54 protein-coding genes and 1 tRNA gene (2 of these 55 running past the window's edge) are annotated in these 56,476 nt (G+C 73.1%); 38 read left to right on the top strand and 17 right to left on the bottom strand.

All coding sequences use genetic code 11. The annotated features are described in order from the left end of the window. The 3 genes from nadD to rsfS all read left to right on the top strand — a co-directional run. Positions 1-221: the end of a nicotinate-nucleotide adenylyltransferase gene (nadD, locus tag ABEA53_RS08020; RefSeq protein WP_345480595.1), read on the top strand. The gene continues 391 nt to the left of window position 1, outside the view; the window shows 221 of its 612 coding nt (coding positions 392-612); its start codon lies beyond the left edge, outside the window; the stop codon is at positions 219-221. Between the two features lie 68 nt (positions 222-289). Continuing rightward, complete coding sequence (locus ABEA53_RS08015; RefSeq protein WP_345480539.1) at positions 290-1,825, top strand: hypothetical protein; 1,536 nt, start codon at positions 290-292, stop codon at positions 1,823-1,825. A gap of 8 nt (positions 1,826-1,833) precedes the next feature. Continuing rightward, on the top strand, positions 1,834-2,199 hold the full coding sequence (gene rsfS, locus ABEA53_RS08010; RefSeq protein ID WP_345480538.1) for a ribosome silencing factor: 366 nt from the start codon (positions 1,834-1,836) through the stop codon (positions 2,197-2,199). A gap of 7 nt (positions 2,200-2,206) precedes the next feature. On the opposite strand, the gene ABEA53_RS08005 is transcribed toward rsfS, so the two are convergent. Continuing rightward, a complete protein-coding gene (locus tag ABEA53_RS08005) occupies positions 2,207-3,175 on the bottom strand; it encodes a helix-turn-helix domain-containing protein (RefSeq protein WP_345480537.1) in 969 nt (322 codons plus the stop codon). A gap of 386 nt (positions 3,176-3,561) precedes the next feature. Between ABEA53_RS08005 and ABEA53_RS08000 the strand changes: the two genes are divergently transcribed. After that, complete coding sequence (locus ABEA53_RS08000) at positions 3,562-4,668, top strand: CDP-glycerol glycerophosphotransferase family protein (RefSeq protein ID WP_345480536.1); 1,107 nt, start codon at positions 3,562-3,564, stop codon at positions 4,666-4,668. Then, positions 4,665-5,366, top strand: coding sequence for a phosphocholine cytidylyltransferase family protein (locus ABEA53_RS07995; protein WP_345480535.1), 702 nt, complete (start codon positions 4,665-4,667; stop codon positions 5,364-5,366). The genes ABEA53_RS08000 and ABEA53_RS07995 overlap by 4 nt, the downstream gene beginning before the upstream one ends. Before the next feature lie 60 nt (positions 5,367-5,426). Here the strand turns inward: ABEA53_RS07995 and ABEA53_RS07990 are convergent, their stop codons facing one another. The 4 genes from ABEA53_RS07990 to ABEA53_RS07975 form a co-directional block, all read right to left on the bottom strand. After that, positions 5,427-6,251 (bottom strand): alpha/beta fold hydrolase, encoded by an 825-nt coding sequence (locus ABEA53_RS07990; protein WP_345480534.1) that lies wholly within the window; start codon positions 6,249-6,251, stop codon positions 5,427-5,429. A gap of 239 nt (positions 6,252-6,490) precedes the next feature. Next, positions 6,491-6,563: transfer RNA gene (locus tag ABEA53_RS07985), tRNA-Ala, on the bottom strand. Between the two features lie 69 nt (positions 6,564-6,632). After that, entirely contained in the window at positions 6,633-8,072 is a 1,440-nt protein-coding gene (locus tag ABEA53_RS07980) for an MFS transporter (protein ID WP_345480533.1), read from the bottom strand. A 93-nt stretch (positions 8,073-8,165) separates the two neighbouring features. Next, on the bottom strand, positions 8,166-9,326 hold the full coding sequence (locus ABEA53_RS07975; protein ID WP_345480532.1) for an acyl-CoA dehydrogenase family protein: 1,161 nt from the start codon (positions 9,324-9,326) through the stop codon (positions 8,166-8,168). 132 nt (positions 9,327-9,458) lie between these two features. Between ABEA53_RS07975 and ABEA53_RS07970 the strand changes: the two genes are divergently transcribed. After that, the gene (locus ABEA53_RS07970; RefSeq protein ID WP_345480531.1) at positions 9,459-10,850 is read left to right on the top strand and encodes a glucose-6-phosphate dehydrogenase; all 1,392 of its coding nucleotides are present in this window, start codon (positions 9,459-9,461) and stop codon (positions 10,848-10,850) included. A gap of 42 nt (positions 10,851-10,892) precedes the next feature. Here ABEA53_RS07970 and ABEA53_RS07965 read toward each other — a convergent pair whose 3' ends face one another. Further along, positions 10,893-11,969: an App1 family protein phosphatidate phosphatase gene (locus ABEA53_RS07965; RefSeq protein ID WP_425550606.1), complete on the bottom strand. Its 1,077-nt coding sequence runs from the start codon at positions 11,967-11,969 to the stop codon at positions 10,893-10,895. Positions 11,970-12,118: 149 nt separating this feature from the next. Here ABEA53_RS07965 and ABEA53_RS07960 point away from each other — a divergent pair, with 149 nt between their 5' ends. Genes ABEA53_RS07960 through ABEA53_RS07945 form a run of 4 tightly spaced genes read left to right on the top strand, consistent with a single transcriptional unit; the run spans position 12,119 to position 15,448 of the window. Then, on the top strand, positions 12,119-13,027 hold the full coding sequence (locus ABEA53_RS07960) for an ABC transporter ATP-binding protein (protein WP_345480529.1): 909 nt from the start codon (positions 12,119-12,121) through the stop codon (positions 13,025-13,027). Beyond that, a complete protein-coding gene (locus ABEA53_RS07955; protein ID WP_345480528.1) occupies positions 13,027-13,728 on the top strand; it encodes an ABC transporter permease in 702 nt (233 codons plus the stop codon). Before ABEA53_RS07960 ends, ABEA53_RS07955 begins: the two co-directional genes overlap by 1 nt. Next, positions 13,728-14,486: an ABC transporter permease gene (locus ABEA53_RS07950; protein ID WP_345480527.1), complete on the top strand. Its 759-nt coding sequence runs from the start codon at positions 13,728-13,730 to the stop codon at positions 14,484-14,486. Before ABEA53_RS07955 ends, ABEA53_RS07950 begins: the two co-directional genes overlap by 1 nt. Positions 14,487-14,527: 41 nt before the next feature. Then, on the top strand, positions 14,528-15,448 hold the full coding sequence (locus ABEA53_RS07945) for an ABC transporter substrate-binding protein (protein WP_345480526.1): 921 nt from the start codon (positions 14,528-14,530) through the stop codon (positions 15,446-15,448). Between the two features lie 292 nt (positions 15,449-15,740). Here the strand turns inward: ABEA53_RS07945 and ABEA53_RS07940 are convergent, their stop codons facing one another. Further along, entirely contained in the window at positions 15,741-16,442 is a 702-nt protein-coding gene (locus ABEA53_RS07940; RefSeq protein ID WP_345480525.1) for a DedA family protein, read from the bottom strand. 66 nt (positions 16,443-16,508) lie between these two features. Here ABEA53_RS07940 and leuS point away from each other — a divergent pair, with 66 nt between their 5' ends. The 5 genes from leuS (at position 16,509) to ABEA53_RS07915 (ending at position 24,996) form a co-directional block, all read left to right on the top strand. Beyond that, entirely contained in the window at positions 16,509-19,049 is a 2,541-nt protein-coding gene (gene leuS, locus ABEA53_RS07935) for a leucine--tRNA ligase (RefSeq protein WP_345480524.1), read from the top strand. An 84-nt stretch (positions 19,050-19,133) separates the two neighbouring features. Beyond that, positions 19,134-19,739 carry a helix-hairpin-helix domain-containing protein gene (locus ABEA53_RS07930; RefSeq protein WP_345480523.1) on the top strand — a complete coding sequence of 202 codons (606 nt, stop codon included), beginning with the start codon at positions 19,134-19,136 and terminating at the stop codon, positions 19,737-19,739. Further along, positions 19,736-22,051, top strand: a complete 2,316-nt coding sequence (locus ABEA53_RS07925) for a ComEC/Rec2 family competence protein (RefSeq protein WP_345480522.1) — start codon at positions 19,736-19,738, stop codon at positions 22,049-22,051. Before ABEA53_RS07930 ends, ABEA53_RS07925 begins: the two co-directional genes overlap by 4 nt. Positions 22,052-22,061: 10 nt before the next feature. After that, complete coding sequence (holA, locus tag ABEA53_RS07920) at positions 22,062-23,087, top strand: DNA polymerase III subunit delta (protein ID WP_345480521.1); 1,026 nt, start codon at positions 22,062-22,064, stop codon at positions 23,085-23,087. A 46-nt stretch (positions 23,088-23,133) separates the two neighbouring features. Next, a complete protein-coding gene (locus ABEA53_RS07915) occupies positions 23,134-24,996 on the top strand; it encodes a helicase HerA-like domain-containing protein (RefSeq protein WP_345480519.1) in 1,863 nt (620 codons plus the stop codon). Between the two features lie 124 nt (positions 24,997-25,120). Here ABEA53_RS07915 and rpsT read toward each other — a convergent pair whose 3' ends face one another. Further along, positions 25,121-25,381, bottom strand: coding sequence for a 30S ribosomal protein S20 (gene rpsT / locus ABEA53_RS07910; RefSeq protein ID WP_345480518.1), 261 nt, complete (start codon positions 25,379-25,381; stop codon positions 25,121-25,123). Positions 25,382-25,530: 149 nt separating this feature from the next. Between rpsT and ABEA53_RS07905 the strand changes: the two genes are divergently transcribed. Further along, positions 25,531-26,670 (top strand): pyridoxal phosphate-dependent aminotransferase, encoded by a 1,140-nt coding sequence (locus tag ABEA53_RS07905; RefSeq protein WP_345480517.1) that lies wholly within the window; start codon positions 25,531-25,533, stop codon positions 26,668-26,670. Positions 26,671-26,713: 43 nt separating this feature from the next. Here ABEA53_RS07905 and ABEA53_RS07900 read toward each other — a convergent pair whose 3' ends face one another. Both ABEA53_RS07900 and ABEA53_RS07895 read right to left on the bottom strand, forming a co-directional pair. Continuing rightward, the gene (locus ABEA53_RS07900; RefSeq protein WP_345480516.1) at positions 26,714-28,837 is read right to left on the bottom strand and encodes a RecQ family ATP-dependent DNA helicase; all 2,124 of its coding nucleotides are present in this window, start codon (positions 28,835-28,837) and stop codon (positions 26,714-26,716) included. A gap of 164 nt (positions 28,838-29,001) precedes the next feature. Next, positions 29,002-29,481, bottom strand: a complete 480-nt coding sequence (locus ABEA53_RS07895) for an NUDIX hydrolase (RefSeq protein ID WP_345480514.1) — start codon at positions 29,479-29,481, stop codon at positions 29,002-29,004. Between the two features lie 45 nt (positions 29,482-29,526). On the opposite strand from ABEA53_RS07895, the gene lepA reads away from it, so the two are divergent. Together lepA and ABEA53_RS07885 are read left to right on the top strand one after the other, a co-directional pair. Then, on the top strand, positions 29,527-31,371 hold the full coding sequence (gene lepA, locus ABEA53_RS07890; RefSeq protein WP_345480513.1) for a translation elongation factor 4: 1,845 nt from the start codon (positions 29,527-29,529) through the stop codon (positions 31,369-31,371). After that, positions 31,368-32,006 (top strand): DUF1990 family protein, encoded by a 639-nt coding sequence (locus ABEA53_RS07885; protein ID WP_345480512.1) that lies wholly within the window; start codon positions 31,368-31,370, stop codon positions 32,004-32,006. Before lepA ends, ABEA53_RS07885 begins: the two co-directional genes overlap by 4 nt. Before the next feature lie 70 nt (positions 32,007-32,076). On the opposite strand, the gene ABEA53_RS07880 is transcribed toward ABEA53_RS07885, so the two are convergent. Then, positions 32,077-32,760, bottom strand: a complete 684-nt coding sequence (locus ABEA53_RS07880) for an HAD family hydrolase (RefSeq protein ID WP_345480511.1) — start codon at positions 32,758-32,760, stop codon at positions 32,077-32,079. Between the two features lie 35 nt (positions 32,761-32,795). On the opposite strand from ABEA53_RS07880, the gene hemW reads away from it, so the two are divergent. Further along, positions 32,796-34,040: a radical SAM family heme chaperone HemW gene (hemW, locus tag ABEA53_RS07875; protein WP_345480510.1), complete on the top strand. Its 1,245-nt coding sequence runs from the start codon at positions 32,796-32,798 to the stop codon at positions 34,038-34,040. Here hemW and ABEA53_RS07870 read toward each other — a convergent pair. Together ABEA53_RS07870 and ABEA53_RS07865 are read right to left on the bottom strand one after the other, a co-directional pair. Beyond that, positions 34,033-34,419 (bottom strand): DUF4870 domain-containing protein, encoded by a 387-nt coding sequence (locus tag ABEA53_RS07870; RefSeq protein WP_345480509.1) that lies wholly within the window; start codon positions 34,417-34,419, stop codon positions 34,033-34,035. The genes hemW and ABEA53_RS07870 overlap by 8 nt on opposite strands. A 97-nt stretch (positions 34,420-34,516) precedes the next feature. Next, a complete protein-coding gene (locus tag ABEA53_RS07865) occupies positions 34,517-35,035 on the bottom strand; it encodes a magnetosome magnetite crystal formation protein family (RefSeq protein WP_345480508.1) in 519 nt (172 codons plus the stop codon). Positions 35,036-35,184: 149 nt separating this feature from the next. On the opposite strand from ABEA53_RS07865, the gene hrcA reads away from it, so the two are divergent. From hrcA to ABEA53_RS07850, 3 genes are all read left to right on the top strand, one after another. Then, a complete protein-coding gene (gene hrcA, locus ABEA53_RS07860; protein WP_345480507.1) occupies positions 35,185-36,219 on the top strand; it encodes a heat-inducible transcriptional repressor HrcA in 1,035 nt (344 codons plus the stop codon). Between the two features lie 69 nt (positions 36,220-36,288). After that, complete coding sequence (dnaJ, locus tag ABEA53_RS07855) at positions 36,289-37,377, top strand: molecular chaperone DnaJ (RefSeq protein WP_345480506.1); 1,089 nt, start codon at positions 36,289-36,291, stop codon at positions 37,375-37,377. Between the two features lie 10 nt (positions 37,378-37,387). After that, entirely contained in the window at positions 37,388-38,110 is a 723-nt protein-coding gene (locus ABEA53_RS07850) for a 16S rRNA (uracil(1498)-N(3))-methyltransferase (protein WP_345480505.1), read from the top strand. 70 nt (positions 38,111-38,180) lie between these two features. On the opposite strand, the gene argG is transcribed toward ABEA53_RS07850, so the two are convergent. Further along, a complete protein-coding gene (argG, locus tag ABEA53_RS07845; protein WP_345480504.1) occupies positions 38,181-39,596 on the bottom strand; it encodes an argininosuccinate synthase in 1,416 nt (471 codons plus the stop codon). A gap of 140 nt (positions 39,597-39,736) precedes the next feature. Between argG and ABEA53_RS07840 the strand changes: the two genes are divergently transcribed. The 7 genes from ABEA53_RS07840 to ABEA53_RS07810 all read left to right on the top strand — a co-directional run bounded on the left by ABEA53_RS07840 (position 39,737) and on the right by ABEA53_RS07810 (position 46,567). After that, the gene (locus ABEA53_RS07840) at positions 39,737-40,156 is read left to right on the top strand and encodes an HIT domain-containing protein (protein WP_345480503.1); all 420 of its coding nucleotides are present in this window, start codon (positions 39,737-39,739) and stop codon (positions 40,154-40,156) included. A gap of 89 nt (positions 40,157-40,245) precedes the next feature. Continuing rightward, on the top strand, positions 40,246-41,229 hold the full coding sequence (locus ABEA53_RS07835; protein ID WP_345480593.1) for a PhoH family protein: 984 nt from the start codon (positions 40,246-40,248) through the stop codon (positions 41,227-41,229). Then, the gene (gene ybeY, locus ABEA53_RS07830) at positions 41,226-41,696 is read left to right on the top strand and encodes an rRNA maturation RNase YbeY (protein WP_345480501.1); all 471 of its coding nucleotides are present in this window, start codon (positions 41,226-41,228) and stop codon (positions 41,694-41,696) included. Before ABEA53_RS07835 ends, ybeY begins: the two co-directional genes overlap by 4 nt. Continuing rightward, positions 41,693-43,012, top strand: a complete 1,320-nt coding sequence (locus ABEA53_RS07825; RefSeq protein ID WP_345480500.1) for a hemolysin family protein — start codon at positions 41,693-41,695, stop codon at positions 43,010-43,012. Before ybeY ends, ABEA53_RS07825 begins: the two co-directional genes overlap by 4 nt. Next, positions 43,009-43,935, top strand: a complete 927-nt coding sequence (era, locus tag ABEA53_RS07820) for a GTPase Era (RefSeq protein WP_345480499.1) — start codon at positions 43,009-43,011, stop codon at positions 43,933-43,935. The genes ABEA53_RS07825 and era overlap by 4 nt, the downstream gene beginning before the upstream one ends. Before the next feature lie 293 nt (positions 43,936-44,228). After that, positions 44,229-45,983 (top strand): 2-isopropylmalate synthase, encoded by a 1,755-nt coding sequence (leuA, locus tag ABEA53_RS07815; protein ID WP_345480498.1) that lies wholly within the window; start codon positions 44,229-44,231, stop codon positions 45,981-45,983. Between the two features lie 215 nt (positions 45,984-46,198). After that, a complete protein-coding gene (locus ABEA53_RS07810; protein ID WP_345480497.1) occupies positions 46,199-46,567 on the top strand; it encodes a hypothetical protein in 369 nt (122 codons plus the stop codon). Positions 46,568-46,626: 59 nt separating this feature from the next. Here ABEA53_RS07810 and ABEA53_RS07805 read toward each other — a convergent pair whose 3' ends face one another. Continuing rightward, positions 46,627-46,839, bottom strand: coding sequence for an antitoxin (locus ABEA53_RS07805; RefSeq protein WP_345480496.1), 213 nt, complete (start codon positions 46,837-46,839; stop codon positions 46,627-46,629). A gap of 101 nt (positions 46,840-46,940) precedes the next feature. On the opposite strand from ABEA53_RS07805, the gene recO reads away from it, so the two are divergent. From recO to ABEA53_RS07790, 3 genes are all read left to right on the top strand, one after another. Continuing rightward, complete coding sequence (gene recO, locus ABEA53_RS07800) at positions 46,941-47,672, top strand: DNA repair protein RecO (protein ID WP_345480495.1); 732 nt, start codon at positions 46,941-46,943, stop codon at positions 47,670-47,672. 124 nt (positions 47,673-47,796) lie between these two features. Next, entirely contained in the window at positions 47,797-48,585 is a 789-nt protein-coding gene (locus ABEA53_RS07795) for an isoprenyl transferase (protein ID WP_345480493.1), read from the top strand. A gap of 355 nt (positions 48,586-48,940) precedes the next feature. Beyond that, positions 48,941-49,360 carry a four-helix bundle copper-binding protein gene (locus tag ABEA53_RS07790; protein ID WP_345480492.1) on the top strand — a complete coding sequence of 140 codons (420 nt, stop codon included), beginning with the start codon at positions 48,941-48,943 and terminating at the stop codon, positions 49,358-49,360. A 4-nt stretch (positions 49,361-49,364) separates the two neighbouring features. Here ABEA53_RS07790 and ABEA53_RS07785 read toward each other — a convergent pair whose 3' ends face one another. Then, positions 49,365-49,691, bottom strand: a complete 327-nt coding sequence (locus ABEA53_RS07785) for a hypothetical protein (RefSeq protein ID WP_345480491.1) — start codon at positions 49,689-49,691, stop codon at positions 49,365-49,367. 185 nt (positions 49,692-49,876) lie between these two features. On the opposite strand from ABEA53_RS07785, the gene ABEA53_RS07780 reads away from it, so the two are divergent. The 3 genes from ABEA53_RS07780 to ABEA53_RS07770 are packed head-to-tail and all read left to right on the top strand — an operon-like array spanning position 49,877 to position 53,122. Further along, positions 49,877-51,259 carry a glycine--tRNA ligase gene (locus tag ABEA53_RS07780; protein ID WP_345480489.1) on the top strand — a complete coding sequence of 461 codons (1,383 nt, stop codon included), beginning with the start codon at positions 49,877-49,879 and terminating at the stop codon, positions 51,257-51,259. Between the two features lie 13 nt (positions 51,260-51,272). Continuing rightward, on the top strand, positions 51,273-52,025 hold the full coding sequence (locus ABEA53_RS07775) for a YqjF family protein (RefSeq protein WP_345480488.1): 753 nt from the start codon (positions 51,273-51,275) through the stop codon (positions 52,023-52,025). After that, positions 52,022-53,122: a geranylgeranyl reductase family protein gene (locus ABEA53_RS07770; protein ID WP_345480487.1), complete on the top strand. Its 1,101-nt coding sequence runs from the start codon at positions 52,022-52,024 to the stop codon at positions 53,120-53,122. Before ABEA53_RS07775 ends, ABEA53_RS07770 begins: the two co-directional genes overlap by 4 nt. An 88-nt stretch (positions 53,123-53,210) precedes the next feature. On the opposite strand, the gene ABEA53_RS07765 is transcribed toward ABEA53_RS07770, so the two are convergent. After that, the gene (locus ABEA53_RS07765; protein ID WP_345480486.1) at positions 53,211-53,666 is read right to left on the bottom strand and encodes an aminoacyl-tRNA deacylase; all 456 of its coding nucleotides are present in this window, start codon (positions 53,664-53,666) and stop codon (positions 53,211-53,213) included. 40 nt (positions 53,667-53,706) lie between these two features. Between ABEA53_RS07765 and ABEA53_RS07760 the strand changes: the two genes are divergently transcribed. From ABEA53_RS07760 to dusB, 3 genes are all read left to right on the top strand, one after another. Further along, positions 53,707-54,981 (top strand): MFS transporter, encoded by a 1,275-nt coding sequence (locus tag ABEA53_RS07760; protein WP_345480484.1) that lies wholly within the window; start codon positions 53,707-53,709, stop codon positions 54,979-54,981. 127 nt (positions 54,982-55,108) lie between these two features. Then, the gene (locus ABEA53_RS07755) at positions 55,109-55,762 is read left to right on the top strand and encodes a DsbA family oxidoreductase (protein WP_345480482.1); all 654 of its coding nucleotides are present in this window, start codon (positions 55,109-55,111) and stop codon (positions 55,760-55,762) included. 196 nt (positions 55,763-55,958) lie between these two features. Further along, on the top strand, positions 55,959-56,476 hold the start of the coding sequence (gene dusB, locus ABEA53_RS07750) for a tRNA dihydrouridine synthase DusB (protein WP_345480481.1). Its footprint extends 652 nt past the window's final position; 518 of the gene's 1,170 nt are visible here — the first part of the coding sequence; its start codon is at positions 55,959-55,961; its stop codon lies beyond the right edge, outside the window.

Here is a 56,476-nt window from a genome sequence, read left to right as displayed (position 1 = left end):
GGGGGCTCGCCCACTTCGTCGCGGTGACCCGGCCGGGCCACACGCTGTCCGTCAGCGACCTGCCGCAGGGCGACGTCAGCGTCCTCGAGGTGCCCGCGCTGGCGATCTCGTCGACGGATTGCCGATCGCGAGTGCGACACGGCGCCCCGGTTTGGTACCTCGTGCCGGACGGTGTGGTTCAGTACATCAGCAAGCACCGGCTGTACAGGAGCGAAGCATGACGTCGTGGCAGGACCAGCAGACGCGCAATGGCGCGAGTGGGGCTCTGGACGCTTCCTCCGGAGCGCCGATGAGCCGTCGAGAGGCACGGGAGGCCGAGCGGCGCGCCGCTGAGGCGCTCGCGCAGAAGCAACCGCACCCGTCGGGCGTCGTCGACTTCGACGCGCACGACTTCGCGGCCGAGTTCGCTCCTGATCAGGAGTTCAACGTCGGCGACACGCAGGACATCTGGGCGGCGCTGACGCGCGGCCAGCGTGCCGCGGCGGAGCAGACGGGTGAGCTGGACGCGTTCCGCGCCGGCGTGCCCGAGGCGCCGGCCGCACCGCGAGCCGACGACTCGAGCGTCTCCGGCGAGCTGCTCGACCGCGTCCGCGACGCCGTGCTGCGGCGCGGCGCCGAGGCGCAGGCGCCGGGTCGCGCCGCCGCTCCGCAGGAGCCGGTGCAGACCGGCCAGCAGCCCCAGGCCTTCTCGTCCCCGGCGGCCTTCGAGGCCGGCCAGGGCCTCACGCGGCGCCAGCGCCGCGAGCTCGAGATCGCGGACCAGCGCGAGGACGGCCTCCCCGGCGAGCTGTTCGCGGATCCGCACCCGGCCCCCGCCGCTCCGCGGCCCGTCGCGCCGCCGCAGCAGCCGGCCGGCTTCGAGGGCGCCGACTACGACGAGGACGGCTACTACGACGAGCCGTACCTCCCCGAGCCGACCGTCGTCATCCCGCGGCAGGCCGTCGACCTGGACGCGCCGTCGCACACGACGAACCCGATCAGCCTCCCGCAGGCCTTCAGCGAGCCCGCGGGCGACGACTCGCTGACCTTCTCGAGCCCGGTGCCGATCGCTCCCGCGGAGCACCGCGACGAGTGGGGCGCCGCGCAGGTCGATCCGGCCTTCATCCAGCCGCAGGCCTGGAGCGCCGAGGACTACGACGACGACGAGGACGACTACGACCCCCAGGCGTACGAGCCGCGCGCGTTCACGCCCGGGCCGACGCCGGCGCAGCCCGCCCTGCCGTTCGTCGAGCCGCAGCCGCAGTCGCAGTTCCACGACCCGCAGATCGGCCCGCCCAGCGAGGTCACCGACCTGGCCGGCTTCGAGGCGCTGATCCGCAAGGCGCGCCAGCAGCCGCAGGCTCCTCAGCCCGCCGCGTCGAACCCCGCGCTCGCATGGGCCGACGAGGAGGACGTGCAGGAGGGCTTCACCGGCCTGCTCAGCCGCTCGGTGCAGGGCTCGCACGGCTCGGCGAACGCGCTGATCCTGCCGAACGACCCGCAGGCGGACATGACGCAGGCCGCGGTGAACGCGAACGGCGACATCTTCATCACCGGTTCCATGAACCTGCCGCGGAGCCTCTCCACGACGGGGGCGCCGAGCGACCTCTACGACTCCCACGAGATCGACCGCCTCTACGAGGCGTCGCAGGACGAGCCGGCCGCCGGCGTCGCCCCCGTGCGGGCCTCGAAGGCCGTCAGCGGCGCGCCGCACGACCGGAGCTTCGCGGCCGCGCCGCGCCGCGGCAGCAACCTGCTGCCCACGGTGCTGGCGATCGTCGCCGGTGCGATGGCTGTGGGTGTGGTGACTCTGCTCGTCGGCAGCTGGGTGCTCAAGCTATTCTGATCGCTCAGATGGAGCAGCAGATCAGGTCCCAGGTGCAGGAGGCGGCAGCAGCCGCCGTTTCGAGGAACGCGACGGACCTGGTGGCGCTCGACGTCTCCAGTCGTCTCGCGCTGACCGATGCCTTCCTGCTCGTCTCCGGCAGCAGCGAGCGCAACGTGAGCGCGATCGCCGACGCCGTGGACGAGCGGCTCGGCTCGCTCGGCGTGTCGGTGCGGCGGCGGGAGGGACGCGGCTCGGGTCACTGGGAGCTGCTCGACTTCGGCGACGTCGTCGTGCACGTCTTCCTGCAGGAGGACCGCGAGTACTACGCCCTCGAGCGGCTGTGGCGCGACTGCCCGGTGATCCCGATCGAGGAGCCCGCGACCGCCTCCTGAGTCGCGCTCAGGGGCGGGCCGCCCGGTACTCCGTCATGGACGAGCCGTACCGGCGGCGGAACGCGCGCGCCAGCTGGTCCTGGCCGCTGAACCCGTAGCGCTCGGCGAGGTGCTGCAGCGACGGCTGCCGCTCGCCGGCTCGGAGCGTGCGCGCGACCTCCTCCAGCCGTCGGTCGCGGAGGTAGCGGGCGACGGTCGAGTCCGTCTCGTCGAACGCGCGGTGCAGGTAGCGGAGGCTGACGCCGAGGGCCGCCGCGATCTGCGGCGGCCGCAGACCGGGGTCGCCCAGGTGGCGCTCGATGTGGTCGACGGCTGCGGCGCGCACCCGGTCCGGGCCGGGTGCGGGCGGTGGCGGCGCCATCACCTCCGAGAGGATCGCGGTCTGCAGGTCGATCAGGCCGCGCGCTGCGAAGTCGGCGTCGAACAGCCACGGCTCGTCGAGGCGGCGGGCCAGCTCCACGAGCAGCGCCACCACGGCGTCGACGAGGGGCGTGTGCGGCAGCGGACCGACCGGCAGGTCGTCGAGGCGGCGTGCGAGCGGCGGCAGGCTGGTCACCGGCAGCGTTGACGCGACGATCGCGATCGGGCCGTCCGCCTGGTACACGTAGGTCCGGGCGCGGCAGGTGAGCAGCGCGTCGCCGACCTCGAGGCGCACGGGTCGGCCGCCGGGCGGGGCGGCCAGCACGGAGCCGTGCTGTACGGTCATCAGCCGCAGGATGTCGGCGCCCGCATCGCTGCCGTCGACCATGGCGCGATGCGCCGTCATCGTCGTGCGGCGCAGCACGAGCGCGCCGAGCTCCGCCCGCACGACCTCGGCCTCGAACTCCTCCGGGTCGCGGCTCTCGAAGCGGCCCTCCACGGGCAGGCCGCGCATGCCGTCCTCGCCCGTGTAGCGGCGCCGCTCGATGCGCGGGCGCACGATCCCCGCGCCGTCGCCGTCGGACGGGGTCGCGGTCACTCGGCGGTCCACGGTCATCAGCCCTTCCACGCCCTCGTGGGCGTCAGTATGGGCACGGCGCGCTGGGAGCGACGCGGGACGCTCGCCGGCGCACCCGCACGACGCGGTGTCGCGCGGAGCGGCCGGGGCGGCGGAGCAGCCGGAGGCCGATACGCTGGCGAGCGGTGCACCGCCCGCGCGCCGGCGGAACGACCCCTGCACGCCGGAACGCGAAGCGACGAGACGCATCGGCCCGCCTCCCGCCCGGCGTGCGCCGTGACCGCCCGTCCGGCGGACGCGGTCCGGCTCCGCCGGCAGGAGCCCGTCGGGCGCGCACGCGCCGCAGCACGAGGAGGAACCCGGTCCTGACCGGTGGACACCGCACCCCGCGCCGGTCGCCCGGCACGACCCGATCAGGAAGGACCTTGTTGAAGATCGTCTACAACAGCTTCGGCGGATGGTTCTCGGACAGCCCGCGGGCGCTGCACCGGGCCGTGGCCCAGGCGCACGACGGCGAGGACGTCGAGCACGTCTGGATCGCCTCCCCGGAACAGGCGCACACCTTCCCCGACGGGGTGACCACCGTGGTCCACGGCACCCCGGAGTGCGTCGCCGCGCTCGAGACGGCCGACCTCGTGGTGTCGAACACCCACCTCGGCATGCAGTGGCGGAAGGGGGCCGACACGGTCTACCTCCAGACCTGGCACGGCACGCCGCTCAAGGTGATCAGCCACGACGAGAAGTCGCTGTCGGACGACGTGCGGGCGAGCATCGACGAGGACGTGTCCCGGTGGGACCTGCTGCTCTCGCCGAACGCCGCGAGCACCCCGCACCTCCGTCGCGCCTTCCGCTGGGCCGGTGCCGTGCACGAGACGGGGCTGCCCCGCAACGACGTCCTGAGCGCGCCCGACCGCGACCTGCACCGCGCCCGCGTCCGCTCGGAGCTCGGGATCGAGGAGGGCACGACCGCCGTCCTCTACACCCCGACCTGGCGCGACGACGACCTCGCGGAGGACGGGGCCGACTTCCGGCTCCGGATCGACCTCGAGCGGTTCCGCGAGCGCCTCGGCGGGTCCGCGGTGCTGCTGCTGCGCCTGCACTACAAGGTCTCCGACGCGCTCGGCACCGTCACGACGCCGGGGGTGCTCGACCTGTCGGCCTACCCGGACGTCGCCGACCTGTACCTCGCCGCCGACGTCATGGTCACCGACTACTCGTCGACCCAGTTCGACTTCGCGCGGCTCGGCCGCCCGATCGTCCACCTCGCGGACGACCTCGAGCGGTACGAGGCCGAGCGCGGGATGTACTACGACTACCGGCAGCTGTGCCCGGGCCCGATCGTGTCGTCGAGCGAGCAACTGCTCGACGCGCTGGCCGACCTCGACGGGGTGCGCCGTCGCACGGGGACGCCGTTGGCAGCGTTCGCCGATATGTTCTGCAGCCTGGACGACGGTCACGCCACCGAGCGCGTGCTCGACCTGGTGCTTCCCCGCATCCACGGGGAGGACGAACTCTCGAGGAGGAGCGCGTGAGCGAGATCCAAGCCGTCATCCTGGCCGCGGGCCTCGGCACCCGACTCGGCCGGCCGCTGCCCAAGCCGCTGACCCGGCTGCAGGACGGCCGCAGCATCATGCAGCAGCAGGTGGACAACCTGCGCTCGGTCTTCGGCGACCGGGTGCGCATCATCGTCGTGACCGGCTTCAAGGCCAACCTGATCATGGAGGAGCAGCCGGACCTGCTGTTCGCCTACAACCCGTACTTCGACGACACGAACACGTCGAAGAGCCTGCTGCGCGCGCTGTCCGTCTCCTCGGACGGCGGGGTGCTGTGGCTGAACGGCGACGTCGTGTTCGACCCGGCCGTGCTCGAGGACCTGCGCGGCGCGATCGACGCCGAGCAGAGCACCGTCTGCGTCAACACGGCGGCGGTCGGCGAGGAGGAGGTGAAGTACACCGTGGACGCGGAGGGCTTCATCCGCGAGCTGTCGAAGCAGGTGACCGGCGGTCTCGGCGAGGCGGTCGGCATCAACTACGTCTCCGCGCACGACAAGGCGGTCCTGCTCCAGGAGCTGGAGCGCTGCGGCGACCAGGACTACTTCGAGCGCGGCATCGAGACCGCGGTGCAGGACCGCGGCGTCAAGGTCGCGCCGCTCGACATCTCGCGCCGCTTCGCGGTCGAGGTCGACTTCGAGGAGGACCTCGCGCGGGCGAACCGCCACGAGATGGTCTGACCGCGACGATCGGAGGGGGTCCTGCCCGCGGGCGGGCCCTCCTCCGCCGTCACATCGGGGTCAGGACCGCAGCCACGCCAGCAGATCGGCGTCGATCACGTCCGCCTGCGTCGTGGGCATGCCGTGCGGGAAGCCCGGGTAGCTCTTCAGCGTGCCGTTCTGCACGAGCTGCACCGAGAGCGCGCCCGAGTCGGCGAAGGGCACGATCTGGTCGTCCTCGCCGTGCATGACGAGCACCGGCACCGAGATCTTCTTGAGGTCCTCGGTGAAGTCGGTCTGCGAGAACGCGACGATGCCGTCGTAGTGGGCCTTCGCGCCGCCCATCATCCCCTGGCGCCACCAGTTCTCGATGATCGCCTCGGACGTCTCCGCTCCGGGCCGGTTGAACCCGTAGAACGGGCCGGAGGGGAGGGCGCGGTAGAAGTTCGACCGGTTCGCCGCGAGCTGCGCCTGCAGGTCGTCGAAGACGCTCTTCGGCAGGCCGCCGGGATTGCTCTCGGTCTGCACCATGATCGGCGGCACCGAGCTGATCAGGACCGCGCGGGCGACCCGGTCCTCGCCGTAGGTCGCGATGTAGTGCGCGACCTCGCCGCCGCCGGTGGAGTGGCCGACGTGGATCGCGTCGTGCAGGTCGAGGTGCTCGACGACGGCGCGCAGGTCCGCGGCGTAGTGGTCCATGTCGTGCCCGTCGCCCGTCTGCGTCGAGCGGCCGTGCCCGCGGCGGTCCGCCGCGACCACGCGATAGCCGGCGGCGAGGAAGAACAGCATCTGCGTGTCCCAGTCGTCCGACGACAGGGGCCACCCGTGGCTGAAGACGATGGGCTGGCCGGTGCCCCAGTCCTTGTAGAAGATCTCGGTGCCGTCCGTGGTCGTGATGGTGCCCATGGGTTCTCCCTCTTCCGTCCGTCGCGGCGGGGCCGCGTGCGGACGCGGTCGTCCGCGCGGTCAGTATCCCGACGGGGGGTGCGACGGCGGAAGGCCGGGCCCCGGTATCCGGGGGTGCGGCACGGGTCGTCCATCCGGCCTTCACCGAGCGTCCACCGGCGTGCGGGGAGGCGGGATAACGACGAACGGCCTGACCGGTTCCTCTGGCGAGAGAGGTCCTGATCAGGCCGTTCGTCTTGTGGATCTGAGGGGACTCGAACCCCTGACCCCCTGCATGCCATGCAGGTGCGCTACCAGCTGCGCCACAGACCCGTACGTGCCGCTGCAGCGGCCTGTCGAGTGTACACCGACGCCGACCCCTTCCCTTTCAACCTGCGCGCCTCAGGCGCGCGTCGCGTCCTGCAGCAGGGGGCCGAGCCGCTCGCTCGAGGCGCCGGCGGCCCTCGTGCTGCTGATCGATCCGATCGCGGCCACGACGAGCGCGGCACCCGCGATGGTCCACCACAGCGGGTGCGCGTCCGTGGCGAACGACTTCGGGACCTTCCCGCCCGCGCCCGCCGCACCGGTGATCGAGCCCGCGAGCGCGATCCCGAGCGAGGTGCCCACCTGCCTCCCGGTCGACGCGATGGCCGAGGCCGCGCCCGCCTGGTCGTTCGGCATGCCGGACACCGCCGTGTTCGTGATCGGCGCGTTGACCAGGCCGAAGCCGAGCCCGAACAGGGCGAACACCACCGCCACGAGGGCGACGGGGGAGGAGGCGGTGGTGAAGGCGAGCGAGACGGCGGCGACGGCGACGAAGAACCCCGCGAGGGACATGGGCAGGCGGGTGCCGCGGGCGCCCACGAGGCGGCCGGACACCGGGGAGGCGACGAGGATCGCGATCCCGGCCGGCATGAACAGCAGCCCGGTGAGCACCGGCGAGAAGCCCTTCACGTCCTGCAGGTAGAGCGTGTTCGTGAAGAGGAACGCGCTCCACGATCCGAACGCGAGCACGGCGGCGAGCACCGCGCCGGAGAACGGGATGCTCGTGAAGAACCGGGGGTCGATCAGCGGCTCCCTGCGGCGCAGCTCCACCGGCACGAACAGCGCCAGCGCGATCGCGGCGACCACGAACGCGCCGAGCGTGGCGGGGGACGTCCAGCCGAGCTCGGGGCCCTCGATGATCCCGAACACCGCGCCGGCGAGCAGCACGACGATGAGCACCTGCCCGAGCGGGTCGGCGCGACGCGCCTTGGCGGCTCGGGACTCGGGCACGAACAGGGTCGTGAGGACCAGCGCCGCGACGACCACGGGCACGTTCACCCAGAAGATCGACCGCCACCCGATCGTCTCCACGAGCAGCCCGCCGACCAGCGGTCCGAAGCCGAGCGAGACGCCGCTGACGGCGCCCCAGACACCGAGCGCCCGCGCCCGCTGCTTCGGCTCCTTGTACGAGTTCGTGATGATCGACAGCGAGACCGGGTTGAGCATCGTGCCGCCGAGCGCCTGCAGCACCCGCGCGGCGATGAGCACGCCGTCGCTCGGCGCCGCGCTGCACGCCAGGGAACCGAGGCCGAACACGACCAGCCCGATGCGGAAGACGCGCTTGCGCCCGAACCGGTCCGCGCTCGACCCGGCGAGCACGAGCAGGCTGGCGAGGGTGAGCGTGTACGCGTCGAGCGTCCACTGCAGGCTCGTCACGCCGGCGTGCAGCTCCTTGCCGATGGTCGGCAGGGCCACGTTCGTCACGGTCGCGTCGAGCGTGACGATGAACAGGCTGAGGCAGCAGATCGCCAGGATCAGCGTCGGGTGCTGCTGCCGCTCGGGGACGTCGTCGCTCACCGCAGAAGCCTAGGAACCGCCTCCTGCGCGATCAGCGCGCTCGCAGCCGGCGGGGCTGCGCCGTGCCGCAGGACCCGGTCAGCACCGCACGGGTCAGGAGGAGGGCGGGCCGAGCACCGCGGAGGCGATCGTGCCGAGCGCCGAGTCCGCGGTCGACGGGTTGAAGGCGCCGGCGAGCACGTCGCGGTAGAGCCGCGAGAGCTCGGACGAGGCGGCGTAGCCGCTGCCCCCGCCGACGAGGATCGCCTGGTCGACGACCGCCTTCGCCCCCTCCGTCACCCGGACCTTGAGGCCGGACGCCTTGGCGAACCAGCGCGGCCCGTGATCGGCGGCCGTGTCCACGTCGCGCGCCAGCGACCGGATCTGGGGGTCGAGCGCGTCGTCGAGCATCGCCGCGGTCGCGACGCGGCGGCGCACGTCGGGGTCGTCGGAGCGCGGCGCGCCGCCGAGCTTCAGCGACGACCGGCGCTTCGCCGCCTCCGCCGCCAGCTCCACGGCGCGGTGCGCGACGCCCGCGTAGACCGACGAGAGCAGGATCTCGAAGTTCACGAACACCCCGAAGATCAGCGGGTCGGGGTTCGGGCCCGGCGGCAGTCGGCGGACGACCCGGTCCGCCCGCACGACCGCGCCGTGCAGCCGCGTGGTGTCGCTGCGGGTGGCCCGCTGGCCGAGGGTGTCCCAGTCCTCCACGATCTCGATGCCGTCGGCGTCGCGGTCGAGGAAGCCCCAGACGATCCGCGGGGCGTCCGCGCTCGCGGTGTCGAGGCCGAAGGCGCCGAGCCGCGTCCAGACGGGGGACAGGGAGGTGAAGGTCTTCGTGCCCGTGTAGGCGACCGACCCGTCGGGCCGCGGCGCCGCCTCGACGGTCGAGCCGAAGAGCACCAGGTCGTTGCCCGCCTCGCTCACCCCGAACGCGAACACCTCGCCCGCGGCCGCCTCCTGCAGCACGAAGTCGAGGGACGCGTCGCCGCGGTCGTGCAGCGTCTTCGCCACCGCGGTCCAGACGAGGTGCATGTTGACGGCCAGGGCGGTGGCGGGCGCGGCGGCGGCGAGGCGCGACTGCTCCCGGGTCAGCTGCTCGAGGGTGAGGCCCCAGCCGCCGAGCGCCTCGGGGACGAGCGCGGCGAGGTAGCCGGCGGCGCGCAGCTCGTCGAGGTCGTCGGCGGGGAAGGAGCCGTCGCGGTCGTGGCCGGCGGCTCGGGACGCGATGCGGTGCAGCAGCTCGGCGTCGAGGACTCGGGCGGAGGAGGACACGCCGCAACGGTACGCGCGCACGGGCGGACGCCCGCGCCGCGCCCTGCCGCGCGTCGGAGGGGCTCGCCGCTCCCGGCCCGCGTCCGGTCGGGGTGCGCTCCGCATCCAGCGCGTACTCCGTAGGCTCCCGGGGTGACCTCCACCACGATGCTCATCCTCGGCGCCAGCGGTGACCTGGCCAAGCGGCTGCTCCTGCCCGGGCTCGGCAGCCTCGTCGTCGGCGGCGACGCCTCCGACCTGCGGCTGCTCGACGGCCTGAAGGTCGTCGGCAGCGGCCGCTCCGACCGCGGCGGCGAGTGGCGCGACACCGTCGCGGGCGCGTTCGAGCAGATCGGTGCGAAGGGCGAGGCCGTCGACGCGATCCTCGCGACCACCGAGTACGTGCAGGCCGACCCCACCTCCGCCGACGACTGGAAGCCGCTGCTGGACCAGGTCGAGGGCGACCTCGTCGTGTACTTCGCGCTGCCGCCGGCCATCGTGTCGAAGGTCGCCGCGGTGCTCGAGGGCCTCGACCTGCCGGAGCACACGGTGCTCGCGGTCGAGAAGCCGTTCGGCGACGACGCGGACAGCGCCACGGCGCTGAACGCGGCGCTCGGCCGGGTCGTGCCGGAGGAGCGCATCCACCGCGTCGACCACTTCCTCGGCCACCGCGCCGCCCTGGCGATGCTCGCGACGCGCTTCAACAACCGGCTGCTCGAGTCCTCCTGGAACGGGGACGCCATCGAGCGGGTCGAGATCGTCTACGACGAGAAGCTCGGGCTCGAGGGCCGGGCCGGCTACTACGACACCGCCGGCGCCCTCCGCGACATGCTGCAGTCCCACCTCCTGCAGGTGCTCGCCGTGACGGCCTGCGAGGCCCCCTCCCACTTCGACGCCGAGCACCTGCGGAACTCGCTCGCGGCCGTGCTGTCGGTCACGCGTCCGTGGACCGGCGCACCCGTCTTCCCGAACACCGACGGCCCCTCCCGCCGCGCCCGGTACACCGCCGGCGAGGTCGACGGCAAGCAGCTGCCGGACTACGCGTCGGAGAAGGGCGTCGACCCCGAGCACGAGACGGAGACGCTCGCGGAGATCGCGCTCCAGGTCGACAACGCCCGCTGGGGCGGCGTGCCGTTCGTGCTGCGATCGGGCAAGGCCATCGGCGATCCCGCCAACGAGATCCGCGTGCACTACCGCCCGGTCCGGTTCCGTCCGGACGGCCAGACCGGCGACGCCAGCGCCGAGGTGCTGCGGTTCGGCTTCAAGCCGCCCCGCATCGAGCTGCGCTTCACGTCCGGCGGCGGCGACATGCCGTTCGAGCTCGAGCCGGTCCAGGTCTCCGGCACGCTGCCGAAGAGCCCCGTGACCGAGTACGGCGAGGTCATCCGCGGCGTGCTCGGCGACGACCCGACGCTGTCCATCCGCGGCGACGTGGCGGTGCAGTGCTGGAACATCGTGCAGCCGATCCTCGACGCGTGGCAGCGCGGCGAGGTGCCCCTCGACGAGTACCCCGCCGGCAGCGGCGGGCCCGCCGACTGGTCCTGATCCGGAGCCCGCAGCGCTGACCGCGGCCGGCTCCGGCCGCGGTCAGAGCAGGCCGCGCGCCTCCAGCGCCTTCGCGAACCCGCCGCCGTCGGGGGCGAACACCCAGTCGGCCGCGGTCGCCTCCTCGCGCCACCGCTCGCGCGAGCGGCCGCCGGCGAGCACCGCCTCGCTGTCGGACAGCTGCCGGATGCAGATCGCGACGACGTTCTCGGGGTGCGCAACCGCGAACCCGCTGTAGGTCTCCTCGTCGTGCTGCCCGTCGTCGCCGATCAGCAGCCACTTCACGTCGGGGAACTCGGCGGCGAGGCGTTCCAGCTCGTCGACCTTGTGCGCCCGGCCGGAGCGGAACACCCGGTCCGGCGTCGGACCCCAGTCCGTGAGCAGCAGCGGCCCCGGCGGGTACAGGTTGCGGCTCAGGAACCGGCCGAGGGTCGGCGCGACGTTCCAGGCTCCCGTGGACAGGTAGAGGAACGGGGCCGCCGGGTGCGCGCCGTGGAGGCGGTCGTACAGCACCGCCATGCCCGGCGTCGGCGTGCGGGCGTGCTCGTTCAGCACGAACGTGTTCCAGGCGGCGAGCAGCGGCCGGGGCAGGGCGGTCACCATCACGGTGTCGTCGATGTCGGACACGACGCCGAACGGCGCGCTCGGGTCGAGCACGAACACCGGCGCCACCACCGCGGGGGAGCGGTCGCCCTCGCCCTCCACCTGCAGGGTCATGCGGTGCCAGCCGGGGGTCAGCTCGACCGCGACGCGCACGTCGATCAGGCCGCCGCTGTTCGCGACGACGTGGTGCACGGTGTCGCCGACCTCGACCCGCACCGGCGCGTTGTCGACCGGGATGCTCGTGAAGCTGCGCCAGCCGCGGAACGACTCCTGCGGCGGGTCGGCCGGCGGCTGCGCCGTGATGAGCACGCGGGCGAGCACCCGGACCCACGTCGTCGAGCCGTAGCCGGTGTAGGGCATGACGATCGGCACGCGGCCGTGCCGGCGGGCGCGCTGCTCGCGGAACTCGCGGATCGCATCGTCGATGCGCATCGCCCGGCCGACGGCCTGCTCGACCGCCTGCTCGACGGCCGGCGAGGGCTTGCGGCGGAACGGGCGACGCTGCGGTGGGGCCACGATGCGAAGTCTCGCAGACCGCTCCGGCACTCATCCGACGTCACAATCGGGATGCGATCGCCGGGATGCGCTGTGATGTCCGGAGCCGTCGGTATGTTGAGCGCGCTCCGGACGTACCGCACGCTCCGCGCTGCAGGGAAGGACTTGACGTGGGCATCGAGTTCCATCACGTGCGCAAGACCTACCCCGACGGCACGACCGCGGTGGAGGACTTCTCGATCACCATCCCGTCGCACTCCACGACGGTGTTCGTCGGGTCGTCGGGGTGCGGCAAGACCACCCTGCTGCGCATGATCAACCGCATGGTCGACCCGACCGACGGTCAGATCCTCATCGACGGCGAGGACGTGTCGGGCATAGAGCCCGTCGCGCTGCGTCGCCGCATCGGGTACGTGATGCAGAACTCCGGCCTGCTGCCGCACCGCACCGTCGTCGACAACGTCGCGACCGTGCCCGTGCTCACCGGCGTCCCGAAGACGAAGGCCCGCACGGCCGCGCTCGGGCTGCTCGACCGGGTCGGCCTCGACCGGTCGCTCGCGAACCGGTACCCCGGCCAGCTGTCCGGCGGCCAGCAGCAGCGCGTGGGCGTCGCCCGCGGGCTCGCGGCGGACCCGAACATCCTCCTGATGGACGAGCCCTTCGGCGCCGTCGACCCGATCGTGCGCGACGAGCTGCAGCAGGAGCTGCTGCGCCTGCAGCGCGAGATCGGCAAGACGACCGTGTTCGTCACCCACGACATCGACGAGGCGTTCCTGCTCGGCACGCAGGTCGTCATCCTCAAGCGCGGCGGTCTGATCGCCCAGGTCGGCTCCCCGGCGGAGATCCTCGCGCACCCCGCCGACGACTTCGTCGCCGACTTCGTGGGCGCGAAGCGCGGCAAGCGCCGGCTCACGGCCGAGCAGCAGGGGCAGGGCGACGACGTCCTGCTCGTCGACTCGTCCGGCTACCCGGCGGGCCTCGTCGCCGCGCCGGGCGGCCGCCTCGACCTGCTGCCCGCCGGCTCCGGTCCGAAGTCGCGCAGCATCTCGAACAAGACGGACCAGGCGGGAGACGCCTGATGGACTGGGTGCTGAGCCATCTCGATGAGATCTGGGCCCTGACCGTCGCACACGTCGGTCTCGCGGCCCCGGCGATCCTCCTCGGGTTCGCGGCCTCGGTACCCCTCGGCTACTTCGCCAGCCGATCGCGCGTCGCGGGCAGCGTGCTGCTGACGATCGGCAACATCCTCTACACGATCCCCGGCATCGCGCTCGTGGTGCTCGTGCCCGTCGCGGCCGGCCTCGCGATCCTCAACCCGCTGAACGTCGTGATCGCGCTGTTCCTCTACGCGATCGCGATCATGGTCCGGTCGGCGTCGGACGCGTTCGGCTCCGTCTCCGCCGACGTGCGGCAGTCGGCGGCCGCGCAGGGCTTCTCGCCGGTGCAGCGCTTCTGGCGGGTGGAGCTGCCGCTCGCCGGCCCGGTCCTGCTCGCGGGCATCCGCGTCGTGTCGGTGAGCACGGTCAGCCTCACCACCGTCGGCGCCCTGGTCGGCATCCCCAACCTCGGCAACCTCTTCACGGACGCCTTCCAGCGCCAGTTCCCGCTCGAGGCCGTCGTCGGACTGGTCGCGGTGCTGCTGCTCGCCGCCGTGTTCGACGTCGTGCTCAGCGCGATCGGCCGGCTGCTGATGCCCTGGAACCGCGGCACGAGCGTCCGGGGCCGTGATCGCGCGCGACTCGAGGCGCTGCCGACCCGACCGAACGTGACGGGCGTCTGATGCTGTTCCTCGACGCGTTCAGGTGGATCTTCGACCCCGAGCACTGGTCGACCGTGAACTTCGGACCCGGCATCCTCGACGAGCTCGGCGCCCACCTGTGGCTGACGCTGATCTCCGTCGTCGTCACGGCGGCGATCGCGCTCCCCGTGGGGCTGTACATCGGCCACACCGGGCGCGGCCGCCGGTTCGCGATCCTGCTGGCCAACGTCGTGCGCGCGTTCCCGACGCTCGGCCTGCTGTCGCTGCTGCTGAGCACCGCGCTGTTCGCCTCGCAGGACGCGGGGGTCGTCGCCAACGTGCTCGTCTTCGTGCTGCTCGGGGTGCCGCCGCTGCTCGCCGGCGCCTACGCCGGGCTCGAGTCGATCGACCGCCGCACCATCGACGCGGCGCGCGCGATGGGCCACACCGAGCTGCAGATCCTGCGGCGGGTCGAGCTGCCGCTCGCCGCACCGCTGATCCTGGGCGGGCTGCGCAGCGCGGTGCTGCAGATCATCGCCTCCGTGACGATCGTGTCCTACTTCGGCACGAACTCGCTCGGCGACTTCATCCTGAGCGGGCTCGCCAGCACCGACTACGTGCAGGTCGTGGCCGGGTCGATCCTGGTCACCGCCCTCGCCCTCCTCGTCGACGGCGTGCTCGCCGTCGTCCAACGGACCGCTCGGCCGCGCGGGGTGTCCCGCGGCCGGGACCGCACCACCACAGCACGCGGGAGGTCGGCCTCGGCCGTCTCCCGGGCACCCATGCCCGAAGGGAACTGAACCAACCGATGTCCATCTCACGCAGAGGCCTGCTCGGATCCGTGGCGGTCGCCGCCGGTCTCGCCCTCGGTCTCGCCGGCTGCGCCGGCTCCGACACCCTCGCCGGCAGCGGCTCGAGCTCCAGCTCCGAGCCGTCCTCGTCGGCGTCGGGCGCCTCCAAGTCGCTCACCGTCGGCTCCGCCAACTTCCCCGAGAACGTCACGCTCGCCTACATCTACGGCGGCGCGCTCGAGGACAAGGGCTACGACGTCACCTACAAGGTGAACATCGGCGCCCGTGACGCCTACCTCGCCGCCCTCAAGAGCGGCGAGATCAACCTCGTGCCCGAGTACGCCGGCTCCCTGCTGTCGTACCTGGACAAGACGGCGAACGCCAAGTCGGGCGACGCCGTGAAGAGCGGGATCGACGCGAAGATCGGCACGATCGACGCGGTGGCCTACGACTTCGCGTCGGCCGCGGACTCCGACTCCCTGAACGTGACGAAGTCCTTCGCGGACAAGAACTCCCTCAGCTCCATCGCGGACCTGAAGAAGCTCGACTCGTTCACGGTCGCCGCGAACCCCGAGTTCGCCACCCGCGCCGACGGCATCAAGGGCCTGAAGTCGGTCTACGGCCTCGACAACCTGAAGTTCAAGGCGATCAGCGACGGCGGCGGCCCGAAGACGCTCAGCGCGCTGCTGAACAACACGGTGCAGGTCGCGGACATCTACTCCACGACCCCGTCGATCATCGAGAACAAGCTCGTCACGCTGAAGGACCCGAAGAACCTCTTCGCGTCGCAGCAGGTCGTGCCGATCGTCGGCAAGGCGAAGGCCTCCGACGACGTGGCGACCGTGCTGAACAGCGTGAGCAGCAAGCTGACGACCGACGACCTGCTGAAGCTGAACCAGCAGGTCTCCGGCAGCAGCAAGACCGACCCGCAGGCCGCGGCGAAGGCCTTCCTGAAGGAGAAGGGTCTCTGACCCCCTCCGCTTGACGAGGAAGGGCCGGCATCCCAGAGGAAGCCGGCCCTTCTGCATGTGCCCCTGAGTCCCGCTGCGACCGCCGAGGGGGCCGCGCGGGCTGGGACGTCGAACGTGCCGCATGGCAGGGCGGCGAGGTGAGCCGCCTCATCGACGCACCTCGCGCGCGGCGCCTACCGCGGCTCGTCCAGGGCCGCGAAGCGTCACAGCTGCGCCGCGGCGGCGGCGGCGGCGCAGCAATGCACACCGAGCGTCACAGCTGCGCCGCAGCGGCGGCGGCGCAGCCCTGAACTCACGGCCGCTCGAGGCGGTGGAGCAGCTTCTTGCCCAGCCAGACGACGAGGAAGAACACGACGACGCCGCCGAGCACGAGCCAGCCGGCGAAGTGCAGCTCCTGCGCGAGCGCCCGGTAGCTCGACCCCGCCGCCTGCCCGACGGAGACGTAGAGCGCCGCCCAGAGCACGCAGGCGGGGGCGGTCCACGCGAGGAACCGGCGGTACGGGTAGTGGCTCGCGCCGACGGTGACCGGGATCAGCGCGTGCATCACCGGGAGGAAGCGGCTCAGCAGGATCGCGAGGCCGCCGCGGCGGTCGAGCCAGCGCTCGGCGCGCAGCACGTGACGTTCGCCGATGCGCTTCCCGAGCCGGCTCGCGATCAGCCGGGGACCGAAGACCCGCCCGATCACGAATCCGACGGTCTCACCGGCGAGCGATCCCGCCACCACGGCGAGGACGAGCGACGCCCACTCGAAGGCGCCTCTGCCGGCGGTCGCGGTCAGCAGCACGACGGTGTCGCCGGGGATGAGCAGGCCGAGGAAGAGGCTCGTCTCGCAGAACATGCCCACGAAGGCGACGAGGTACCGCCAGGCGCCGAGGGTGGTCAGGCCCTCGAGCAGGGCGGTCAGCCAGGCGTCCAGGTGGCGCTCCTTCGTCGTCGGGGCCAGCGTACGTCGGCGGGCCGTGCGGCCGGGCGGGAGCGGGAACGGCCGGCGCACACCGGCCTCTACAGTTGGAGGTCGTTCTCCGCCTGCACCAGGCACCGATCACATTGAGGAACCGCGATGCCCGAGCCGACCCCCGACGAGCTGCCGACGCCCGCGCAGCTGCAGGAGAAGTGGCTGCCGATCTGGCGGGAGGGCGACTTCTTCCGCACGGACGACCCCACTGACAAGCGGCCGCGCAAGTACATCCTCGACATGTTCCCGTACCCCTCCGGCGACCTGCACATGGGTCACGCGGAGGCGTTCGCGTTCGGCGACATCACCGCCCGCTACTGGCGGCAGCGCGGCTTCAACGTGCTGCACCCGATCGGCTGGGACTCGTTCGGCCTGCCCGCCGAGAACGCCGCGATCAAGCGGGGCAGCGACCCGCGCGAGTGGACGTACGACAACATCGCGCAGCAGAAGGCGTCGTTCGAGCGCTACGGCGTCAGCTTCGACTGGAGCCGTGAGCTGCACACCTCCGACCCCGAGTACTACAAGTGGAACCAGTGGCTGTTCCTCAAGCTGTACGAGAAGGGCCTGGCGTACCGGAAGGACAGCTGGGTCAACTGGGACCCGGTGGACCAGACCGTGCTCGCGAACGAGCAGGTGCTGCCCGACGGCACGTCCGACCGCTCCGGCGCGGTCGTCGAGAAGAAGAAGCTCACCCAGTGGTACTTCCGCATCACGGACTACGCGGACCGGCTGCTGGACGATCTGAAGCAGCTCGAGGGCACCTGGCCGTCCAAGGTGATCGCGATGCAGCGGAACTGGATCGGCCGCAGCAACGGCGCGCAGATCGACTTCGTCATCGAGGGCCGCGACGAGCCCGTCACCGTCTTCACGACCCGGCCCGACACGATCCACGGCGCGACCTACATGGTCGTCGCCCCCGACTCGGACCTGGCCGCCGAGCTGATCGCCGGGCAGCCGGCGGAGTTCGCCGAGCCGTTCGCCGCGTACCTGGCGCGCGTGCAGTCGACGACGGAGGTCGAGCGCCTCAACACCGACCGCGCGAAGACCGGCGTCTCCCTCGGCCGCCACGCGATCAACCCGGTCACGGGGGAGCGGCTGCCGATCTGGGCCGCCGACTACGTGCTGGCCGACTACGGCACCGGCGCGATCATGGCCGTGCCCGCGCACGACCAGCGCGACCTCGACTTCGCCCGCGCCTTCGACCTGCCGGTCAAGGTCGTGGTCGACACCTTCCAGCCGGTCACCGGCGTCATCCCGGTGATCCCGGAGGGCGGCGAGCTGCCGGAGATCGAGTCCGTCGATCCGGTGAGGACCGGCGTCGCGCTGACCGGCGAGGGCCGTCTCGTGAACTCGGGCAGCATGAACGGCCTGTCCAAGGCCCGCGCGATCGAGAAGGTCGTCAAGGAGCTGGAGGCGGCCGGCACCGGTCGTGCGGCGAAGAGCTACCGCCTGCGCGACTGGCTGATCTCCCGCCAGCGCTTCTGGGGCACGCCGATCCCGATCATCCATGCTGCGGACGGCACCGAGATCCCGGTGCCGGAGGCGGACCTGCCCGTCGTGCTGCCGTCGACCGAGGGCCTCGACCTGAAGCCGAAGGGCACCTCGCCGCTCGGCGCGGCGACCGACTGGGTGAACGTGCCGAGCCCGATCGACGGCACGCCCGCGAAGCGCGACGCGGACACGATGGACACGTTCGTCGACAGCTCCTGGTACTTCCTGCGCTTCCTCGCGCCGAACGACGACACCCGCGCCTTCGACCCCGCGGAGGCGGACAAGTGGGCGCCGGTCGACCAGTACGTCGGCGGCGTCGAGCACGCGATCCTGCACCTGCTCTACGCCCGGTTCATCACCAAGGTGCTGTTCGACCTGGGCTACGTGCACTTCACCGAGCCGTTCAACGCGCTGCTGAACCAGGGCATGGTCCTGTCGGGCGGCGCGAAGATGTCGAAGAGCCGCGGCGGCGTGAGCCTCTCCGACGAGCTCGAGCGGTTCGGCGTCGACGCGATCCGCCTGACGATGGCGTTCGCCGGCCCGCCGGAGGACACCATCGACTGGGAGGACGTGCGCCCGGGCGGTCAGGTGAAGTTCCTGAACCGTGCGCTGCGGCTCGCGATCGACGTGACCAGCCCGACCGACGTGCACTGGTCGAGCGGCGACCAGGCGCTGCGCCGCCACACGCACCGCTTCCTGGCCGACGTCCCGGGCCTGGCGGAGACCTTCAAGTTCAACGTCCTGATCGCCCGGCTGATGGAGCTCGTCAACGTCACCCGCAAGGCGATCGACAGCGGCCCCGGCGGCGCGGACGGCGCGGTGCGCGAGGCGGTCGAGACCATCGCGGTCGCGCTGAGCCTGTTCGCGCCGTACACGGCGGAGGAGATGTGGGAGCGCCTCGGCTACGAGCCGTCGGTCGCCCTGCAGGGCTTCCGCAAGCCCGATCCGACGCTGCTGGTCGAGGAGTCGGTCACGGCCATCGTGCAGGTGGACGGCAAGGTCCGGGCGAAGCTCGAGGTGTCGCCGAAGATCACCGCGGAGGACCTCGAGCGCCTCGCGACCTCCTCCGACGTGGTGCAGCGCTCCGTCGGTGCGAAGCGCATCGCGCGGGTCGTCGTGCGGGCGCCGAAGGTCGTGAGCATCGCCACCGAGTAGCGATCCGCTCCTCCCCAGGAGCGTTCCGCACGCGGGGTCGTCGACCGGTCCGACCGGTCGACGACCCCGCTCTACGGTCCCCGGGTGGACTCCCTCCGGACGCGGTTCGCGATGGCGACGGCAGGACGGCCGCTGCCGCTGATCCTCGCCGCCGCGGCCGCCGCGGTCGTGCTCCTCGTCGCCGTGGTGCTCGCCGCGGGGCAGGCGTCGGGCAGCGAGGCGGAGGCGCCCGCGGTCCGCGTCGTCCCGACCGCGGCGGCACCGACGCCCGCGCTCGTGCACGTGAGCGGTGCCGTGCGCCACCCGGGGCTCGTCGCCCTGCCCGCGGGCTCGCGGATCATCGACGCGATCACCGCGGCGGGCGGTCCGACCGGGGCCGCCGACCAGAGCGGGGTGAACCTCGCGGCCCGGGTCGCGGACGGGCAGCAGGTGGTCGTGCCGAAGCGCGGGGCGCCGTCGGCGGCCGCGTCCGGCTCCACGGCCGGGACCGGCGGCCCCGCGACCGTGAGCCTCGGCTCCGCGACCGCGGCGCAGCTCGAGACGCTGCCGCGGATCGGGCCGGCCCTGGCGGCCCGGATCATCGCGTACCGCGACGCGCACGGCGGCTTCTCCTCCGTCGACCAGCTGTCGGAGGTGGGCGGCATCGGCCCGAAGACGCTCGCCGGCCTGCGCGACCTGGTCGTGCCGTGAGCGACCGGCTCGTCCGGTCCGGGCTCCTGCTGCCCGCGGCGGCGACCTGGGCCGCGGCGCTGCTCGGCACCGCCCTGCCGCGGCTCGCTGCGCCCGGCGCCGTCCTCGCGCTGGCCGCGGGTGCCGTGCTCGCCGTGCGGGCCGTGCGTCGCTCCGCTCGCGGCCGCGTCCTGCTCGCTGCGGGCGCGCTCGTCTGCGCCGCCGTGCTCCTGGCCGCGGCGGCCGGCGACGTCCGCCGGCATCCGGCGGCGCTGCCGATGGGGCGGGCCGTCGTCGTCGAGGTGCGCGTCGACTCGACGGGCGCGTCGGGCGGCAACGACTTCACCGGCGGACTCGCGTCCCGCACGCTGCTGCGGGGCGCGGTCGTGGGCGTCGCGGGCGCACCGGTGGAGGTGCCGGTCACGCTGTTCGCCGAAGGCCCGGTGCGGGCGCAGCCCGGTGCGGTCGTCCGCGTGCGGGTCCGGCTGCACGCGACCGCGCCGCCCGATGCCGCCGCCGCCGTCGGATCGGTGCTCGGCCGGGCGGTACTCGTGCGGCCGCCTCCTCCCGCTCAGCGCGTGGCCGCATCGCTGCGCACGGGGCTCGTCGAGCGCACCGCGCGGCTGCGCGGCGACGGCGCGGCGCTGCTGCCCGGGCTCGCGGTCGGCGACACGAGCCGGGTGGGGTCGGACCTCCGGCAGGCGATGCGGGACGCGTCGCTCACCCATCTGACCGCGGTGTCCGGGGCGAACTGCGCGGTCGTCACGGTCGCGGTGTTCGCGCTCGGCGCGGCGCTCCGGCTGCCGCACGGCCTCCGGATCGTGTCGGCCGGCGCGGCGCTCGCCGGCTTCGTCGTGCTCGTGACGCCGCAGCCCTCCGTCGTCCGCGCGGCGGCGATGGCCGCGGTGGCGCTCCTGTGCGCACTGCGGGGCGGCCGCGCTGCCGGCCCGCCCGCGCTCGCCGTGGCGGTGCTCGTGCTGCTGGTGCTCGACCCGTGGCTCGGCTGGAGCGCGGGCTTCGTGCTCAGCGCCGCCGCGACCGCAGGCCTGCTGCTGCTCGCGGTGCCGCTCGCCGACCGGTTGGCGCGGGTGCTGCCGCGCCGCCTGGCGCTCGTGCTCGCGGTACCGATCGCCGCGCAGGCGGCCTGCCAGCCGGTGCTGATCCTGCTGCAGCCCGGCATCCCGGTCTTCGGGGTCGTCGCGAACCTGCTCGCCGAGCCCGCGGCGCCGCTCGTCACCGTGCTCGGGCTGCTCGCCTGCCTCCTCGGCCCGATCGCGCCGCCGCTGGCCTGGATCGCCGCCGCGCTCGGGTGGCTCCCCGCCGCCTGGATCGGTCTGGTGGCGCGCACGGTCGCGCGGTTCCCGCAGCTCGGCTGGCCGATCGGGATCGCCGGCGCGGCGCTGGCCGCGCTGCTCCTCGTCGCCGGGGTGCTGATGCTCGCCCGCACGGCCCCGCGTCGGATGCGGGTCGCCGGTGCGGTGACGACGGTGCTCGCGGTGCTGGTGCTCGCGGGCACCGCGGTCGGCGGCACGGCGGGGCGCATCGCCGGTACGCCGGGCGACTGGACCGTCGCGGCCTGCGACGTCGGCCAGGGCGACGGGCTCGTGCTGAACGGCGGCGGCGGTCGGTACGCGGTGGTCGACACCGGACGCGAGGACGCGCCGATCGCCGCCTGCCTCGGGCGCCTCGGCGTCTCGCGCGTCGACCTGCTGGTGCTGACGCACTGGGACGCCGACCACGTCGGCGCCGCGGCGTCGCTCGCCGGTCGGGTGCGCACGACGTTCGTCGGCCCCGTGGACCGTCCCGCGGCGGCCGCGACGGTCGCTGCGCTGCGCCGCGGCGGGTCCGCGATCCGGCAGGTGCACCGCGGCGACGCGGCGCAGCTCGGCCGCCTGCGCCTCGACGTGCTCTGGCCACCCGATCCGCTCGGTGCGATCGAGGCGGGCAACGCCGCGAGCGTCACCCTGCACGTGACCGGCGGCGGCGCCTCCGCGCTGCTGACCGGCGACCTCGGCGAGGAGGCGCAGAACGCGCTGCTCGCCGCCGGTCCGCTGCCGGGCGTCGACGTCGTGAAGGTCGCCCACCACGGTTCCGCCGACCAGAGCCCCGCCTTCTACGCCGCGGCGGGAGCGGTGTTCGGCGTGATCTCCGTCGGCGCGGGGAACGACTACGGCCATCCGACCCGGCGCCTGCTCGGCATCCTGCGGGCGACCGGCACCCGGGCGGTGCGGACGGACCAGGACGGCCTGGTCCTCGTCTCCTGGCGCGACGGCCGGATCCGCGTCTGGTCCGAGCGGCCCGTGACCGCGGCCGTGTGGGTGCCGGCGAAGTAGGTTCGTGGTCATGGCAGCCCGGCCCGCGACCCGCGCCGCGAGCGCGAAGATCCCGCAGGTCGCCTGGAGCGAGGCCCGACCCGCGCCCGTCGTGCTCGTGTCCGGACCGGAGGACCTGCTCGCCGACCGGGCGATCAGGCGCATCCGCGAGATGCTCGCCGCGGCGGATCCCAGCCTCGAGGTCACGGACCTCGACGCCGCCGCGGCGGTGCCCGGCGACCTCACGACGCTCGCGAGCCCGTCGCTGTTCGGCGAGCCGCGCCTCATCCGCGTCACCGCCGTCGAGCGGCTGTCGGAGGCGTTCCTGAATGAGACGCTCCGCTACCTGGAGGCGCCCGACGACGGGGCGACCCTCGTGCTGCGGCACAGCGGCGGCGTGCGCGGCAAGAAGCTGCTCGATGCGATCCGCGGCGGCGCGGGCGGCGGCATCGAGATCGCGTGCGCCGAGGTGAAGCGCGACGCCGACCGCTCCGCGTTCGCGTCCGGGGAGTTCCGCGCGGCCGGCAGGCGGATCAGCCCCGGCGCGCTGCGCGTGCTGGTGTCCGCGTTCCAGGGCGATCTCGCCGAGCTCGCGAGCGCCTGCCAGCAGCTCATCGCGGACACCACCGGCGACATCGGCGAGCGCACCGTGCAGACGTACTACGCGGGGCGGATGGAGACGGACGCCTTCGCCGTGGCGGACGCGGCGCTGGCGGGCCGCACGGGCGAGGCCCTCGTGCTGCTGCGGCACGCGATCGACAGCGGAGCCGACCCTGTGCCGATCGTCGCGGCGCTCGCCGCGAAGCTGCGCTCCATGGCGAAGGTGCTCGACGCGCGCGGGGCCCCCGCGAAGATCGCGTCGGAGTTCGGCATGGCCCCGTGGCAGGTCGAGCGGGCCCGCCGGGACGCGCAGGGCTGGCAGGCCGCAGGGCTCGGCCGGGCGATCGTGTTCACGGCCGAGACCGACGAGCGCGTGAAGGGCGGCGCGCGGGACACCGAGTACGCGGTCGAGCGCCTCGTGACCTTCATCGCCGCACGGGGCGGGACCGGCACCTGAGACCGGGCCGTGCGCGTCGCGCACGCCTGCTGCCAGGATGCCGTCCATGAGCGACCCCACGATCGAGCAGGCCCAGGCCGCAGCGGACGCGGCTGCGGCGGAGGCGGCACGGCTGCAGGAGGAGGCGCAGGCAGCGGTGGCGCGCGCGCAGGAGGCCGCTGCGGCCGCCGCGCAGGCGCTGGAGGCGGCGCAGGCGCAGGCCGCGTCCCTGCAGGCGCAGGCCGCCGCACCGGCAGCGGCCCGGCCCGCAGCGAGCGGGACCGCGCCCGGGCCGCTGACCGACGAGCAGGTCGACGCCGTGCGGCGGGGCTACGCCTTCGAGGGCCCGGCGCTCGAGCTCGGCGCCCTGATGAACGGCGCCCCGCAGCCCGACGTGCAGGTGCGGGTGCCGCTCGGCATGCTGAACCGCCACGGGCTCGTCGCCGGCGCCACGGGCACCGGCAAGACCCGCACGCTGCAGGCGCTCGCGGAGCAGCTGTCCGCCGCCGGCGTGCCGGTCTTCGCGGCGGACATCAAGGGCGACCTGTCCGGCGTGGCCACACCGGGCGTCGCCGACCCGAAGCTCACCGCCCGCACGGCGGGCATCGGGCAGGACTGGACGCCGGAGTCGTTCCCGGTCGAGTTCTTCTCCCTCGGCGGCGCGGGCACGGGCGTGCCCATCCGCGCGACGGTGTCCGGCTTCGGCCCCCTCCTGCTCGCGAAGGTGCTGGGGCTGAACGAGACGCAGGCGTCGAGCCTCGCGCTCGTGTTCCACTACGCCGAGGACCACGGGCTCGCGCTCGCCGACCTCGAGGACCTGCGGGCGGTGCTGCAGTGGCTCGCGGGCGACGAGGGCAAGGCGGACCTCGCGGGGCTCGGCGGCATCTCCGGCGCGACGATCGGCGTGATCCTGCGCGAGCTCGTCGGCTTCGCGGACGCCGGTGCGGACGGTTTCTTCGGGGAGCCCGAGATCGACACCCGGGAGTTCCTCCGCACCGCCCCGGACGGCCGGGGCATCGTCAGCCTGCTCGAGGTGCCCGGCGTCGCCGACCGGCCCGCGCTGTACTCGACGTTCCTGATGTGGCTGCTCGCCGACCTGTTCAACGACCTGCCCGAGGTCGGCGACCCGGAGAAGCCGAAGCTCGTGTTCTTCTTCGACGAGGCGCACCTGCTGTTCGCGGACGCGTCGAAGGACTTCCTCGACCAGGTGATCCGCACGGTCCGGCTGATCCGGTCGAAGGGCGTCGGCATCGTGTTCGTCACCCAGACGCCGAAGGACGTGCCGGGGGAGGTGCTCGGGCAACTCGGCTCCCGGGTGCAGCACCAGCTGCGGGCCTTCACGCCGGACGACGCGAAGGCGCTGCGGGCGACCGTGCAGACCTACCCGCGGTCCGGCTACGACCTCGAGCAGGTGCTGACGGGCCTCGGCATCGGCGAGGCGGTCGTGACCGTGATGAACGAGAACGGGGCGCCGACGCCGGTCGCGTGGACCCGCCTGCGGGCGCCGCAGGCGCTGATGGCGCCCACGCCGGCCGACGCGATGGCGGCGGCGGTCGCCGCGTCGCCGCTGCAGGCGAAGTACGGCACGGCGCTCGACCGGGAGACCGCCTCCGAGGTGCTCACCGCGAAGATGAACGCCGCCGCAGAGGCGGACCGCGCCGAGAAGGAGGCCGCCGAGCAGGCGAAGGCCGACGCCGCCGCGGACAAGCGGGCGGCGGCCGAGGCGCGGAAGGACGCGGCCGCGCGCAAGGAGGCCGACCGCGAGCGGGCCGCGGCGCAGCGGGAGGCGGACCGCCAGGCCGCCGCCCGCAACCGGGCGATGCAGCAGGGCGTCTCCGTCGTCACCAAGGTGCTCGGCAACCGGCAGACCCAGCGCATGCTCGGCGACGTGCTGGGCGGCATCTTCGGCACCCGCCGCCGCGGCCGCTGACGTCATCCTGCTCCGGATCCGTGCCGCTTCGACGCGATCGCAGCGGCACGGATCCGGAGCACGATCGCGGGCGGCACGACGAAGGGCCGCCCGCTGACGCGGACGGCCCTTCGGGATGCTCGACTCAGAGGCTCGAGACGGCCTTCGCGATCGCGGACTTGCGGTTCGCGGCCTGGTTCTTGTGGATGACGCCCTTGGAGACGGCCTTGTCGAGCTTCTTGGACGCGAGGCCGAGGGCGGCGATCGCCTTGTCCTTGTCGCCGGCGGTCACGGCGGTGCGGACGGCCCGGACGTGGGTCTTCAGCTCGCTCTTGACGGCCTTGTTGCGCTCGGTCGCCTTCTTGTTCGTGGCGATGCGCTTGATCTGGCTCTTGATGTTGGCCATGCGGATGCTCCTGGTTCGCAGATGGGGTGGAGGCCGCTCCTGTGGGGGAGGAGCCTCGACGGGCGGCGCGGAGGGCGCGCTGGTACCCGAAAGCCGACCGGCAGCCTAGCAGTCGAGCGGCCCCCGTGGGACGGCGGTTGAATGACGCGGTGCCGTCCTACACCGCGAACGCCCTGTCCGTGCCGGAGAGCGGCATCCGCCGGATCCTCGAGATCGCGCTGACCCTCGACGACATCATCGCGCTGGCCGTGGGGGAGCCCGACCTGCCCGTCGCGCCGCACGTGCTCGAGGCCGGCAGCGCCGCCTGGCTCGCGGACGACACCCGCTACACCGGCAACGGCGGCATCCCCGAGCTGCGCGCGGCGATCGCGATGAAGCTGCGGCGGGACAACGGCGTCGACGTCGGCGCGGACCAGGTATGGGTCACGCCGGGGGCGACCGAGGCGCTGTACCTCGCGCTCGGCCTGATCCTCGCCCCGGGTGACGAGGTCCTGATCCCCGACCCCGGGTACACGACGTTCACCATGGCGCCGCGGATGCAGTTCGCGGTGCCGGTGCCGTACCGGCTCGACCCCGAGCACGCCTTCCTCCCGCAGGCGGCCGACCTCGACGCGCTCGTCACACCGCGCACGCGGGCGATCATCTTGAACTCGCCCTCGAACCCGCTCGGCGTCGTGTTCCCGGAGCACGTGGTGCGCGAGCTGGTCGAGTTCGCGCAGCGGCACGACCTGTGGATCGTGAGCGACGAGGTCTACGAGGCCTTCACCTACGGGCTGCCGCACGTCAGTCCGGCGTCGATCGACCCGGCGCGGGTGCTGACCGTGCAGTCGTTCTCGAAGACGTACGCGCTGACCGGTGGCCGGGTCGGCTACCTCGTGACGCCGCCGACGCCGGCGAGCCTGCTGCGCAGCTTCCAGGAGGCGCTGATCTCCTGCGTCAACTCCCCGGCGCAGCGCGCCGCGGTCGCCGCGCTGGAGGGCCCGCAGGACGCCGTCACAGCCGCCGCGGTGCACTACCGGGAGAACCTGCGCGCGGCGACGGCGCTGCTCGACGAGCGCGGCATCCGCTACCGGGAGCCCGACGGCGCGTTCTACCTGTGGGTCGACCTGTCGTACGCGACGGGCGGCGACGTCACGTCGTGGGCCGAGCGGTTCCTGCTCGAGCGCCGCGTGTCGGTCGCCCCCGGCAGCGCGTTCGGCGCCGCCGGCGAGGGCTGGATCCGCGTCTGCGCGGCCGCCAGCCGCGAGGACCTGCTCGAGGGCCTGCGCCGCCTGCCCGACCCCGCCTGACCCCTCGTTCCGCAGGCGTTCCACGTCTGCGGAACGAAGGGATTCAGGCCTGCAGGGCGAGGGCGAAAGGCAGCACCGCCGACGCACCCGCCTGCCGCAGGAGGCGGGCGGCGACCGTGAGGGTCCAGCGGCTGTCCGCCGAGTCGTCGACGAGCAGCACGGGCCCGCTCGTCTCCGCGAGGCGCGCCCGCAGGTCCTCCGGCACCCGGAACGCCGTCCACACGCCCGCGAGCCGGGCGAGGCTCGCGCCGCCGCCCCCGCTCGGCGGTCCGGACGTCGTCGCCTCGAGCGCGCCGAGCAGCGGCAGCCGCCCGATCTCGGACAGCGCCCGGGCGGTCGACGCGACGAGCAGCGGCCGCCGGGACGACGGCATCGCGACGACGCCCACGGGCCGCTCGGCCCAGCCCCACTCGCGCAGCACCTGCACGGCCGCGTCGACGACCGGGCGCGGCACCTCCTGGTCGGGCGTGCCCGGTGCGAGCAGCTGCCTGAGCGTGCCCCCCCAGCCGAGGTCGGTGAGCCGGGCGATCGCGCGGCCCTCCTCCGGCCGCTCGCCCGGCGCGATGTTCCCCTTGAGCGGCAGCCCGCGGGAGTCGGCGCCCGTCGGCCATTGCTTGCGCGGCTCGATGGCGACCCCGACGCGGTGCAGCGCGGCCCCGGCCGTGCCCGCGGAGTCGCCGGACACCTCGGTCGGGAACCACACGCCCGCGCAGTTGTCGCAGCGGCCGCACGGCACGGCCGTCGGGTCGTCGAGCACGCGCTGCAGGTACTGCATGCGGCAGCCCGCCTCGCCGGCGGGCAGCGCCTCGTAGTCGAGCATGTGCTGCTGCTCGGTGCGGCGGGCAGCGGCGATGCGCTCGTACCGCTCGGCGTCGTACGTCCACTGCTGCCCGGTCGCGATCCAGCCCCCGCGCACGCGCTGCACGGCGCCGTCCACGTCGAGCACCTTCAGCAGCAGCTCGAGCCGGCTGCGCTTGATGTCCACCAGCGCCTCGAGCGCCGGTGTGGAGATCGGGCGCTCGGGCTCCAGCTCCCGCAGCACCGCGGCCGCCTTCTCCTCCGTCGGCATGCTCGCCGTCGCGAAGTACGACCAGATCGCCTCGTCCTCGCTGCCCGGCAGCAGCAGGACGTCGGCCGAGTCGGTGGCGCGGCCCGCGCGGCCGACCTGCTGGTAGTAGGCGACGGGGGAGGAGGGGGCGCCGAGGTGCACGACGAAGCCGAGGTCGGGCTTGTCGAACCCCATCCCGAGCGCGCTGGTGGCGACGAGCGCCTTGACCCGGTTCTCCTTGAGCGCCTGCTCGGCCGCCTCCCGCTCGGCGTTCTCCGTCTTGCCTGTGTAGGCGAGCACGTCGTAGCCGGCCTCGCGCAGCAGCCGCGCCGTGTCCTCCGCGGCGGACACCGTCAGCGCGTAGACGATGCCGGACCCCTCCAGGTCGCGGAGGTGCTCGACGAGCCACCCGAGCCGGGTCGCCTGGTCGCGCGTGCGCAGGACGCCGAGGCGGAGGGAGGCGCGGGCGAGCGGTCCGCGGATCGTGAGCACGTCCTCCGCGCCGCCCAGCTGCGTGACGACGTCCGAGACGACGCGCCCGTTCGCGGTGGCGGTGGTCGCGAGCACCGGGGTGCCGCCGGCCGTCGCGACGAGCTCGCGCAGGCGCCGGTAGTCGGGGCGGAAGTCGTGGCCCCAGTCGGAGATGCAGTGGGCCTCGTCGATCACGATCAGGCCCGTGCGGTCGATGAGGTCCGGCAGCTGCGTGTCGCGGAAGTCCGGGTTGTTCAGCCGCTCCGGCGACACGAGCAGCACGTCGATCTCGTCCGCGGCGAGCCGAGCCCGCACGTCGTCCCACAGGTGCGCGTTCGCGGAGTCGATGGAGGCGGCCCGCACCCCCGCCCGTGCAGCGGCGGCCACCTGGTCGCGCATGAGCGCGAGGAGGGGGGAGACGAGCAGCGTCGGCCCCGCGCCGCGGTCGCGCAGCAGCTTCGTCGCCACGAAGTAGACGGCGGACTTGCCCCACCCGGTGCGCTGCACGACCAGCGCGCGCCGCGAGCCGTCGACGATCGAGGAGATCGCGTCGTACTGGCCGTCGTGGAAGTCGGCGTCGGGGCGCCCGACGAGGGTGCGCAGCACGGCGAGCGCGTCGTCGCGGGTGTCGGTGAGGCTGTCGGTCACGCCGCAGACCGTGTCATGCCCCGGTGACAGCCGTCGCCGTGGACGACGCCCGCACCGGCTCGTTCGACGCCCCGTCCTGTCATCGACCAAGCGCTCGGTCGCTGACGGGACGGCGCGTGGATCAGGTCGAGCCGGCCGCACGACGAGCCCGTGCTCCGACCGGGTCAGGCCTCGGGGTCGCGGACCAGGATCGTCTCGGTGCCGGGCGCGAGGGCGCGGCGGATGCGGGCGAGGTAGCGCTCCGGGATCTCGGGCAGCGCGTCGAGGGGGAACCAGCCGGCGTCCGTCGACTCGTCGTCGCCGACCGCGGGCTCGCCCGACACGTAGCGCAGCCGGTACGTGTGGTCCGTGAACCGCGTGCGGTCGCCGTTCGGGTACTCGTACTCCTGCGTCACGCCGACGGCTGCCAGCCGCTCGACGACGGCGCGGACCCGCGCCTCCTCCCACACCTCGCGCTCGGCGGCGTCGGCGGAGTGCTCGCCGGGCTCCACGATGCCCGCCACCGGGGTCCACTCGCCGGTGTCGGCGCGCTTCACCAGCAGGAGCCGGTCGCCGTCGACGACCACCGCGGTGGTGCCGACGAGCCAGAGCGGGATGGTGCCGATGTGCTCGCGGAGCTGGAGGATGAAATCGGGCGTCGGCACGGCTCGACGCTAGTCGCGCGCTGCATGGGGGAGACTGTCGGCGCCATGCCCCGCGCCCTCACGCCCCTCCAGCCCGCTTCGACGGACCCGGCGCGCATCCGGAACTTCTGCATCATCGCGCACATCGACCACGGGAAGTCGACGCTGGCCGACCGGATGCTCGGGATCACCGGGATCGTGTCCGACCGCGACGCCCGCGCCCAGTACCTCGACCGGATGGACATCGAGCGCGAGCGCGGCATCACGATCAAGAGCCAGGCGGTCCGCATGCCCTGGCAGGTCGGCGACGACGTGTTCGCGCTGAACATGATCGACACCCCGGGCCACGTCGACTTCACCTACGAGGTGTCCCGCTCGCTCGCCGCGTGCGAGGGCGCGATCCTGCTCGTCGACGCGGCGCAGGGCATCGAGGCGCAGACGCTCGCGAACCTGTACCTCGCGCTCGAGAACGACCTCGAGATCATCCCGGTCCTCAACAAGATCGACCTGCCCGCGGCGGACCCGGAGAAGTACGCGGCCGAGCTCGCGAACCTGATCGGCGGCGACCCGGCCGACGTGCTGCGCGTCTCCGGCAAGACCGGCATGGGCGTCGAGGACCTGCTCGACCGCGTCGTCGCGCGGATCCCCGCCCCGAAGGGCGACCCGGACGCGCCGGCCCGCGCCGCCATCTTCGACTCGGTCTACGACGCCTACCGAGGCGTCATCACCTACGTCCGCATGGTCGACGGCAACCTGGGCCCGCGCGAGCGGATCCAGATGATGTCGACGCGCGCGGCGCACGACATCCTCGAGATCGGCGTCTCCTCGCCCGAGCCGACCCCCTCCAAGGGCCTCGGCGTGGGGGAGGTGGGCTACCTGATCACCGGCGTGAAGGACGTGCGCCAGTCGAAGGTCGGCGACACCGTCACGACGGCGGTGAAGCCCGCCGCCGAGCCGCTCGCCGGGTACACCGAGCCGAAGCCGATGGTTTTCTCGGGCCTCTACCCGATCGACGGCGCCGACTACCCGGACCTGCGCGAGGCGCTCGACAAGCTGAAGCTGTCCGACGCGGCGCTCGTGTACGAGCCCGAGACGTCCGTGGCGCTCGGCTTCGGATTCCGCTGCGGGTTCCTCGGTCTGCTCCACCTCGAGATCGTCACCGAGCGCCTCGAGCGCGAGTTCGGCCTCGACCTGATCGCCACCGCCCCCTCCGTGATCTACGAGGTCTCGACGGACGACGGCAAGGAGGTGACCGTCACCAACCCGAGCGAGTACCCGGTCGGCAAGGTGGCGGAGGTGCGCGAGCCGATGGTCAAGGCCGCGATCCTCGCCCCGAAGGACTACGTCGGCACCGTGATGGAACTCTGCCAGAGCCGCCGCGGCTCGCTGATCGGCATGGAGTACCTGTCGGAGGAGCGGGTCGAGATCTCGTACACGATTCCGCTCGGCGAGATCGTCTTCGACTTCTTCGACCAGCTGAAGAGCCGCACCGCGGGCTACGCGTCGCTCGACTACGAGCCCGTCGGCGAGCAGGCCGCCGACCTGGTGAAGGTCGACATCCTGCTGCAGGGCGAGCGGGTCGACGCGTTCAGCGCGATCGTGCACCGCGAGAAGGCGTACGCCTACGGGACGCTCATGACGGAGCGGCTGAAGAAGCTGATCCCGCGGCAGCAGTTCGAGGTCCCGATCCAGGCGGCGATCGGAGCCCGCATCATCGCCCGCGAGTCGATCCGGGCGATGCGCAAGGACGTGCTAGCAAAGTGCTACGGCGGTGACATCACCCGCAAGCGCAAGCTGCTGGAGAAGCAGAAGGAGGGCAAGAAGCGCATGAAGACCATCGGTCGCGTCGACGTGCCCCAGGAGGCGTTCATCGCGGCGCTCTCCGGTGACACCGAGGTCGCCAAGAAGTGAGCACCGTCCGTACCGGCGCGGGCCCCCTGCGCCGGGGTGGCTCCGCCCCGATCGACCACGGGCTGAACTACGCGGCGATCGGCGTCACGGCCCGCCCCGACGTCGTCTCGTTCCCGCCCGCCGGCTTCCGGTCCGCCGAGTACCGGCACCGCATCGGCAGCGGCGCGCGCCGCTTCGACCTCGCCGGCCGGGCGCTGATGACCTGGGGCGCCCTGCGCGCCGCCGGGTACCGCGTCGAGGACGTGCGGGCCGAGGAGGCGGCGCTGTCGCCGCGCGGCACCGGCCCCCTCTACCTCGAGGACGGCACGCCCTGGGTCACGCCCGGCATGACGGCCGTGATCGAGGCCGCCGAGCCCGTGCCCGCCGCCGGTCGCGTCAAGGTGCTGTCGGTCGTCGACGAGCCCGGACGCATCGGCTTCGTCTACGGCTCGATGCACGGGCACACGGAGGTCGCCGAGCGCTACCTCGTCGTCGAGCACGACGAGCAGGACGGCGTCTGGGTCCACCTGCGCTCGCTGTGGGAGGCGCCGGCCCCGTCGCGCCTCGCCCGCTTCAGCCGCAGCAACCCCGAGGCGCTGCAGCGCAAGGTGGACGAGCGCATCGTCCGGGCGCTGCACCCCTCCAACGTCGCCTAGCGGTCTTTGCTCACGTTTCTTGCCGCACGACGGTTCGTCGCGCGGCAAGAAGCGTGAGCAAAGTCCGGGGTCAGAGGGTGCGGAGGGAGTCCAGCAGGGCCGGGAGACCGTGCTCGAGGTCCTGCATCACGAGGACGGCGGAGGTGCGGCGGAGCTCCTCCGCCGAGTAGACGCCCGTCGCGACCGCGATGAACGGGAAGCCGACCGCGTCGGCCGCCTCGCCGTCCGCCGGGGTGTCGCCGAGGATCAGCGCGGAGGCGCCCGCGAGGTCGTCCCGCGCCGCGGCGGTCAGGTCGCTGCGGCGCAGGTACCGGTCGCCGAAGTAGGAGCGCTCCCAGTCGAACGCGTCGACGTCGAGCCCGGCGCCCTCGAGCTTCACGCGGGCGCGGTGCCGCGAGTTGCCCGTCAGCAGGCCGTTGGCCCAGCCCGCCTCCGCGACCGCGTGCAGCGCGGCGTCGACGCCCGGTGCGGCCCGCCGGCGGGCGGCGTCGGTCAGGTACGCGTCGGACAGCTCGTCCATGCGCCGCGAGACCGCGTCGAAGAGGGCGGGGTCGCCGCCCCACCGCGTGAGCCGCTCGCTGATGATCTGGCCGTCGGTCTTGCCGTGCTCGACGGCGTGGGGCTCGCCGGGCACCGGTCCGACACCCGCGACCTCGCGGATCGCGTCGTGGTAGAACGTGCCGGCCTTCGCGGAGTTCAGCAGCAGGGTGCCGTCGACGTCCCAGAGCACGGTCTTGGCGGAAGGGGTGCGCACGGGGACAGTCTTCCGGAGCCGGACAATGGATCCTGATGCCCAGCGCCCTGCCGATCGCCGATCCCGCCCCTGCGGACGGCCGCCTCCCGGCCTCCGTGCTCGACGGCGCGGAGGACCGCGCGCTCGGTGTCTACCTCCACGTGCCGTTCTGCCGGGTGCGCTGCGGCTACTGCGACTTCAACACGTACACGTCGGACCAGCTGCGCGGTGCCCGGCGCAGCGACTTCGCGGGGCAGGCGGCGGAGGAGGTCGCCTTCGCCGCCGCCGTGCTCGCCGACGCGGGGCTGCCGCAGCGGCGGGCGAGCACCGTGTTCTTCGGCGGCGGCACCCCGACGCTGCTGCCGCCCGCCGATCTCGCCCACATGCTCGGCGCGGTCCGCGACACTTTCGGCCTGGCGCCGGGCGCGGAGGTGACGACGGAGGCGAACCCCGACTCGGTCGACGCGGCCGCGCTGCGCACCCTCGCGGATGCGGGCTTCACGCGGGTGTCGTTCGGGATGCAGTCCGCCGTGCCGCACGTGCTCGAGGTGCTGGACCGCACCCACGACCCGGAGCGGGTGCCGCTCGTGGTCGGCTGGGCGCGGGACGCCGGGCTCGACGTCAGCCTCGACCTGATCTACGGCGCACCGGGGGAGTCGCTCGACGACTGGCGGCGCAGCCTCGACACGGCGCTCGCGCTCGAGCCCGACCACCTGTCGGCGTACGCGCTGATCATCGAGGACGGCACCGCGCTCGCGCGCCGGATCCGGTCCGGCGAGGTGCCGGCGCCGGACGACGACCTGCAGGCCGACATGTACGAGCTGGCCGACGAGCGCCTCGCGGCCGCCGGCTACGGCTGGTACGAGGTGAGCAACTGGGCGCGGCACGACGGCGCGCGGTCGCGGCACAACCTGTCCTACTGGACGGGCGAGGACTGGTGGGGCGTCGGGCCCGGCGCGCACAGCCACGTCGGCGGCGTGCGGTGGTGGAACGTGAAGCACCCGGCGGCGTACGCGCAGCGGATCGCCGCGGGCGGCTCGCCGGCCGCGGGCCGGGAGACGCTCGACGACGCGACCCGCGCGGTCGAGCGGGTGCTGCTCGAGACCCGCCTCGCGGACGGCATGCCCGTCGACCGCCTTGACACCGGGGGACGGCGGGCGATCGCCGGGCTGCTCGCCGACGGGCTCGTGGAGGCGGGGCCGGCGTTCGCGGGCCGCGTCGTGCTGACGCGCTCGGGCCGGCTGCTGGCGGACGGCGTCGTCCGCCGCCTCCTGCCCGCCGAGGGCTCCGCCCCTACTTGATGAAGCGGATGGTGAGCGGGTAGACGTACCGCTCGCCACGGCTGGCGGCGACCGTCGCGATGATCGAGAACACGATCACGATCACGTAGATCGCGGCGGTGATCAGGAACCCGACGAGCACGATCCACAGCAGCGCGGCGACGAACGCGGCGACGAGCATCGTGATCTGGAAGTTCAGCGTCGCCTTCCCGTGCTCCGCCACGAAGGCGCTGCGGTCCTTGAAGACCAGGAAGATGATCAGCGGGCCGAGCCAGCCGACGAAGCCGGCGCCGACCACGATGCCCACGAGCGCGCTGAGGTGCGTGAACATCGCCCACATGCGCTCGTCGCTCGGCTGCAGGGGTCGCGGCGTGACGGAGGGGGTCTGGTAGTCGCTCACGGGTTCCTCTCGATGTGCGGACGGCGAGCCTGCCGCATCCGCCCGGGCGGATGCGGCGAGGCGGTCACCTGATGAAGGCGATGGCGAGCCGACGTGATCAGGGTCGATCACGTCCGCTCGTCGCTCGGGCTGAGCGGCTGCGCCGGGGCGGAGGCGGGGGTGCGGCCATCGGTCGCGGTCGTCTCCTGACGGGATCCAGCCGCTCGACGAGGCGCAGCGAGAACGGGTAGCGGAACGAGGCGCCGTGGTGCACCCGCACCGCGGCGGCGATCGAGAGCGCGACCACGAGCACCCAGCCGCCGAACGCGACGAGCCCGATGAGGAAGCCGAGCAGCAGGAACGGCAGGTCGGCGCCGCGGGGCACGATCGACGCGACGCCGCCGGCCGCGGCGCCCAGGACCCACAGCGCGACCAGTGCGATGCAGGCCGTCAGCGCGAAGTCCAGGGCCCTCCCCGCCTCCTCCTGCACCCGGGCGCTGCGCGGGCCCACGAGGAGGAGGATCAGCAGGGACGGCAGGAAGCCGACGACGGTGCCGAAGTGCGCGAGCGTCGACCAGAGCGTCTCGTCCGCGGGCGGCAGCGGTGCCGCCGCGACCGTCGGCCGGGACTCCCGCATCGCGTGCTCCTGACCTCGAGCGGCGCGCTCGCCGCACCGCTGGAACGGCGTTCAGGCTATCGACAGGCCCGCGTGCGATGCCAGGCTCGTCGGCGGTCGGGTTTAGAATTGGCAGTCCGGTGCAAGGAGTGCCAGGCGGGAGGTGCGCGATGGTCTCGGAGCGCGGACTCGACGTCCTGCGGGCCATCGTGCAGGACTACGTCGCCTCGCGGGAGCCGGTGGGGTCGAAGACGATCGTCGACCGCTACTCGTTCGGCGTCTCGGCCGCCACGATCCGGAACGACATGGCGGCGCTCGAGGAGGACGGCCTGATCGCCGCTCCGCACACCTCCTCCGGCCGCGTGCCGACGGACAAGGGCTACCGCATGTTCGTCGACCACCTCGCCGAGGTGCGCGCGATGACCACCGCGCAGCGGATGGCGATCCGCACCTTCCTGGAGGAGGGCGCCGACCTCGACGACGTGCTCGCGCGCACGGTCCGCATGCTGTCGCAGCTGACGAACCAGGTCGCCCTGGTGCAGATACCGGTGGTACCCCGCTCCTACGTGCGGCACGTCGAGCTGGTGCTGCTGTCGCCGAGCCGGCTGCTCGTCGTGCTGATCACCGACGCCGGGCGGGTCGACCAGAAGGTCGTCGAGCTGCCGCAGGGCGACGACCAGCCGCTGGTCGACGACGTCGCCCTCGCCGAGCTGCGCGCCCGGATCAACGGCGTGCTCGTCGGCCGGCTGCTCGCCGACGTGCCCGCGACGCTGCAGTCGCTCGCCGAGACGCTGCCCGCGCCGCGCAGGACGGTGCTCGAGCGCATCGGCGCCGCGCTGTCCGCGACGGTCGACGACCGCCAGGACCGCCTGATCCTCGCCGGCACCGCCAACCTCGCCCGCACCGAGCGGGACTTCCCGGGCAGCATCCTGCCCGTGCTCGAGGCGATCGAGGAGCAGGTCGTGCTGCTGCGCCTCTTCCGCGAGATGGAGCTCGACGAACGCGGCGTCTCCGTCTCGATCGGCCGGGAGAACCCGCTGGTCGGGCTCGCGGAGACGTCGATCCTGGCGGGCGGCTACCGGTCGTCCGCCGGCGAGGTCGCGCGGATCGGCGTGCTCGGTCCGACCCGCATGGACTACTCGGGCAACATCGCCGCCGTGCGAGCGGTGGCGCGCTACCTGTCGAAGCTCCTCGGCGAGGAGTGATCCACGAGGCCGCGGACCGCGGCCGAGAACGTGCCGCCGCAGCAGGGTGCGGCGACGAGGAGGGCCCACGTGGCTGACCACTACGAAGTGCTGGGCGTCGCACGCGACGCCTCCGCCGACGACATCAAGAAGGCGTACCGCCGGCTCGCGCGCCAGCTGCACCCGGACGTGAACCCGGGCGCGGACGCGGCCGAGAAGTTCAAGGACGTGACCCACGCCTACGACGTGCTCTCCGACCCGCGGCAGCGGCAGGAGTACGACATGGGCGGCTCGCAGGGCGGGCAGCAGTTCGGCTTCGGCGACATCTTCGAGTCGTTCTTCGGCGGCGGGATGCGCGGCGGCCCGAAGTCGCGGCAGGAGCGGGGGCAGGACGCGCTCCTGCGGGTCGAGATCGACCTCGAGGACGTCGTCTTCGGCACGCACCGCGACCTCGAGATCGACACCGCGGTGCTCTGCGACGTCTGCCACGGCGCGTGCACGCAGCCGGGCACGTCGCTCGCGACCTGCGACATCTGCCACGGCAGCGGCCAGATCCAGCGCGCCGTCCGCTCCCTGCTCGGCAACGTCATGACCTCGACGCCCTGCACCGTCTGCCGCGGCTACGGCACCGTGATCCCGCACCCCTGCTCGAACTGCGCGGGCCAGGGCCGCGTGCGCGCCCGCACGACGATCCCGGTCGACATCCCCGGCGGCGTCGAGACGGGCCTGCGCCTGCAGATGGCCGGCATGGGCGAGGTCGGCCAGGCGGGCGGCCCCGCCGGCGACCTGTACCTGGAGATCAAGGTGCGGCACCACGACGTGTTCAGCCGTGCGGGCGACGACCTGCTCGCGACGCTCGAGGTGCAGATGACGGACGCGATCCTCGGCACCACGGCGACGCTGGAGGCGCTCGACGGCCCGGTCGAGGTGGAGGTGAAGCCCGGCGCGCAGAGCGCCGAGGTCATCACGGTGCCCGATCGCGGCATCACCCGCCTGCGCGGCGCGGGCCGCGGCGACCTGCGGATCGGCGTGCAGGTGGTCACTCCGACGAAGCTCGACGCGAAGGCGACCGAGCTGGTGCGGCAGCTGGCGGGCCGGAACAAGCAGAAGGCGCCGCAGTTCTCGCACTTCCAGCAGGGGCTCTTCGCGAAGCTGCGCGACCGCTTCCTCGGCGTCTGATCGGGCGGCGGTGGCGCACTTCTACCTCGCCTCCTCGTTGACCGCGGACGCCGCGCGGCTGACGGGGGAGGAGGCGCGGCACGCCGCTCAGGTCTCGCGGCTGCGGGTGGGGGAGCGGATCGTCGTCGGTGACGGGCGCGGCCGCGTCGCGGACGCCGAGGCGACCGCGGTGGGCCGAGACCTCGTCGAGCTGGCCGTGCTGGCGCTCCGCGAGGAGCCCGCACCCGCGCCGCGCGTCGTGCTCGTGCAGGCGCTCGCCAAGGGCGGGCGGGACGAGGCCGCGATCCAGGCGGCGACCGAGCTCGGCGTCGCGGCCGTCGTGCCGTGGTCGGCCGCCCGCAGCGTCACCCGGTGGACCGGCGGGAAGGTCGACAGCGGCGTCGCCCGCTGGGCGTCGATCGTCCGCGAGGCCGGCAAGCAGTCGATGCGCCCGTGGGCCGCGGAGGTGCTGCCCCTCGCCTCCACCGCGGACGTCGCCGCGATGGCCGCCGATGCGACGGTGCTGCTGCTCGAGCCGACCGCGGAGGTCCGCCTGCTCGACGCGACCGTGCCCGAGGGCCGCGACCTGGTGCTCGTCGTGGGGCCGGAGGGCGGCATCGCCCCGGAGGAGCTCGACCGGCTCACCGCGGTCGGCGCGACGCCGGTGCGCCTGGGCCCACTGGTGCTCCGCACCTCCACGGCCGGCCCGGCCGCGCTCGCCGCCCTCGCGGCGAAGCTCGACCTCTGGCCCTGACCTCTTTCATCTTCACGGAGTTCTAGTCGCGGCGAAGCCGCGCCAGAACTCCGTGAAGATGAAGACGGGCTCAGTCGGTGCCGGACTCCATCGCGGCGGCGTCGAGCGCCTCCTCGGCGCTGTCGTCGTGGCCGGAGGAGGCGATGTGGGAGGCGCGGCCCGGCTCGAGGTCGCCGACCAGCTCGCTGACCGTGCCGCCGAGCACCTCGAGGCCGTCGAAGTACTCCAGCTTCGCGCGGGAGTCGGCGAGGTCGAGGTTGCGCATCGTGAGCTGCCCGATGCGGTCGTCGGGGCTGAACGCCGCGTCGACGGTCCGCTCCATCGACAGCCGGTCCGGGTGGTACGTCGCGTTCGGCGAGACCGTGTTCAGCACGGTCCAGTCGTTGCCCCGGCGGAGGCGCAGCGTCACCTCGCCGGTGATCGGCGCGCCGACCCAGCGGGTGAGGGCCTGCCGCAGCATCAGCGCCTGCGGCTCGAGCCAGCGGCCCTCGTAGAGCAGGCGGCCGAGGCGGCGCCCGTCCGTCATGTACGCGGCGAGGGTGTCCTCGTTGTGGATCGCCGAGACCAGGCGCTCGTAGGTGATGAACAGCAGCGCCATGCCCGGCGCCTCGTAGATCCCGCGGCTCTTCGCCTCGATGATCCGGTTCTCGATCTGGTCGGTCATGCCGAGGCCGTGGCGGCCGCCGATCCCGTTGACCGCGTGCACCAGGGCGACCGCGTCGTCGTAGCGGGTGCCGTTGACGCTGACGGGGCGGCCCTGCTCCCAGCCGACGACGACGTCCTCGGTCTCGATCGCGACGGCCGGGTCCCAGAAGCGGACGCCCATGATCGGCTCGACGAGCTCGACGGAGGCGTCGAGCTCCTCGAGCTTCTTGGCCTCGTGCGTCGCGCCCCAGATGTTGGCGTCGGTCGAGTACGCCTTCTCGGCGCTCGCCCGGTAGGGGAGGCCCCGCTCGGTGAGCCAGGCGGACATCTCGGCGCGGCCGCCGAGCTCGCCGACGAACCGTCGGTCGAGCCACGGCTTGTAGATCCGCAGGTCGGGGTTCGCGAGCAGGCCGTAGCGGTAGAACCGCTCGATGTCGTTGCCCTTGAAGGTGGACCCGTCGCCCCAGATGGAGACGCCGTCCTCCTGCATCGCGCGCACGAGCGTCGTGCCGGTCACGGCGCGGCCGAGCGGCGTCGTGTTGAAGTAGGGCATGCCGCCGGCGCGGATGTGGAACGCGCCGCACGCGAGGGCCGCGAAGCCCTCCTCCACGAGCGCGGACCGGACGTCGACGACCCGGGCGCCCTCGGCGCCGTACGCCCTCGCTCGGTCCGGCAGGCCGGACAGGTCGGGCTCGTCGTACTGCCCGAGGTCGGCCGTGTAGGTGAACGGGACGGCCCCGTGCTCGCGCATCCAGGCGACCGCCACGGAGGTGTCGAGCCCTCCGGAGAAGGCGATGCCGACGCGCTGGCCGACGGGGAGGTCCGAGAGGATCTTCGACACGGTTCCCGAGTCTACGAGGGCGCCGGGAGGCGCCTCCGAACGCGGCACCCGCCGCGCATGCGCCCCGCCGCCCGAGCGGGCGCCGCGAGTTCCCGCAGCCGCCCGGGCCGATGTCCCCCGCGACGGTAGGATCGTCGGCCATGGCGGAGCGGGTCGGCACGGAGCCCTCGGTCTTCACGCGCATCCTGCGCGGGGAGATCCCGAGCGAGATCGTGCTGCAGACGGACGACGTGTTCGTGATCCGGGACATCGCACCCCAGGCGCCGGTGCATCTGCTCGTCGTCCCGAAGACCGACGCCTACCGCGACGTGACCGAGCTCGCTGCGGCCGACCCGAAGCTGCTCGCCTCCATGGTGGAGGTCGCGCGGACCGCGGCGGAGCAGGCCGGCGCCGCGGACTTCCGACTGGTCTTCAACACGGGTGCGGGCGCGGGGCAGACCGTCTTCCACGTGCACGCGCACGTGCTGGCCGCGGGCCGGCGGCATGCGGATGGCGCGGCCCCGACGGGGCTCGACGAGCGCACGATGACGGGCGGCATGCCCGATGGAGAGGAAGCTTGACCGACTCCGACGACCTCCGCCCGACCGCGGGACGCACGGCATCGTCCGTGACCCGCCGCTACCCGGCCGCCGGCTCCGAAACGCGGACCATGGCCGTCGACGGCATCGCGATGGTCCGCCTCCTCGGCCCGCAGGACCGCCTGCTCGGCCAGATCGAGCACCAGTTCCCGCTCGTCGAGGTGCTCGTGCGCGGCAACGAGATCACCCTGGACGGCGAGCCCGGCCAGGTGCACGCCGCCGTCCGACTGATCGAGGAGCTGCTGGAGATGGTCCGCAACGGTCAGGAACTGGGCCCGGTCGACGTCGACTCCTCCGCCCGCATCCTCGAGAGCGACCGGGACTCGCACCCCGCGCAGCTGCTCGGGCAGGCGATCCTGACCGCGCGCGGCAAGGCGATCCGCCCGAAGACGCTCGGCCAGAAGTCGTACGTCGAGGCGATCGACCACAACACGATCACCTTCGGCATCGGCCCCGCCGGCACCGGCAAGACGTACCTCGCGATGGCGAAGGCCGTGCAGGCGTTGACGCGCAAGCAGGTCTCGCGCATCATCCTCACGCGACCGGCGGTGGAGGCGGGCGAGCGGCTCGGCTACCTGCCCGGCACGCTCACGGACAAGATCGACCCGTACCTCCGCCCGCTGTACGACGCGCTGAACGAGATGATGGACCCCGAGCTGGTCCCGAAGCTCATGGCGACGTCGACGATCGAGGTCGCCCCGCTGGCGTACATGCGCGGCCGCACGCTGAACGACTCGTTCGTCGTGCTCGACGAGGCGCAGAACACGACGCCGCAGCAGATGAAGATGTTCCTGACGCGACTCGGGTTCAACTCGAAGATGGTCGTCACCGGCGACGTCACGCAGGCCGACCTGCCGCACAACGTCTCCGGCCTGCGCACGGTGCAGCGGATCGTGCAGGGCATCGACGACATCCACTTCGCGCGCCTCGGCATCGAGGACGTGGTGCGGCACTCGCTGGTCGGCCGGATCGTCGACGCCTACAGCCGGTACGACGAGGAGCAGCTCGCCGCCGCCGCTGCGCGGAACGACGGCGAGCAGGGCCGCGACCGATGAGCGTCGAGCTGAACAACGAGTCCGGCATGCCGGTCGACGAGTCCGCGATCCAGCGGCTCGTCACCTTCGGGCTCGACCTGCTGCACGTGCACCCCGACGCGGACGTGGCGATCCTGTTCGTCGACGAGGCCGCGATGGAGCAGCTGCACGTGCAGTGGATGGACGAGCCCGGCCCGACCGATGTGCTCAGCTTCCCGATGGACGAGCTGCGCCCCGGAACCGACGACGCCCCGACGCCCGCCGGGCTGCTCGGCGACATCGTCGTGTGCCCGCAGGTCGCGGAGTCGCAGGCCAAGACGGCCGGGCACTCCGTGCTCGACGAGATCAAGCTGCTGACGGCGCACGGCCTGCTGCACCTGCTCGGCTTCGACCACGCCGAGCCCGAGGACGAGCGGGAGATGTTCGGCGTGCAGCGCGACATCCTCGTGGGCTTCGCGGTGCAGGAGAAGCAGCAGCGGCGGGCATGACCGCCTCCTTCCTCGTCGCCGCCTTCGTGCTCGTCGCGTTCGGCGGCCTCCTCGCGGCATGCGACGCGGCCATGGTCGCCCTGTCGCGCGCGGAGCTGCAGGAGGCCGCGATGCGCGCGCGCTTCCGCACGTCCCTCCTCGCGATCGCCGCCGACACGGGCGCGCACATCAACGCGGTCAACTTCCTCCGCGTGCTCGCCGAGACGACCGCCGCGGTCCTCGTCACGCTCGCCTTCACCGCGATCGTCGAGAACCCGTGGCTCGTCCTGCTGATCGCGGCCGCGATCATGACCGCGGTGTCGTTCGTGCTCGTCGGCGCGAGCCCGCGCAGCGTCGGCCGCACCCACCCCCGCGGCCTGCTGCGGGCGGCCGCACCCGTCATCCGCGCGTCGCGGCTCGTGCTCGGGCCCCTCGCGAGCGTGCTCGTCTGGCTCGGTAACCGGGTCACCCCGGGTCGCGCTCGCAGCGCCTCCACGTTCACGTCCGAGGAGCAGCTGCTCAGCATGGTCGACGAGGCCACCGAGCAGGACGTGCTCGAGCAGGTCGACCGCGAGCTGATCCACTCCATCTTCGAGTGGGGCGACACCGCGGTGCGCGAGGTCATGGTGCCCCGCACCGACATGGTGACGATCGAGGCGACCGCCCGGGCGGACGTCGCGATGCGCCTCCTGCTCGACCGCGCCGTGTCGCGCATGCCCGTGCGGGCGAAGGACGCGGACGACATCGTCGGCGTGCTCCACCTGCGCGACGTCGCCCGCGTGCTCACCGAGCAGCCGAAGAAGCGCACCGGCGCGCCGAAGAAGGAGGGGCAGCCGTCCGCGGCCGAGCTGGCCCGCCCCGTGCTGTTCGTCCCCGACTCGAAGAAGGCGGACGAGACGCTGCGGCAGATGCAGACCGCCTCGAACCACCTCGCGATGGTGGTCGACGAGTACGGCGGCATCGCCGGGCTCGTGACGCTGGAGGACCTGATCGAGGAGCTCGTGGGCGACATCACCGACGAGTCCGACCGGGAGTCGCCGGACGCCGTGCCCGCGGGCGAGGACCGCTGGCTGGTGTCGGCGCGCATGCAGCTCGACGAGCTGTCCGACCTCGTGGACCGCGAGATCGAGGACGAGGACGTCGACTCCGTCGGCGGTCTGCTGACGAAGCACCTCGACCGGTTGCCGATGCTCGGCGACCGCGTGCAGGTCGACGGCCTCGAGCTGACCGCGGAGCACCTCGAGGGCCGCCGCCGCGGGCTCAGCCGGGTGCTCGTGCACCGCCTGCAGGTCGAGGACGAGGACGCCGAGGAGGACGCGAAGGTGATGGGCGCATGACGACCGCTGACGGGACCGGGGCCGAGGCCGCTGCGGACGGAGCCGCGTTCCGCGCCGGCTTCCTGACCTTCGTCGGGAGGCCGAACGTCGGCAAGTCGACGCTGATGAACGCGCTGGTCGGGGAGAAGGTCGCGATCACCTCGCCGAAGCCGCAGACGACGCGGCGGGCGATCCGCGGCATCGTCAACCGGCCCGGCGGCCAGCTGATCGTCGTCGACACCCCGGGCATGCACCGCCCCCGCACGCTGCTCGGCGAGCGGCTGAACGACGTCGTCGCCACGACGCTGTCGGACGTCGACGTGGTGGGCTTCTGCGTGCCGGCCGGCGAGCCGATCGGCCCCGGCGACCGCTTCCTCCACAAGCGGCTCGACGACGCCCCGCAAGCGAAGCGCATCGCCATCGTCACGAAGATCGACGCCGTGCCGAAGGACCGCGTGGTCCAGCAGCTGCAGGCCGTCAGCGACCTCGGCGACTGGGCGAGCGTGATCCCGGTCTCCGCGCAGGACGGGCTGCAGCTCGACGTGCTCGCGCAGGAGGCGCTCGCGCTGATGCCCGAGTCGCCCGCGCTGTACTCGACGGAGACCGTGACCGACGAGTCGCTCGAGCAGCGCATCGCCGAGCTGATCCGCGAGGCCGCGCTCGAGGGCGCCCGCGAGGAGCTGCCGCACTCCCTCGCCGTCACCGTCGACGACATCGAGGAGCAGGAGGGGATGACCCGCATCTACGCCAACGTCTGGGTGGAGCGGGACAGCCAGCGGATCATCATGATCGGCAGCAAGGGCTCCCGCCTGAAGCAGGTCGGCACCGCCGCCCGGGCCGAGATCGAGCCCCTCGTCGGCACGAAGGTGTTCCTCGCCCTGCACGTGAAGGTCGCCAAGGAGTGGCAGCGCGACCCCAAGCAGCTCGGCCGCCTCGGCTTCTGAGCTCCTCCGCGGATCCGCACTTCCTCCGCCGATCCGCACTTCTCGGGCGACACGCCGTGCCCGGAGGTTTGCGGCGCGGCGTGTCGGCGAAGAACTGCGGATCCGCGAACGGCGGCCAGGCGGCTGACGGCTCGACCGGGTCCGGGAACGCGGGAGAGGGGAGTGGTACCGTCGGTCCCGTGCTGACGGCGCTCCTCCTCCTTCGCTGCCGCGACGAGGCCTAACTCTCCAGGCCCTCCTCGTCGCGGAGTCCTCGCGTTGGCCGCCCCAGACGAGTAGAAGGAAACGCCTCCATGCAGAACCGGCAGCAGCCGTCCCCGATGCCGATCCACCGGTACCGCCACTACCTCGACCAGTTCTCGGTCGACCTGCCCGACCGCACGTGGCCGAGCAAGCGCATCACGAAGGCGCCGCGCTGGTGCGCGGTCGACCTGCGCGACGGCAACCAGGCGCTCATCGACCCGATGAGCCCCGAGCGCAAGCGGATCATGTTCGACCTCCTGGTCCGGATGGGCTACAAGGAGATCGAGGTCGGGTTCCCCTCCGCGAGCCAGACCGACTTCGACTTCGTGCGCAGCCTCATCGAGGAGGGGGCGATCCCCGACGACGTCACGATCCAGGTGCTGACCCAGGCGCGCGAGCACCTGATCGCCCGCACCTACGAGTCGATCAAGGGCGCCAAGCAGGCGATCGTGCACCTCTACAACTCGACGAGCGTGCTGCAGCGCGACGTCGTGTTCCGCACGGACCGGCAGGGCGTCGTCGACATCGCGCTCGAGGGCGCCCGGCTGTGCAAGCAGTACGAGGCGACCGTGCCGGAGACCGTCGTCTACTACGAGTACTCGCCCGAGTCCTACACGGGCACCGAGCTCGAGTTCGCCGTCGAGATCTGCAACCGGGTCATGGAGGTGCTGGTCCCCACCGCGGAGCGCAACGTGATCCTGAACCTGCCCGCGACCGTCGAGATGGCGACGCCGAACGTCTACGCCGACTCGATCGAGTGGATGGACCGGCACCTCGACCACCGCGAGCACGTCATCCTGTCGCTGCACCCGCACAACGACCGCGGTACCGCGATCGCCGCCGCGGAGCTGGGCTACCTGGCCGGCGCGGACCGCATCGAGGGCTGCCTGTTCGGCAACGGCGAGCGCACCGGCAACGTCGACCTCGTCGCGCTCGGCATCAACCTGTTCACGCAGGGCATCGACCCCCAGATCGACTTCTCCGACCTCGACCGCATCCGCGCCACCGCGGAGCACTGCAACCAGCTGCGCGTCCACGAGCGCAGCCCCTGGGCGGGCGACCTCGTCTACACGGCCTTCTCCGGCAGCCACCAGGACGCCATCAAGAAGGGCTTCGAGGCGATGGAGGCGACCGCGCAGCGCACGGGCACCCCGGTCGAGCAGGCCGAGTGGGCGGTGCCCTACCTGCCCGTCGACCCGAAGGACCTGGGGCGCAGCTACGAGGCGGTCATCCGCGTCAACTCGCAGTCCGGCAAGGGCGGCGTCGCCTACCTGCTGAAGAACGACCACGCGCTCGACCTGCCCCGCAAGCTCCAGATCGAGTTCTCCGGCGTCGTGCAGGCGAAGACGGACGCCGAGGGCGGCGAGGTCACGAGCGAGCAGATCTGGTCCGCGTTCCAGGACGAGTACCTGCCGCACCCCGACCCCGAGGCGAAGTGGGGCCGCTTCGAGGTGCTGCGCACGCGCACCTCCAGCGAGCTGGACGGGGAGGTGGACCTCGGCGTCCGCCTCCGGATCGACGACGAGGTGCAGGACGTGACCGCGCGCGGCAACGGGCCCGTCGACGCCTTCCTCCGGGTGATGGCCGAGCAGGGCTTCCAGGTGTCGCTGTACGACTACGTCGAGCACGCGCTCAGCGCCGGCGGCGATGCCAAGGCGGCCGCCTACGTCGACCTCGAGGTCAACGGCGTGCGCCTCTGGGGCGTCGGCATCGACGCGGACATCGCGACGGCGTCGCTGAAGGCGATCGTGTCCTCCGTGAACCGCGCGGTGCGCGCGCAGGTGTCGGAGCTCGCGCTCGCCTGACCCTCCCGTGACGGCCGCCAGCTCCTGCTGATCGACGCGGGAGGGGCGGCCGTCTCACGGCGCGGAGGGGGAATTGGTGCGGCGCCGCACTTTCCCGGGGAATTCCAGGGCATGTGCGATGTGATCTGTTCGTTATCGGCGAACTTCCGCGTCTCGTAGGAAACATTCCGTGAACGCTTCTGGCGTGCCGCGGACGCGTACGGCACCCTTGCCGCATGACGCTCACGACTTCGACCCTCGATTCCGTCATCGTCATCTGGCACGTGGCGGTGAACAACGGGGACGGCGCGACCGCGGCCGCCGCCTGCACCGACGACGTCGTGGTCGCGGGGCCCAAGGGCGAGTCCACCGGCCGTGACGAGATGGTCAGATGGGTCGAGACGGCCGGTGTCCGGCTGATGCCGCGCGACTGCTACGACGTGCCCGGGGGCATCGTCGTCTCCCAGGACGCCACCTGGAACAGCGACGCCTCGAACACGCCGCTGACCGTGTACTCGACGTTCGGGCTGCGCAACGGCTCGATCTCGAGCATCCACCGCTTCGCCTCGCTCGAGGAGGCGCGGGCCTTCCCGCTCGCCGCCTGACGCTCGATCTCGGGAGGGGGTGCCGCGCGGTCGCGGCACCCCCTTCCGGCGTCTGCGGACTACTTCCCGTGGGACCCGGGGTCCTTGCGGCCGAGCTTCTCGTCGACGACCTTGCGCGCCTTCGCGATCTGCTCGTCGTGCTTGCCGCCGGTGCGCTTCGACACGATGTCCGCGACCGAGCCGAGCACCTGATCGGTGACCTTCTCGCCCTGCTCGCTCTGCACGAACTGCTTGGCCTTGTCGAACAGCCCCTTGTCGAACGGTCCTGCCATGTCGTCTCCGCCCCTTCGCTCCCGGTGAGTGCCGGACCACCTGCGTACCGGTTCCTGCTGCGGCGCCGGTGGGAGTCGGTGGTGACTGCGACAATCGACGCGTGCCGACCTACCGCGACGAAGCCGTCGTGCTCCGCACCCACCAGCTGGGCGAGGCGGACCGCATCATCACGATGCTCGGCAAGCACCGCGGCAAGATCCGCGCGGTCGCGAAGGGCGTGCGACGCACCTCCAGCCGCTTCGGCTCGCACGTCGAGCCGTTCATGGTCGTGGACCTGCAGTGCTACGAGGGCCGCAGCCTCGACGTGATCCAGCAGGCCGAGTCGCTCGGCAGCTACGGGTCGCCGATCGCCGCGGACTACGCGACCTTCACGGCCGCGAACGTCATCGTCGAGACCGCGGACCGGCTGACCGACGAGCCCTCGCCGCAGCAGTACCTGCTGCTCGTCGGCGCATTGCGGGCGCTGTCCAGGGGCGATCACGGCCCCTCGCTGATCCTCGACTCGTACCTGCTGCGGGCCCTGTCGATCGCCGGCTGGGCGCCGACCTTCGGCGACTGCGCGGTCACCGGCGCGCCAGGACCGCACACGGCGTTCGTCGCGCAGCTCGGCGGCGTCGTCGCCGACGCCGTCGCGCCGCCGGGCGTCCCGCGCCTGAGCCGGGAGACGATCGAGCTGCTCGGCGCGCTGCTGACGGGGGACTGGGCGGTCGCGGACGCGTCCGGCCAGTCGACGCGCGGGCAGGCGTCCGGCGTCATCGCCGCGTACGTGCAGTGGCACCTGGAGCGCGGTCTGAAGTCGCTGAACCACCTCGACCGCGCGGTGACCGCCTGATGGCCGTTCTCGCCGATCCGCAGATTCTCCGCGGATCCGCAGTTCCTGCCCGACACGCCGCGGCGACGACGTCACGCCGCGGCGTGTCGCCCGATTCCTCCGGATCCGCGAAGGGCGGTGCCTGATGGCGCGCGCGCCGCTCGACCCGATCCGGCCCGTCGACTGGACGGAGGAGCACCCGCCCGCATTCCAGAAGGTGCCGGAGCACGTCGCGGTCGTGATGGACGGCAACGGCCGCTGGGCCAACCGTCGCGGGCTGCCGCGCATCGAGGGGCACCGGGCAGGGGAGGCCGCGCTGCTCGACGTCGTCGCTGGCGCGCTGCAGGCGGGCGTCAAGCACCTGTCCGCCTACGCCTTCTCGACGGAGAACTGGACGCGGTCGCCCGACGAGGTGCGCTTCATCCTCGGCTTCAACCGCGACGTGCTGCGCCGCCGCCGCGAGCAGCTGAACGAGTGGGGCGTCCGCATCCGCTGGGCCGGCCGCACGCCGCGGCTGTGGCGCACGGTGATCGGCGACCTGCGGTCGGCGGAGGAGCTGACGCAGGACAACCGCACGCTCACCCTCACGATGTGCATCAACTACGGCGGTCGGGTGGAAATCCAGGACGCCGTGCGGCAGGTCGCCCAGGAGGTCGCCGCGGGCCGGCTGAAGCCGAACGCGATCACCGAGAAGACGATCGCCCGGCACCTGTATCTGCCGGACATGCCCGACGTGGACCTGTTCGTGCGCTCGTCGGGAGAGCAGCGCACCTCGAACTTCCTGCTCTGGCAGTCGGCCTACGCGGAGATGGTGTTCCAGGACACCCTCTGGCCCGACTACCGGCGCACCCACCTGTGGGACGCGATCGCGCAGTACAACGCCCGTGACCGCCGGTTCGGCGCCGCCGTCGACGCGCCCGACGCCTCCGCCTGATCCCGGGGGTCCCCGCCTGATCCCGGGCGTCCCGGGCATCACGGGCGTCGACGGACGCCCGACACCGCCCGGATCGAAGTGAGCGGCTCCGACGGCGCCCTGCCTGCCTCCCGTCGACCCGCGCGTCGATTCCGGCAGCGCCCGTCGCGTCCGGCAGCGGTCCTCCCGCAGCGGCGCTGCCGGAGCCGACCGGGGCCGCCGGGACGGACGGGCCGGCCTGGGACCTCGCCCGGCCCTCGCCAGAACCGTTGCCCTTGCGGCTCCGGGTCCCTAGCGTTCCCCTGGAAGCGGCCGACGGGATCGGATCCGCCCATCGGGACGGGACGTCGGCACGCGGAGCGGGGACGCGCACGTGATGGAGACGACGACCGAGCTGATGAAGTCCATGGCCAGGCGCAAGGACATGGGCATGGCGATGGACATGGCGGCGATGCAGGAGGCGATCGACGCCTGCTCGACCTGCATGCAGGCCTGCACGATGTGCTCCGACGCGATGGGCGGCATGGACGGGATGGCCGTCTGCGCCTCGCGCTGCGCGATGTGCGCGGAGGTGTGCGGCACGACGATGCGCATGCTGATGCGCCCGGCGGGCATGGAGCGCACGGCGATGATCGCGATGCTCGAGGCCTGCACCGCGATGTGCGCCGCGTGCATGGAGGAGTGCCGGACGCACGCCGACATGAGCGCGACGTGCGCCATGTGCGCCGACGCCTGCGAGGCCTGCGACGCGGCGTGCAGCCGGCTGCTCGCCTCGATGACGGCGGACGCCGTCTGACGCGCTAGCGCGGGGCGACGTTCAGGCGGTCGCCGCCGACGGCGAGCAGCCCGTACCGCTCGTGCACCGACACCGGGGAGCCCGGTGTCAGCAGATCCGAGCGGTCGACGTGGTGCCACACGTGCACGGTCGCGCCGCCGGCCCACGGCCGCAGCTCGACGGACCCGTCGTGCCCGGCGGCCACCACGACGGCGTCGCGCCAGCCGTCCGGGTCCAGGTGCGCGAGGCGCAGCCGCATGAGCGTCACCGCGTGCCCGGGCCGGTCGTCCACGCACATCTCCCCGCGCTCGCAGGCCGTGGCGGCGTGCAGCGGACGGGATGGGTACGACATGGGGGCGGCTCCTGGTTCGCCGGACCCTCCGGCGGTGCGGCAACTGTAGGTCGCGGCCTGCTCCGGCGCGACGGTGCCGGTCACGGGGCGCAACAGAGGCCGTCGGGGACCGCCTCCGGCGGCTCGGTAGGCTGTGCGCTTCACATGAGGGCCCCGCAGCCGGCGAGGCCCCGGACGGGAGAACCGTGGCCGCCACCTCGCTCGACAGCGTCATCGCCCTCGCCAAACGGCGCGGCTTCGTCTTCCAGGCGGGTGAGATCTACGGCGGTTCCCGCTCCGCGTGGGACTACGGCCCCCTCGGCGCGGAGCTGAAGGAGAACATCAAGCGCCAGTGGTGGCGCACGATGGTCCGCGGCCGCGAGGACGTCGTCGGCATCGACTCCTCCGTGATCCTGCCGCGCCGCGTGTGGGAGGCCTCCGGCCACGTCGAGGTGTTCTCCGACCCGCTGGTCGAGAGCCTCCACACGCACAAGCGGTACCGCGCCGACCACCTCATCGAGGCGTACGAGGCGAAGCACGGCCACCCGCCCGAGAACGGCCTGGCCGACATCCGCGACCCGGAGACCGGGCAGCCCGGCAGCTGGACCGAGCCGCGCGCCTTCTCCGGTCTGATGAAGACCTACCTCGGCCCCGTCGACGACGAGGCCGGCCTGCACTACCTCCGCCCCGAGACGGCCCAGGGCATCTTCGTCAACTTCGCGAACGTGCTGCAGTCCGCGCGGATGAAGCCCCCGTTCGGCATCGGCCAGATCGGCAAGAGCTTCCGCAACGAGATCACCCCCGGCAACTTCATCTTCCGCACGCGCGAGTTCGAGCAGATGGAGATGGAGTTCTTCGTCGAGCCCGGCACCGACGAGCAGTGGCACGAGTACTGGATCGGCGAGCGGCACCGCTGGTACACGGACCTCGGCATCAAGCCGGAGAACCTCCGCCTGTACGAGCACGCGAAGGAGAAGCTGAGCCACTACTCGAAGCGCACCGTCGACATCGAGTACAAGTTCGGCTTCACCGGCAGCCAGTGGGGCGAGCTCGAGGGCATCGCGAACCGCACCGACTACGACCTCGCCACCCACTCGAAGGCGTCGGGCACCGACCTGAGCTTCTTCGACCAGGGCGCGGGGGAGCGCTGGACCCCGTACGTCATCGAGCCCGCGGCGGGCGTGACCCGGTCGCTGATGGCGTTCCTCGTCGACGCGTACTCGGAGGACGAGGCGCCGAACACGAAGGGCGGCGTCGACAAGCGCACCGTGCTGCGGCTCGACCCGCGGCTCGCGCCCGTCAAGGCCGCGGTGCTGCCGCTCAGCCGCAACGAGCGCCTGTCGCCGCTGGCGAAGCAGGTCGCGGCGGACCTGCGGCAGGACTGGAACGTCGAGTTCGACGACGCCGGCGCCATCGGACGCCGGTACCGCCGGCAGGACGAGATCGGCACCCCGTTCTGCATCACCGTCGACTTCGACTCGCTCGACGACCAGTCGGTCACCGTGCGCAGCCGCGACAGCATGCAGCAGGACCGCGTCAGCCTCGACAAGCTGCACGGCTTCCTCGCCGCCGCGCTCGTCGGCGCCTGATCAGGCGCGCAGCATGACGACGGACCCGGAGGCGGTGGCGCACGTCTCACCGCCGCTTCCGGGGCGCGCCGTCATCCAGCAGCACTGGGCGGACGCGGTGTTCCTGCACTGGCGCGTCGACCCGGCCGAGGTCGCGCCCTGGCTGCCGGCGGGCACCCGCCCCGATACGACGCCGGACGGCGCCGCCTGGGTCGGGCTGATCCCGTTCCGGCTCGAGCGCACCGAGTTCCCGCCGCTGCCCGTCGTGCCCTGGCTCGGCACGTTCCTCGAGACCAACGTGCGCCTGTACGCCGTGGACGACCGGGGGCGCCGCAGCGTCGTGTTCCGCAGCCTCGACGCGGCGCACCTGCTGCCGGTGCTCGCCGCACGCGCCGGGCTCGGCCTGCCCTACCGCTGGTCGCGGATGCGCGGCGAGCGCACCGGCGCGACCGTCCGGTACGCCTCCGAGCGCCTGGAGGGCCGCACCCGGCCCCGCACCCGGATCGCGGTCCGCCGCTCGGACGAGCGGGTGGAGGGGGACGCGCTCGCGGACTTCCTCACCGCCCGGTGGGCGATGCACGTCGGGCGCTTCGGGCGCACCCGGTTCGGGCGGACGCAGTACTGGCGCAACGAGCACGAGCCCTGGCCGCTGTTCCGCGCGGAGCTGCTCGACCTGCGGGACGAGCTGCTCGCGGACGCCGGGTTCCCGCTCCTCGCGGACCGCGCGCCCGACTCCGTCCTGTACTCGCCGGGCGTCAGCACCCGGTTCTCCGCTCCGGTGCGATGAGCGACGCCGAGCAGGGGTCCATCGAGCACTGGGACGTCGTCGTGGTCGGCGCCGGGCCCGCGGGGGCCAGCGCGGCGCGCGTCGCGGCCGACCGCGGGCGACGCGTGCTGCTGCTCGACGCCGCCCGGTTCCCGCGGTACAAGACCTGCGGCGGCGGCCTGATCGGCACCTCCCTCGCCCTGCTGCCGCCCTCGGCGCTGGCGGCCGTCGAGGGGCGCGTCGCCACCACCTCCTTCTCGCTGCGCGGCGGCCCGGCCCGGCGGGTGCGGTCCACCCGCCCGTTCCTCGCGCTCGTGCGGCGCGAGGTGCTCGACCAGGCGCTCGTCGACGCGGCGGTCGAGGCGGGCGCGACGTTCCGCGACCACGTCCGCGTCAGCCGTCTCGTGGAGTCGGCGGAGGGGGTGCGCCTCAGCACCTCCGCGGGCGGCCTGACCGCGGGCGTCGTCGTCGGGGCGGACGGCTCCTCCGGGGTCGTCGGCCGCCACGTCGGCGTGCGGATCGCGCGCAGCGACCTGGGGCTGGAGGTCGAGCTCGCCGGGGTCGGCGCCGACTGGTCGCAGCGCGTCCACCTCGACTGGGGTCGCGGCCCCGGGACCTACGGCTGGGTCTTCCCGAAGGGCGACCGGCTCACGGTCGGCGTCATCCAGCGCAAGGGCGAGGGCGCTGCCACGCGCGACTACCTCGCCCGGCTGCTCGACGGCCTCGGCCTGGCGGGCCGCGAGCGGCTGCACGACTCCGGCCACCTCACCCGCTGGCGCGAGGCCGGGTCGCCGGTCCGCCGCGGCGCGGTGCTCGTCGCCGGAGACGCCGCCGGGCTGCTCGAGCCGTGGACCCGGGAGGGGATCTCGTACGCGCTGCGCTCCGGCGTCGCCGCGGGGGAGGCGGCCGCCGGCGGCGACGACGCGGCGCTCGCCGGGTACGAGGCGTACGTCGCTCGGGAGCTCGAGCCGGAGCAGCGGGCGGGCGCGCGGCTGCTGCGCGTCTTCGAGCGCGCACCCGGCCTGGTCCACCTCCTGGTGACCCGCACCGGCGTCGGCGCGCGCCGCTTCGTGCGCTTCAGCCGCGGCGAGGTCGGTCTGCGGGTCCTGCACCGCTGACGCGGGACCCTTCTGCACGACCGGCGGACCCGTGCACCCGCCGCGGCGCGGGCACGGGTCCGTGCGTCGAGCACACGGGAGGCGTCGGTCAGCTCGTGATGTCGGCGACCGTCGCGTGCAGGGCCGCCAGCAGGGCGGCGGCGTCGACGAAGGCGCTGTAGCCGTGCTCGCCGGCGCCCATCGCGATGCGGCCGGCGATGCGCTCGTCCGCGAAGACCGGCCACGCCGTGCTGCTGCCGAGCGGGGTGATCGTGCCGCGCTCGTAGTCGGTGGCGCCCAGCGCCTCCTCGGCGCTCGGCAGGCGCAGCTTGTTCACGCCGACCGCGGCGCGCAGCTTGGCCCACGCGATCTGGCGGTCGCCGGGCACGAGCGCGAACAGGAAGGTGCCGTCGCTGCGGGCGACCACCAGCGACTTCACGATGCTCGCCGGGTCGAGGCCGAGCAGCGCGGCCGCGCTCTCGAGCGAGTCCGCTGCGGGCCGCTCGACCAGCTCGACGTCCAGCCCGAGTCGCTCGGCCGCCTCGGTGACCCGTTCCCTGCCCACGCTGCCACGCTAGTGCGGCCAGTCGCTAGGCTGCCGGGCCGTGCCGACGCTCGTCCCCGCGGTGCTGCGGAACGAGCCGCGGTTCCGCCGCCTGTTCACCGGGCAGCTGCTGTCCGTGCTCGGCGACCGCGTGACGATGCTCGTGCTGCCCTTCGCGGTGCTGAGCGTCGGCGGCGGGTCGGTCGGCGTCGTCGTGGTCTCGGTCGCGCAGTTCCTGCCGTTCGTGCTGCTGGCGCTGCCCGCCGGGGTGCTCGCCGACCGCCTCGACCGCCGCCGGATCATGGTGGCGTCGGACGCGGTGCGCTTCGCGGTGCAGCTCGTGGCGGGCGTCCTGCTCCTGACGGGGCACGCGGGCGTCCCGCTGCTCGTCGTGCTCGCGGTCGTGTTCGGCGCTGCGGACGCCTTCTTCCAGCCCGCCATCACCGGGCTCGTGCCGTCGACGGTGAGCCCCGCCGACCTGCAGCCGGCGAACGCGCTGCGCGGCCTCACGCACTCGTTCGGCTCGATCGCCGGGCCGGCGATCGGCGGCGTGCTCATCGCGCTGGTCGGGCCGGGCGGCTCGTTCCTGTTCGACGCGGTGACGTTCGCGGTGTCCGCCGTCACCCTCCTGCTGCTGCGCGTGCCCCGGGCTGCAGCGGTCCCGGCGCACGAGCGCCCGCACTTCCTCGCGGACCTCGCAGCGGGCGCCGCGAGCGTGCGGTCGCGGCCGTGGATCCTCGCGTTCCTCGCCGCCGGCTCCGCCTACACGGTGCTCGTGCTGCCCGCGATCTTCGTGCTGGGGCCGGTGCTGTCGGGCGAGCGGTTCGGCGGCGCGACCGGCTGGGCGGTCATCACGGCCGCGTTCGGCGTCGGGTCGCTCGCCGGCGACCTCCTGCTGCTGAGGTGGCGGCCGCGCTTCGCCCTGCGGGTGTCCGCCATCGCGCTGATCGGCGCCTCCTGCCAGGGCCTCGTCATCGGCAGCGGGCTGGGCACCGCGCCCGTGGCGGCGCTGGAGGTGCTCGCGGGGGTCTGCGTGACCGTCTACTTCTCGCTGTGGGAGACGAGCCTCCAGGAGCACGTGCCCGACGCCGAGCTGTCCCGCGTCGCGAGCTACGACTACCTGACGAGCACGGGCGCGATCCCGCTCGGCTCCGTGGCCGCGGGCGCGCTCACCGCGGTGCTCGGGGCGGGCTCGGCGATCCTCCTGCTCGGCGCCGCGGGCCTCGTCGCGGCCTTCGCGGTGGTCGCGGTGCCGGCCGTGCGCCGGCTGCCGCGCGGGAGGGGCGGCGCCGCGGAGGCGCTCGGTCCGGAGCCGCCGCCCGGCGTGCCGGCGTGACCGCGCGGTCCTCAGGACGCCGGTCCGGGATCAGGACGACGGGTCGGTGCGGTCCCTGATCCACGACCCGTTCCCTCATCGCGACTCCGCGGGAATGCGACGGCGGGGGGTGCGGTTCGGTCTCGACGTGACGGATCCCGTGAAGGTCGACGTCTGGTCCGACGTCGCGTGCCCCTGGTGCTACATCGGTAAGCGGAAGTTCGAGGAGGGCGCCCGCACGGCCGGCGTGCCCGTCGAGGTCGAGTACCACTCGTTCGAGCTGTCGCCGGACACCCCGGTCGACTTCGAGGGCAGCGCGATCGAGTTCCTGTCCGGGCACAAGGGCATCCCGCTGCAGCAGGCGAAGGCGATGACCGACCAGGTGTCGGCGATCGCGGCCGAGGTGGGCCTCGACTACCACTACGACGACATCCGCCACACGAAGACCTTGCTGGCGCACGAGCTGTCGCACTTCGCGAAGGCGAGCGGGAAGCAGCTGGACGTGACGGAGGCCCTGTTCAAGGCCTACTTCGAGGGCGGCGGGCACATCGGGCACGTCGACGACCTCGTCGCGATCGCGGAGTCGGTCGGCCTCGACGGCGCCGCCGCCCGCGAGGCGCTGACCGACCACCGCTACGCCGGCGACGTGCAGGCGGACCTCGCGCAGGCCGTCGCGTACGGCATCCGCGGCGTGCCGTTCTTCGTGATCGACGGGAAGTACGGCGTCTCCGGTGCGCAGGCGCCCGAGGTGTTCGCGGGAGCCCTGACGCAGGTCGCCGCGGAGCAGGCGGCCGCGCGATGAGCGACGTGCCGGCGATCCAGCCCTTCACGATGCTGCCCGGCGCGGGCCCGGCCTGCGAGGGCGACGACTGCCTCCCCGCCGCGTCCCTGCCCGAGGCGCAGCCCGTCTCCTGAACGCGCTCCTCGTTCCGCAGGACGCGGAGTCCTCCGGAACGGGGAGTGCGGGAGGTGTCCGCGCGGTCGGGGAGAATGGGGGCGTGACCACGGCACTCGCGCCCTCGACCGCGCTGCGCATCGGCCCGCTCGGGCTCGACGTGCCCGTCGTGCTCGCGCCGATGGCGGGCATCACCAACACCGCCTACCGGCGCCTGTGCGCCGAGTACGGTGCCGGGCTCTACGTCAGCGAGATGATCACGAGCCGCGCGCTCGTGGAGCGCACGAAGGAGTCGATGCGGCTCATCCGGTTCCACGAGTCGGAGACGACCCGCTCGGTGCAGCTCTACGGCGTCGATCCCGCGACCGTCGAGGCGGCGGTGACGATGCTCCGCGAGGAGGACCGAGCCGACCACGTCGACCTCAACTTCGGCTGTCCCGTGCCGAAGGTGACGCGCAAGGGCGGCGGCTCGGCCCTGCCGTGGAAGCTCGACCTGTTCCGCGACATCGTCGAGCGCGCGGTCCGCGCCGCGGGTCCGCTGCCGCTCACGATCAAGATGCGCAAGGGCATCGACGCCGACCACCTCACGTACCTCGAGGCCGGACGGATCGCGGAGGGGGG

Source organism: Amnibacterium soli (assembly GCF_039544415.1).
Lineage (GTDB): Bacteria > Actinomycetota > Actinomycetes > Actinomycetales > Microbacteriaceae > Amnibacterium > Amnibacterium soli.
The sequence above is the reverse complement of the archived record's forward strand: the minus strand, read 5'-3'. Positions and strand labels throughout refer to the sequence as shown.

Excerpts from the sequence above, each read along its gene's own strand:
- ABEA53_RS08015 (WP_345480539.1), top strand. The coding sequence starts at position 290 with ATGAGCCGTCGAGAGGCACGGGAGGCCGAGCGGCGCGCCGCTGAGGCG.
- rsfS (WP_345480538.1), top strand. The coding sequence starts at position 1,834 with ATGGAGCAGCAGATCAGGTCCCAGGTGCAGGAGGCGGCAGCAGCCGCC.
- ABEA53_RS08005 (WP_345480537.1), bottom strand. The coding sequence starts at position 3,175 with ATGACCGTGGACCGCCGAGTGACCGCGACCCCGTCCGACGGCGACGGC.
- ABEA53_RS07990 (WP_345480534.1), bottom strand. The coding sequence starts at position 6,251 with ATGGGCACCATCACGACCACGGACGGCACCGAGATCTTCTACAAGGAC.
- ABEA53_RS07955 (WP_345480528.1), top strand. The coding sequence starts at position 13,027 with ATGGACTGGGTGCTGAGCCATCTCGATGAGATCTGGGCCCTGACCGTC.
- ABEA53_RS07950 (WP_345480527.1), top strand. The coding sequence starts at position 13,728 with ATGCTGTTCCTCGACGCGTTCAGGTGGATCTTCGACCCCGAGCACTGG.
- leuS (WP_345480524.1), top strand. The coding sequence starts at position 16,509 with ATGCCCGAGCCGACCCCCGACGAGCTGCCGACGCCCGCGCAGCTGCAG.
- holA (WP_345480521.1), top strand. The coding sequence starts at position 22,062 with ATGGCAGCCCGGCCCGCGACCCGCGCCGCGAGCGCGAAGATCCCGCAG.
- ABEA53_RS07915 (WP_345480519.1), top strand. The coding sequence starts at position 23,134 with ATGAGCGACCCCACGATCGAGCAGGCCCAGGCCGCAGCGGACGCGGCT.
- rpsT (WP_345480518.1), bottom strand. The coding sequence starts at position 25,381 with ATGGCCAACATCAAGAGCCAGATCAAGCGCATCGCCACGAACAAGAAG.
- lepA (WP_345480513.1), top strand. The coding sequence starts at position 29,527 with ATGCCCCGCGCCCTCACGCCCCTCCAGCCCGCTTCGACGGACCCGGCG.
- hemW (WP_345480510.1), top strand. The coding sequence starts at position 32,796 with ATGCCCAGCGCCCTGCCGATCGCCGATCCCGCCCCTGCGGACGGCCGC.
- ABEA53_RS07865 (WP_345480508.1), bottom strand. The coding sequence starts at position 35,035 with ATGCGGGAGTCCCGGCCGACGGTCGCGGCGGCACCGCTGCCGCCCGCG.
- hrcA (WP_345480507.1), top strand. The coding sequence starts at position 35,185 with ATGGTCTCGGAGCGCGGACTCGACGTCCTGCGGGCCATCGTGCAGGAC.
- ABEA53_RS07840 (WP_345480503.1), top strand. The coding sequence starts at position 39,737 with ATGGCGGAGCGGGTCGGCACGGAGCCCTCGGTCTTCACGCGCATCCTG.
- ABEA53_RS07835 (WP_345480593.1), top strand. The coding sequence starts at position 40,246 with ATGGCCGTCGACGGCATCGCGATGGTCCGCCTCCTCGGCCCGCAGGAC.
- ybeY (WP_345480501.1), top strand. The coding sequence starts at position 41,226 with ATGAGCGTCGAGCTGAACAACGAGTCCGGCATGCCGGTCGACGAGTCC.
- ABEA53_RS07825 (WP_345480500.1), top strand. The coding sequence starts at position 41,693 with ATGACCGCCTCCTTCCTCGTCGCCGCCTTCGTGCTCGTCGCGTTCGGC.
- era (WP_345480499.1), top strand. The coding sequence starts at position 43,009 with ATGACGACCGCTGACGGGACCGGGGCCGAGGCCGCTGCGGACGGAGCC.
- leuA (WP_345480498.1), top strand. The coding sequence starts at position 44,229 with ATGCAGAACCGGCAGCAGCCGTCCCCGATGCCGATCCACCGGTACCGC.
- ABEA53_RS07810 (WP_345480497.1), top strand. The coding sequence starts at position 46,199 with ATGACGCTCACGACTTCGACCCTCGATTCCGTCATCGTCATCTGGCAC.
- ABEA53_RS07805 (WP_345480496.1), bottom strand. The coding sequence starts at position 46,839 with ATGGCAGGACCGTTCGACAAGGGGCTGTTCGACAAGGCCAAGCAGTTC.
- ABEA53_RS07795 (WP_345480493.1), top strand. The coding sequence starts at position 47,797 with ATGGCGCGCGCGCCGCTCGACCCGATCCGGCCCGTCGACTGGACGGAG.
- ABEA53_RS07790 (WP_345480492.1), top strand. The coding sequence starts at position 48,941 with ATGGAGACGACGACCGAGCTGATGAAGTCCATGGCCAGGCGCAAGGAC.
- ABEA53_RS07785 (WP_345480491.1), bottom strand. The coding sequence starts at position 49,691 with ATGTCGTACCCATCCCGTCCGCTGCACGCCGCCACGGCCTGCGAGCGC.
- ABEA53_RS07775 (WP_345480488.1), top strand. The coding sequence starts at position 51,273 with ATGACGACGGACCCGGAGGCGGTGGCGCACGTCTCACCGCCGCTTCCG.
- ABEA53_RS07770 (WP_345480487.1), top strand. The coding sequence starts at position 52,022 with ATGAGCGACGCCGAGCAGGGGTCCATCGAGCACTGGGACGTCGTCGTG.